The following is a 55,614-nucleotide window of genomic DNA, read 5'->3' on the forward strand; positions in this document are numbered from 1 at the left end:
ATACTACCAATCACTAATGTACTCATAACAAGAATTGAATAATATAGTATTAATACTTCTGCACCTACTACCTATTTTATTTATTGGATATTTATACTTCAAAAAATTACACATCATTCACAATTAGGATACATACCCAAAATATGATTTGAACATGTTATTATATTTTAAGATAATATAAAATCAGTTTTTCTATAAGAGAACTTAATTTTTATGTAGTACGAAACTGTTAGTAATACAGTATATACTAATTTAGTTATAAAAACATTTAAAGACCACCTATTTCCATAAGTGATCTTTCTTTGTGATTCTGCATTTGTGCACTACTGTAGAAATATATCGTAGATACGCTTTGTTTGCTAAATTTTTAGTTCTCTCCATTTACTAAAAAATATAGCTTAATACAATTAATATCATATTCGCTACATTGCAAACTATTATTTTGTCTTCTGTACAGGCAAACTACTAAAAATTAATTCAGCAACTTTTACATATCCTTTTGAGTTTGGATGAATTAAATCCTTAGACCAAAGCGTATTGTCATTAACTAAATGATGATTCCAAAAATCAACATGATGAAGCTTATACTCTCTGCTCAGTGAATGTATAACTTCATTTGCCTCTAATAATTGTTCTTTTATTACTTGTTTTTTTTCAGAAGCAAAAGGGAGCCTAACTGTAAAATCTGGAAGGTTTGCTATAATAATATCAGCCCCTGCTTTACTTAATGTATCTATCATAAATTCCATATCGTTCTTATATGCATCATGATTCCAACGTCCTTTTAAAACATCGTTTGCCCCTGCAATGAGACTAACCAAATCTGGATTAAAAGTTAACGCCTTTTCCAATTGCTGCAAGCGAATTTCTTCAGTTACTAACCCACGCTTTGCAAAATTGGCATATTCTATATCGTTTTCACACAGTTGAACAAAATGATCTACCCAGCTTTTTAATGCAATTCCCTCAACTTCATCCCCTATCCCCTCTGTAAAACTATCGCCAATTGCTACAAATCGCTTCCACATATGTATTCCCCCTTTATTATTAACCATATCTATACTATACAATAGCTCACACCGTAATTGTTATTTCTAAGTGGTTTTCGATTTCAATTATATTCCACTTTACTATATTTACATTCAGAATCGGTCATATTCATATATTTACTAAAGAAATAAAATCTATCTAGGAATTATACTTTTTTCAAAAAATTTGTTGTTCTTTGTTTCGCCCAGTTGATACATTTCTTTTCGATTAAATGATATGAAACTATAGAAAAAAGTAGTGTCATTGCAATGCACAAAGTAAGAAGAAAAAATTACACCCTGACATTCCAAGCTATCCACATAAGAATCTATAGTACTTTGAAATCTTTTGTTTCAAACTAATATTTAGTTGTATCCTATAAAATTAGCTTTTTACTATATCAATCGCACGATCCCACATACCACTAAAAAAAGATCCTGTTTTACGTATAAAACGTGTAAGCCAATTTGCTTGTTCCACATCAGATTTTGTTACAAGGTCTATTTGTAATGAATTACCTGATAAGAACCCAGGATCTGTATTATCTTTAGACGAGATAATCATTTTACTAATTGTTACACCTTTTTTAATAGGCGCTTCTTGTTCCGTATTCGATACTTTAAATTCTTTTTTATAAATGTCTTTGTTGCCCTTCGGCATTGGAAGCGAAACAGCTTGTTTCATTTGAACTACTACATCTTTTTCTTTTGCATTTGCTACTCGAACTGTTTCATGCCCTTTTACTACTGAATCTTTTCCATAGACATTCTTCACTTCAAAATTCGCAAATCCATAATCGTATAATTTCTTTGTTTCATCAAAACGTGCCGTATGAGATTTTGCTTTTATCACTACAGAAATTAGGCGCATACCATTTCTTTCTACTGTACCAGTGAAACAATCTCCCGCTTCTGGAGTCGTTCCTGTTTTCAAACCATCTACACCTTCATATTGCTTAATTAAACCTTTTAACATCCAGTTAAAGTTCGCCATATCAATTGGATATTTACCACCCTCTTGGAATGTTTTTTTAGGAATTTTTGCTGTATTTAATATTTGGGGAAAATCTTGAATAAGACGTTGTGCTAAAATTGCACAATCCCTTGCAGACATTTTATTTTTCTCGTCTAGAGTTGTCCCTTCTAGGTGATATCCTTTTAAATCTTGATTTGTTAAGCCGGTAGAGTTTACAAACTTATAGTCTTTCATACCAAACTCTTTTGACTTATCGTTCATCATTTTTACAAAATTGACCTCTTTACCAGCAATCTGTTCAACTAAAGCAATTGTTGCACCATTTGCAGAGTAAATTGCCATTGCCTCATATAACTCTTTTACCGTATAAGAGCCACCATTTTCTAATGGAACATTTGATAGTGAACGATCTTGCGAAATCTTATGTGCATATTCAGAGATTTTAACTTTTTGATCCCATTTAAGTTTTCCTTTATCCACCGCTTCATGAACTAAGTATTCGCTCATCATTTTTGTCATACTAGCAATTGCCAATGATTCATCTGCATTTTTTTCATATAAAATTTTTCCAGAATTTGCTTCTATTAAAATTGCTGATCCTGCTTCAACGTCTATAGCAGGATCTGTTTCCGCTGCTGCTTTTCCAATTGTAACGACCATGCTACAAAATATTGTAAGCACTGTTACTATTGCAATAACTCTATTGCAAAACATACCTTTCACTTCTGTTACCTCCAATTTCTTTGTACTCAAAAAAAGCGTTATTCTAACATAATCCCGCAAAAAATAGACAGTGTTCTCAAATTGTATATACATATAAAACGTTAGAATCGCTTTCATATAGACCACCTCATCCGACACTTTTATGTGCGCTAATACTTTGTATTCCTACACATATCCTTATTTTTAATCCCCTTATATTTTTCAAAATGATTCACACTTTCATATTTTTAGGATTACAGTTAATAGACAATCTAAATAATACATTTGTTCCACATTTACAAAAAATAAAAAACTACACCCTATACTGGATGTAGTTTTCCTAACTGATTTATTTATTTTTCACTTCATTTTTATAAAAAGCAAATAATGGTTCGATGGATGGACTAGACAACAGCGGAATTGCCTTCTCAATCAATTTCCTATCCCAATCAAACCAACGCATTTCCATTAACATGTTTATTTCTGTATCAGTGAATCGTTTCTTTATTTCCTTAGCAGGATTTCCACCAACTATTGTATACGGTGGAACATCTTTACTTACGACAGATCCTGCAGCAACAATTGCACCTTCACCAATAGTAACGCTAGGCATTATTATAGCATTCATTCCAATCCAAGCATCACTTTTAATGACTGTATCTCCCTTAGGTTCATATGATTGTTTAATTTGCTCAGCGAATGGATATACTGTAATCCATTCTGAGTGATGATTATGATTACCACCCATTAAAATGACTACCCCACTTGCAATGCAAACATAATTCCCAATAATGAGTTTGTCAAGGTGCCACCCCATCTGTTCAATTGGATTGAACAGTGCTTGGGACTTAGCATCTCCCCACAAATACCTTATACATCCATCTTCAAAATTTTGATGACTATAATAGCCTGAATAATAGGAGTACTCTCCTACTTCAATGAGTGGATTTGTTACTATATCTTTTATATACTTTGTTTCTGACCAATGATTAAATAATGGATACTTCATAACTTTATTCCTCGCTTCTAAGTATTATATATATTGCTATTTACTTAGAAGCTTACTACGACTGCTACATTTTTTAGCTTTCTCAAACGACGAATCATTATCTTCAAGCCTTTCTTTTATACTAGAAAAAGCATAACGCAATACATTACACTAGTCAAATTGTGTAATTTTGAACACATCTTAAACAGCGTAATACTGCAATAGGAACATGAAAACACTCTAACTTTGATACAAATAATATATTGATTACATTTAGTTCATATTTTGTAAAAAAATCTTAATTGCCATGACAAAGCAAACAATAACCACTATTGGTCGTATTAATGCCGTCCCTTTTGTAAGCACCATCTTCGCCCCAATATATGATCCTATTATTTGACCAAGCATCATAATCAATCCAATTGTCCAATCGATTTGGCCAAAAATAATAAAATACAACAAAGCAGCGAAATTACTTGTAAAGTTCAAAATCTTAGCATTTGCAGTCGCCCGTGTAGCACTATATCCACATAAAAGAATGAATGCTAAAGCAATTAAACTACCTGTTCCTGGGCCGAAGAAACCATCATAAAATCCTAGTAACGGAGCCACTGTTAACGCAAACAACAACATACTTATTTTTCTCGGTCGATCTTCGTTTGCTATATTTGGAGATAATAGAAAATAAATGCCAATAAAAACAAGTAAAAAAGGTAATATCATAATTAGATATTCTGCTCGTATCTGTAAAACAAGCCATCCACCGAAAACTGATCCAAAAAAGGTCATTAAGATGGACAAACGCATTTCTTTAAGATTAATTTCTTTCTTCTTAATAAAAAACACTGTTGCCATGAGAGTTCCGCTACTCCCTTGCAGTTTATTAGTTGCTATCGCTACAGAAGGAGACATACCTACTAATAACATTATCGGGATAGTTATCATACCACCGCCTCCAGCAATCGTATCTATCCATCCTGCTAATACAGCTACTAAAAATAGTAGTATAAGTAATTCAATAGTAAAATCCATACAAAGAATATGGGAAGGCTTGAGCTATTATACCCCAAACCTCCCCATCTTCCCTCCTCTCTTTAAACTAGTTAATTAAATCTTTAAAGTAACTTTCTTTCTGATCACGTAATCGGCTGGAAACGTATTGCCTGCAAACAATTCTTCTTCCGTATTTATTATTTCCAATCGGGATTTTATATTCTTCCTCAGATAACCTTTCTCTACCATGAGTTACATTTGTTTGTTTACCATAGTATGAATTTGGTATAAGTAATAAATCTTCAGATGTAAGTGGAACCTTATAAGTAGGCGTTGTTCGTAAGAGTTCTAAAAACATGTCAAATTTCAATTTTTCTTCTTCACTTTCTCCCACATAAATCAATCTATTTTCTGCTCCATTTAAACAAGTTGCAATAATATCGCCATTATCATCCAAAAATATAATTTGGTTTATTTCCCCTACAAATCCAGATATTTCACCATCAGCCATTCCTGCGATATGAGCAATAGGCATTTTACTTATCGCCAATATGTCATCTTTACTGAAGTGATTTTCTTCAAGATGCTTTTGAAGTAATTTTGGCGTTCCAATATGAGTTTGAGTTTTTAAATTTAACACTCCTTTTAATAAAAGAGCATCAACTCTAGTAAATTTGCCACAAGTAATTTCAGACACTATTCGTTCCACGGATTTATTAAGTCTATTTGATACAATTTCTAAATTTGTATTGAATGTATTCAATCTCGCTTCAATATCTGACTGGTCTTTCATATCTGTATACACTGTGGCATCGTTATGTTGATAAAAGTTCCCGCCACCGGTGCTTGCACCGACATTTCGCAAAACTTCATCGTTGTTTAAAGGTGAAATGAGATGAAATCTATTTTTCCCTGCATGTTCGGATGGGTGAATTAAAGCATCATAATTAAAAAGTGTGGCAAAAAGCCATGTGACCCATTCTGCATAAAAATATTTTTTCATTCTATCGTGTTCGTCTTCACCATAATTAAAACCTCTGCGATTTTCCCCAGGTAATAATGTTTCCATAGGATCACATGGAGTATTTTTAATAAGAGTAGGTGGTACGTTCCCGCCACAATTCGCTATTTTTATCACATGTAGTAGGTTTTTCATATCTGAATTCGGATTTTTCTTTGAATAGTCAATCAAACAATTAAGCCACTCTTTTGAAAAATATGCTGCTATTTCTTGATCACAAGTATAAGGATTATGAGTTTTTAATTCATTTTCTATCAGATTCTTCATTTTATCCTTCAATAGATTCGGAATAGTAATTTCTTCAATTTCTGTAATCTGCAGTATTCCTTTATTCATTATAAAACCTCCGTTGTTTTATTTTTCACACCCTATCTTCTATTAAACAAACTATCCACTTCTTTTTTACTCCTTTACTTTTCGTCAGAGCTATTAGAATTACCGATTTACAAATAAAAAACATGGAGTATAAGAGAGTTCTTCTTAGTTACATTTCCCCCACAAACCTCTATTGAATTGACAAATTTAATTTAAAAATCTGATTCATTTTCATACTTTACTTTCAAATTATGTTTATATGATTTTCAATTCAAGTAAGAGTATTTCATTTTCTAAAGTTTTCCTAATTTTAAAATCAGAATTTTCAATACAAATATGTTAACACTAAAAATATAACACGAAACCAAAAAATGTAAATGAATAGTTTTTTTATAAAAAATAGTCAGACTATTTACAAGGTAATCCGTATTCCATTGAACCAACTACGGCCCCTCAATTTTATTGATAACAATAAAAAAGCCCTCTAAATGATAGAGGACTTTTTCCAAGTATATTCTATTTTAAAGTTCTTACTTACCTTTTACTTTAAAAGATATTGCTGTAACTTCTTTATTAACAGTTCCCTCCCGTTTGGACTTACAATAATCTTCCCATTCGCTAACGAAATATTACTGTCTGAAATATCTCCTGTAAGTGCACAAGATCTTGGAGATTGATATTTTCGTAAAATAATTTGGTCCTCTTCTATAAACATTTCAAGAGAATCTTTTTCTACAATTCCTAAACTCCGTCTTATTTCCATTGGAATAACAATACGCCCCATACTATCTGCTTTACGAGTAATTCCTCTTGATTTCATAAAATGCCACCCTTTATATTTATCTAATATTACGGTATTTATTTTAGCAATAAACAACAATTAGGAATAGTTCGTATTACAGTACTTTTTTAGAAATAAATAACAATTAGGAATAGTTTATGTTAGAATTCTTTCTTGTTTATTCTTGATTTTTAATATATTTTTCCTTGATTATTTTTATATATTGTTTTCTTTCAGTTAGTTCAAATATAAATAATGCTTTTTTTATGTCTCTTAAACCAACTTCATTAGAGTGCTGAACTTTCAATAAAATTGCACCTTTTTCAAAAAACAATTCACCTAATAAGTATAAAGTATTCATATTTATGGCTAATTTTATACCTATTTCACTATACTTTATTGCTTCTTCATATTGATTTGCAAGGTGTAAACATTTTGTTAACGTATGAATGAGTCTTAATTTGATTTCTTTTTCTCTAGGAAATTCTATCTTATTAAAATTAATTAAACTTTGTTTTAATATATTTATACTTTTCTCATACTCTTTATTTTCTGCATGTATTATAGCAATTGAATTCATTATGCTTATTTCTTTTTCTGATAAAAAGTTAGTACTACTTAAGGTTTGTTTTAATGCTCTATTTAAAATGTCAAAAGCATTACTTGTTGCTCCATTTACATAATATATAGCAATCGCTTCATGCCATAATAAAAATTGTTTATCCTCTTTCGATTGGAAATTATTATCATTTTTCTCTTTTTTCACTATTTCATAAAGCTCATTATATTGTTTTTGTTTTACACAATCTCTCATTACACATTTTACATTTTCAATATATTTTATTTTTTTATTTTTGGTTAGTGCGAATATATAATTTGGATCAAGACCAAGTCTTTCAGATAATTGATACAACAATATGCTAGATGGATAAATAATACCTTTTTCTATCTTACTAATTTGACTTTGTGAACATATTCCATGACATAATTCAGATTGTGACATGTTTTTTTTCTTTCTAAGTTCTTTAATAATAATACCAAGATTGTAGAATTCCATCTTTCCTCCCTCAAATGTAACACTTTATGAGTATAAGAATATTTTCCAACTTTTAATGTAATGTAAAATTGATATAGTTACAATTACTAATTATATGGATTTATAGTTTTTTTTACAAACTTGTATCACAATACGAGAAATTATTAAAATATGGTTCACTAATAATCAATGTGCGTTTTATTCACCCCCACTGATTATTAGTCCACCCCAGGCAGGCTTTTACAGGGAGTCCGACTTCTTTGCCACATCTAAATTTTGAGGTCGGAGTCTTACTACCCGCAAATAGCCGGATTAAAATAAATATGATTTTTCACCTTTATTTCTTTTAATAGTTTCTTTTGATTTTTATATAAATAATTTCGAAGGAGCGTATTTTATGAAAAGAATGTTGACCGAAAGAGAGTTAGAAGTGGCTATTTATGTAGCAAAAGGATACACAGATGCAGAAATTTCAAAAAAAATATATGTTACCCCTCGAAGAATTTCAACGATAATTAATCATATTAAAGAAAAATGGCATATTAATTCTAGAGTGGAATTAGGTATTTTAGTTTATCATTATGGTTTTATAGATGCACCCTTATTTTCAAATAAAAAAATTCAGCTATGTAAAAAGGTTGTACAATAGATAGCTGAATATAACGAGTTTAAATTGCAAATAAAAATAGAAGAGCAGACAAACTTTTATTATTTGGTTTACTCCATCACTTTTTAAATTTCAGACATTAATATAAAAAGGTTAGAGAATTAACTTCTCTAACCTTTTTATATACACTATTAGGTTTCAAACAGTAAAGATGCCCTAATGCTACCATTGATCCTGTTCCCTATTCAACCTTGTATAAACAAAAAAATCAGATATTACCACTATTCAAAACCAGTTACAATTCTCTCTTTCATTTTCTGTATTACTTCACTGCTCAATACTTTTTGACCAGCAGGAAGTTTTAATATGGCAGCGGCACCTTTACTAAGGTATATTTCTTGATCATTATTTTGATTTACTACCAATATTCCTTGCCCTTCAAATTCGAAATAACTAATATCTTTTGTTTCATTTGTATTATTTTTTATTGCTTTATATAATCCATATAAATCTTTACTTCTATTTTCTCCGCCCGTTCGAATCGGTTCAGTATCATTCGCAACAATTAGTCCTTCTGGCTGCTCACCCTTCATAATAAACCACAGCTTTTCATTTGTTGGTAATAGTAAATTCTTAAATTCAGAGCTATTTAAAATTTGCTGTGCTGGAATTGTTGCATAGATTGGTAACGAAAATGGAGATGTTGTTATTTTTTCAAAACTTAAATTTTCAGAAAAACTCCCCTTACTATATTGATAATCTTTTAATGCGATCGATTGTACTGATTCACTTTTATTTTTTGATGCATAACTAATTTTACTAGCGAAAATAATAACGGTCATTAAGCACATGCACAATATCACAAGCTTAAGTAGTTTTCCCATTTATGAACCCCCGCTTTTAATATTATTAGTTTGCATGGATATTATAAACAGTTTCACTCCACCAAAAATTATTATTGTTATGGAACGTACTGAAATTATGATTATAATGATCACCATACCAAGGGTCCATGTACGTTATATAATCTGTTCCATTTGTCCCTTTATAAAACCCATCAAGTACTAGAAAGTGTCCGATGTTAGCTCCATTTTGCCACATAATGAGTGCAATCATCGGCTGATTACTATTAATTTGACTTTTGAACCAATCATAAGATTTTGCTCCAGAACTTATAGCTGAGCTAACACCATATCCTGATAATCCATATTGTATTTCACGTGAAGTTGCAGGATTATTATATGATCCACCCTTAACATACCTAACGTACTGATCTTGTGAAGGAGTTTTTCCAAAATAATTTAAAACTGAAACCGAAGTGCCTGCCCAACACCAATTTGACCTTTCTTGTAATATGTTAGGTACAGATAATTTACGATCTATTGATGTATTTGGAGGATTTCCATTAATATACGCTGACGTTACATATACTTTTTTTCCATCTTTAAAATAATAAAACCAACGATTATCTAAATTTCCTGTCCAATAATCTTTAACCGTTTCACCATACTCCCATCCTTTAAAAGATACTTTTGTATTTCCGGGAATCACATCTACAATATTTGCATTTAAACTTTTTGCCTCTCTAACATTTACATTCAATGGAGCTGTTGTTCCTGAAAATTCAACTTCTTCTGCTATTATTTTCTGAACACCAATAAAACTAAATGTGAAAAACAATAAAAACATACAAACAATAAAATGCTTTCTTTCCTTCATTTCTCCACCCCTTCATCAGTACTAAAAAACATCAACAATTCATCCTTATTAATTGTTCAAGCTTAATATTACATACTAACGAAAAATGACTTCTCATAAAGTGAAACTTTAATCAGTAGTGGTTTTATTCATCCCCCACTGATTATTAGTTAAACCAATCGGACTGCCCGGCAAATTGCGGGATAAATTCCAATACAAAAAAGGAGCCTATAAATTTTTATAGACTCCTTTTTATTTCGTCGTTATTACTTAGCTAATTCTTTTGTACCCTTCATTACATCAATGAAGAATCCCCAGTTATTCACTACAGAAGAGATACTGATATGTTCATCTGGAGTGTGGACGTTAAAAATGTCTGGTCCGAATGAAATTGCATCTAATTCAGGCATTTTTTGAACGAATGCGCTACACTCAATCCCCGCATGCACAGCGAAGATTTCAATTTCTTTATTGTATTTTTCTTGATGTACTTTTTCAAATAAATTACGAATTTGTGAGTTTGGATTGTATGGCCATTCTGGATACTCTGACTCTATTTCAAATGTAGCACCAACTAATTCAGCAATATATTTGATTTCTTCTGCAACATGTTGTTTTAAACTACTTACAGAACTTCGCACTTCGTTACGTAATTTAATTTCATCTTGCAACGTTTCAATAACGCCTAAATTTGTTGAGCTTTCTACAAGACCTTTAATATCCATGCTCATGCTTTGAATGCCATTTGGAATTAAGAATAATGATGAAATAAGCTGCTTTTGTGTCTCTTTAGCAAATACTTTTTCAACTGTTTCATCCAATTTTGTCAGTGTAACATGAACATCTGGATCAACAGCACGCATTTCTTCTTGTAATACACGTGTCCATGATTCTAATTTTTCTTCTACTTTTCCTACATCTTCTGTACGAATTAAAATTGTAGCTACACTTTCACGCGGAATTGCATTCGTTTTTAAACCGCCGTGAACTTCACTTATGTTAAACTCCATATGTGCTGATAAATCACGTAATACTCGTCCTAATACTTTGTTCGCATTACCGCGTTGTTTATCAATTTCCATACCAGAATGTCCGCCTTTTAGACCACCAACATATAGACGGTATGCATCCATATTCGCTGGTGTTTCATCCCAAATTACGGGAATTGTTTCAACAGCTTTCGCACCACCTGCACTACTTACAAGTAATTTATGATCTTCTTCAGAATCAATATTTATAAATATCTTTCCTTCAAAATGATTTGGATCAATAGCAAAAGCCCCACCCATTGTCGTTTCTTCTTCAGTAGTGATAACGACTTCAAGTGCTGGATGCGGAATTTCTTTTGAATCTAATAAAGCTAATGCATACGCAACTGCAATACCATTATCAGCACCTAGAGTTGTTTGATTTGCATATAACATGTCCCCAATGATTCGTAATTCAATTGGATCTTTTTCAAAATCATGTACTGTTGCTTGATTTTTTTCGCAAACCATATCCATATGACCTTGAATAATAATAGCTGGTACATTTTCATAACCAGCTGTTGCTTCTTTTTTAATAATGACATTTAATGCTTCATCTTGAATGACTTCTAAGTTACGCTCTTTTGCAAAGCCCACTAAATAATCACTAATTTCCTTTTCATTACCTGATCCTCTAGGAATCTTTGAAATTTCTGCAAAATGATAAAATACAGGGTGCTCTGTTAATTGTTCTAAAGTAGAATACATGTTCAAGCTCCTCTCAAAATGAAAAAATAGTATGTAAGTCTTTTATCATTATACCATGATTCATTATTTTACCTTTCTTTTAACTTTTATTGTTTATTTTACATACAACAATATTACAATATTGTAAGAGCGTTGTAATCTATATCGATTTTTCTCATTTAATAATAGCCGTATACTTTTTAAAGAAGCACATTAAAGGAGATAAAGAAAATGAAAAAGTTTTTAGCAATTATTACACTATGTTTATTACTTTCTAGTTTTACTATTGGCTGTGAGAGAGCGTCACTAAATAGAATTAGTAAAGATGTATATTACGTGCAGATAAAAGGCGAAGGAACTATTGAAAAGGTAGATGATAGAAACTTACGAAACTATACGCTGCCCGCATTTAATGAAGATGGCGTCAAAAAACAAATTACATTTAGAAGTACAAAAAAAGAAAACAATCATAAATTAAATGAAGACGCGTTTTTACGCCTTTATGTAGATCAAGATGATAATAGCAAAAAATGAAATACCATCAATTGAAGTAAAGTCCTATGAAGAGATTCAGAAAACAGATTTACCTAAAAAAGTAAAAGATAAGTTTACTATTAAATAAAAAAACAAAAGAAAATGCTCTATGCATTTTCTTTTGTTCTTTTCACCTGTATATATTTTGAACTACTATTATTCATCAGTTTCTCTAACCGATTTATATTCTCCGTTAATGCACCTTTCACAAGAGAGAAATCTGTATTTGATTCTTCTTTTTTTTCTTTAAAAAACGAAGACTTTTGTACATTGACTTCAGCCATCTCCTCTCCCCCTTTTCAAAAAGATACAACCTTTTATTTATATTATATAGCAAATGTAGAAAGAGTGTACACTTATGATTTTCTTTTTAATTCTTCTTCTAATTCTTCTACTTGCTGCAACGTATCCCCTTTTATTAAAGAGAAATCTGTTGTATCTTCATTATCTTCTTTAAAAAAATCATTGTCATAATCTTTTACCACTACAATCACCTCTACATGCTAGTGTAGGAATGATTGTCCAATTTTATTCAACTTTGTCGGATTTTGTTTTTAATTTATGTATAGAAGAAAAGGACAGAAAAAGATTCTGTCCTTATTTACTAAAATAACTATGATGTATTGTTAAATTATATACATTTTCAAAATCCCGATCTTGCAGGTTATTTTTCTTTCCATCAATAACAATGAAAACATCACTTACTATTTTTGCTGGTATAATCCCGACATTTTCTACTTGCACCGCTTTCTGCTCATTCAATTGCTCGATATGTTCTAACGGAACGATAATACTAAATTGCGAGCGAATACCACGAAAGTTTGTATTTAATTCCTTCGCGGCTTCAAAAACAACAATTTTCGCGCCAATCTTTTCCCCATATGAATCTAAAAATGCATTTAAGCTCTTTGTATATTCCTCTTCCGTATGCCATTCCATCGTACCGAATACTGCTGGATTAACATTTTGAATAATTGTCGTGTATATTTCCCCTCTCGCTTTAGATGCAATTAATGATCGTTTTATTGATTGAACTGTCTTGCCAATATCGCTAAATTTCGCACCCCATATTTCTGAAATATTAGGCGTTAAAATGAACGCAATATCAACAAAAATAACCATTGCAGTAAACATTAAAAGATTTTTCCAGAGGGTTAAATCAATTCCTTTTATCATGAAATACACGGTGACAGATATGATAAACAAACCATACCAAGTCTTTCTAATACGTTGCTTTTTCTCCTCGTACAACTCCTCATTTTTCCAATAAAAGAAAACAAGGACTACAAAGACAATCGCTAAAACAAATAAGCCAATTCGAATGTTAGAGATCATTAATCACATCACCCTCCATTCAAAAACTACTCACGATATCATTACATGCGCAAGCTGCTCTCTTTATGACAAAAGACGTGGACAAGCTTCTAAAATTAGCTACATCGCATATATATTAGAAAGTACCACGTCTTTTATCCTGTTATTTGTGGGAAATAAGACCCCCACTGATTAAAATTTCACTTTACCATGAGTCTATATTGTATATGTAGACAAGCATTCATTTCAAATTTTCGTATTAAAAAGAAATATGTTTCGGAATTTCCCCTTCAGGTACTTCTCCATCCATACTTAAATAATAATGACGAATCGGACGTAAGTTTTCGTCTAATTCATAAACAAGCGGAATGCTAGTGGGAATATTTAATGAAACTACACCATCACTTGAAAGGTTGTCTAAATATTTTACTAGCGAGCGAATTGTGTTACCGTGTGATGAAATAATTACTTTATTACCACTTTTTAATGTCGGCGCAATTTCTGAATGCCAATAAGCAAGTACTCTCTTCTCCGTATCCTCTAAACATTCAGTTAATGGAAATTCACCTTTTTTGAGTGTTTTATATCTTGGATCGGTCGCTTCATATCGAGGATCGTCTTCAGTAAGAGCCGGTGGTCTTACATCAACACTTCTTCTCCAAATATGAACTTGCTCCTCACCATATTTTTGTGCAGTTTCATCTTTATTCAGCCCTTGCAATGCACCATAATGTCTTTCATTTAGCTTCCAAGATTTATGTATTGGAACCCAAGTAAGATCCATCTCATGAAGTACAATCCATAACGTCCGAATTGCGCGTTTTAATACTGATGTATAAGCCACATCAAAAGTATATCCGTTTTTCTTTAATATTGCTCCTGCTTCTCTCGCTTCACTTAATCCATTCTCTGATAGATCAACATCTGTCCATCCAGTAAAGCGATTTTCAAGATTCCATAAGCTTTGTCCGTGACGAATAAGTACAAGTTTTATCATTATAATTCCCCTTTCGGAAATGTGAATTTTATTGTTCCATTGCGTACACGTATAAAGTATCTAGTAATGTATCTTTTTATCCATTCACTCTATGACCAAATCATAGTTGCCAAATGTATGGATAAAATTTGTTCTTTTTCAAACGATAAAAACAGAAGTTTTTTCATTATTTTTGATCGACTGGTATTTCACGTTTCGATATCCAAGCATCAAAACCTGATCGGCTATTTGCCATTTCATTCATAACTTGGTGCCAATTGTCCTCACATGATTCACCAAATTTTGAAAAAATAGCACCCATTTGTTGTCTTTGTACATCACTCAGTTTTTTCTCTAAATCTGCACCTTTTTCTGTTAAAGACAACTGTTTTACACGTCGATCATGCATAGCTTCATTACTCTCAATTAAGCCCTTTTCCACAAGTTGACGTAGCGGTCCGTGGAGAGCTTGTTTACTTATTTCTAATAGTGATAGTAACTCATTTACACTTATCCCTGGAAAACGTGCAATAAAAAATAAAATTCGATGATGTACTCGTTGAATGCCATATTCTTTTATAATTTCATCTGGCTTTTCAGTAAATGTTTTATATGCAAAATAAAATAATGCTAATGCCTCATTCATCTGTTCTTCTTTATGTTGTGTCATCTACTTTCCCCCTGTATGTAAATTATACCACAATCTAGTAATGAATATTTTAATCAACGCATTAGAACTTATTTAGTCTATTGAAACATTCATTGCATAATTAGGAGATGATTCATTTGAAAAAACAATATACTATAAGTGCATATTTATTGGATAGACTACACGAATTAGGAATTGAACATATATTTGGCGTTCCTGGTGATTATAATCTTGCCTTTTTAGATGATGTAGTAGCACATGAAAATTTAAAGTGGATTGGAAATTGTAATGAATTAAATGCTGCATATGCAGCAGATGGGTACGCTCGCATAAAAGGAATCGCTGCTCTTATTACTACTTTCGGTGTTGGAGAATTAAGTGCTATTAACGGTATTGCTGGCTCATATGCGGAAAACGTGCCAGTTATAAAAATTACGGGTACGCCACCAACAAAAGTAATGGAAAATGGAGCAATCGTCCATCATACGTTAGGAGATGGAAAGTTCGATCATTTTTCCAATATGTATCGAGAAATCACTATAGCACAAACAAATGTAACACCTGAGCATGCTGCTGAGGAAATTGACCGTGTTTTACGTGCATGTTGGAATGAAAAACGCCCTGTTCATATTAATTTGCCGATTGATGTGTATAATAAACCAATTAATAAACCGACAGAACCTATTATAAATAAACCTATTTTAAGTAATAAAGAAGCATTAAATAAAATGCTTCTACATGCCATTTCAAAAATAAATAGTGCCAAAAAACCTGTTATTTTAGCTGATTTTGAAGTAGATCGATTTCACGCTAAAGAAAATTTACATCAATTCGTAGAAAAAACTGGGTTTCCCATCGCGACGTTCAGTATGGGAAAAGGAATATTCCCAGAAAAACACCCTCAATTTATAGGGGTTTATACTGGTGATGTAAGTTCTCCGTACTTGCGAAAAAGAATTGATGAATCTGATTGTATTATTAGTATTGGTGTGAAGTTAACTGATACTATTACAGGCGGCTTCACACAAGGTTTTACAAAAGAACAAGTTATAGAAATCCATCCCTACACTGTGAAAATTATAGATAAAAAATACGGTCCAGTTGTAATGCAGGATGTTTTACAACATTTAAGTGATTCAATTGAGCATCGTAATAAAGATACCCTTGACGTTAAGCCATTTATTTTAGAATCATCACCTTTTACTGAAGAGTTCATTCCAAAAGCACAAATGGTCACACAAAAACGTTTTTGGCAGCAAATGTACCATTTCTTACAAGAAAACGACGTCTTAATTGTAGAGCAAGGAACACCTTTCTTTGGTAGTGCTGCTATCCCTCTACCTAATAACACTGCATATGTAGGACAACCGTTATGGGGATCTATCGGCTACACACTGCCTGCTCTACTTGGTACACAGCTCGCCAATTTATCACGGCGCAACATTTTAATTATTGGTGACGGTTCTTTCCAAGTAACTGCCCAAGAGTTATCAACTGTACTACGTCATAATTTAAAACCGATTATATTTTTAATCAATAACAACGGATACACTGTTGAACGTGCCATTCACGGCCAAAGCCAACCTTATAATGATATACAAATGTGGGATTACAATAAACTATCAATGGTATTTGGGTCAGAAGAAAAAAGTCTAACATTTAAAGTAGAAAATGAAGCAGAATTAGCAGAAGTCTTAACAAATATAACTTTTAATAAGAATCAACTTATCTTTATTGAAGTTATAATGAGCCAAAGCGATCAACCTGAATTGTTAGCTAAACTCGGGAAAAGATTTGGTCAGCAAAATTCTTAATATAAAAGCATAACCTAATTATACAATTGGTAGTGTAAAACTTGTTTTGAGAATAGTTTCGACACTCAAAATACATAAGGAAAAGGATGGAAAGCACCATCCTTTTCTATTTTAAGAGCATTCTTCGACTAACGCCCCGTATGACAAGCAAAAATTCTTAATCCATCTTTAACTTTATAGCTTTTGTCGCAATAAATGTTTTAATATGCTTATCTAATATCCTTGTTCCACCAAAATCATCCTCATAAAAACCTGTTATAGCAAAACCAGCTTCAATTTGGCCTTGGATTTGGTCTTCTAAAGTATGCGCATATTCTATTGTTTGATTTGAATCGATGTAATCTTGAACTTCATCCTCTGGTAAATAATCCAATGTTGATGAAGGAATTGAATGTTTAACATCCAGAATACCTTTTTGTTCTTGGTTATCATCAAAGATCCATAGTAACGGATTTGTAAATCCAGCAATAAGAATACCTTTATTCTTTAAAACCCTAGAAACTTCATTCCATACAAGATGAACATCTTTTACAAACAAATAAGCTACGCTTTTTCTTTTTTATTCAGCAAGAGTTAACTGCCAAGATACACCATACTTATCATTTAACCAGCCAAACTTTTTACTAAACGGATAAGAACCTAAAGGCATAAGAATCGCTCCATCCTGCGCTAGTTTATGAAAGACCGTTTCAATTTCTTCTTCTGTCTCACAAGTTACATAAAGAGACATAGCTGGAGTGAATGTAAAATTATGATTTACATAACTATCAATACACATAAACTCTTGGCCATTTAACGTAAAAGTTGCATGAATTACAGTTCCCTCTTTACCAGGTCCATTTTCATCGTAGCGAGAAATACTTACAATTTCCGATTGATCAAATAGCGACGTATAAAAATTCATTGCTTCCTCAGCTTTGCCTTCAAACATTAAAAACGTAGTAATTTTTTGATTTGTGTTACTCATATGGAGACAGCCCCTTGTTATATATTTATGTAAAACATAAGTCGGCCAAAAACCGAACGTATATTCCTATAAGTGTATTGTCTATAAAAACGATGAGTTTGTCAATTATCTACTTTATTATTTCTTCTTAAATAATGCTGTCCAAAGAAATGATTCTCCAAACATTTCTTTCGGTCGTTTCATTTGTTTCATCCTTCTAATCTCAATTACCTCAAATTCTTTAAATATCTCTCTTAACTTTTCTTCCGAGTATGCAAGACCACCTTGTAGACTCCATCCTCTATATACATCCCAATCTGTTATTTCCGATCCATTTCGCTCATCTAAATCGCCTGCCGCAAAACATGTTAATCCGAAATAACCACCCGATTTTAATGAGTTTTTAATTAAATCCACATAATTTATTCTTCTATGCGGTGGAATGTGATGCAAACAGCCCGAATCGTATACAAAACCAAATTCGTTTTGAACCTCTAAATTAAAAATTGAATCACAAATAAAATGAATTGCTACCCCTTTTGCCAATGCCCTTTCTTTAGCCCAATTAATGCCTTCTACAGATAAATCCACTGCTGTTACATCAAATCCTTGAGTCGCTAAATAAATGGCATTTCTACCTGGACCACATCCAAGTTCTAATACCTTCCCTTTTGAAACTCTCTCTTTTTGTATATACGAAACTAGATTCTCATCTGGAACATTTTCAAAAAACGGAACATCCTTTTCTCTATTCTCATAAAACTCATTCCAAAATGGTTCTGCAGGTCTTAATAATGAATCAAGCATTTTTAAAATGTCTTCTTGTGTGTGTAACGTTTCAGTTTTCATTAATACCCCTCCATGAATTAATAGTCAGAAAATTATTATATATCTTTTTGAACTTTCAAACAAAGAAAAAACTCCTACATTCAATAGGAGTTTTTTCTTTAAAATCCAAGTACATCTTGCCATTTTAGCAATTTCTCTTCCCGTACTTTCAAATAATCATGTTCCTATTTTCCCATCCGTATTTCACTAACAATTTCTCAGTCTGCCAAAAAAAGAACTCTTTCTGTTTTCACTGCTACCTTTACATCATGAGTCACTTAAGAAGATTACTTTGCTGAAAAATAAAGCCGATTTCGTTAAGGCGTATTTTTGCTAACACCTCTTCTTTCATACATGATATTTCATACAACCATACTTTTCTAATAAAATAACGCTTTTGTTAAAATTCCACTTCAAACTTATTCATTTATGGTATACTCTGTATTATTTATTTTTTCAAGAAAGGCTAAAGTAATGAGAAAATACTTTGGTTTCATTTCAATTTTGTTAACTATTATCGTATTTTTCAATCTTTATAGTGATAGTAATTTAATTTATTTAATATTTGTATCACTAGTTTTAATTATTTTTGCTCCAAAAGGTATAGGAAGGAATTTTGCTATTATAGTTTTTATACTTGTAAGTATTTTCTACCCCTTCTTTTCCATTATTATTGCTACTATCATCGGGGCTATGTTTGGGGCTAGCTGAAATACATTTATAACAATTCCATTTACCCCAAATAAAAATTTTATTACATAATCATTTTGATTCATTTTCTCGATGGGATAATCTGCATAATTCACTTTTTAAGAAGGGATAACACAATGAGAGAATACTTTGGTTTCATTTCAATGTTTTTAACTGGATTCTTATTTTTCAATCTATATTTTGCCGGTCCTTTTTTAATTTTGATACCTATCTCAATCGTTTTAGCTATTTTTGCTCCGAAAGGTATAGCTAAAACGTTCGCTTTTGTTGGTTTAATAATTTTTAGCATTTTCTTCGCCTGCATATATATCTTCATTTATTTTATTTAATACTTATTTTAGACAATCCCTTTCTCTAAAATAAGTATTTTGTTAAAAACTTATATGGATATATTTTTCGTTATATAATTAAATGATTAATATATTAGGAGTATTAGTAATGTTAAAAACAATAATGATTTTGTTATACATCTGTTTCGGAATAAATGCAGTTTTTAGATTAATAAAGGAATTTCGAAAGCCACAGAAAAAACAGTTCTTGATTTTAGTTGATTCTCTAATTTTGATAGGGGCTATATTTTTAATGGATAGTTTCTTTATCTAAATTACATAAAAAGAACCCCCAGCAAGCGAAAGTTAACTGCTTTTTAATTACAATAACTATTTTGTTTAAATTTACCTTAATTCATATCAAGGTTTCTTAACATTCGCATTAATAACTGTATAATATAATTAAACTGTTTGTATGAGGGAGAATTATTATGAACTGGCAACAAAAATATAATCCAAATTCAGAATTAGTTTTATATATACTCTGTTTTAATGCATTCTGAGCATTCTGAGCATTCTGAGCAATTTGTTGCATTAATTCAAAATTAGTTTTATATGTACTCTGTTTTAATGCATTCTGATTACGCTGAGCAATTTGTTGCATTAATTCAGAATTAGTTTTATATGTACTCTGAATGGTTTTGTTCAGTTTATCTACAGATTGATTAAATGCAAGTATATCTTGCAAAGGATTCGTTATATTTTGTTGTAGTTCCTTAAACCCAAACTTATTATTTTTCAACTCTTCTAGCACCCTTTTCTTTTTAATTTCAAGTTCTCTTTTTCTATATTCCTCTTCCATTTATGACACTCCCTTCCATATTTAATATTCTATCATTAAAATAAAACAAGGTAGACACCCTCTCTGTGCAAGTTACCCATATCTTATATTGTGTGTAACTGAACCCTTTGTTTAATCCCTTGGTATCATTGATTTCATTTCACTTTCTCTTTTGAGTTACACAGTACGAAAATTATGAGTAACCGTATTGAGATACCACTAATATTTTGAAAAACAAGCTAAGACAAAAATAAAATAAGCTGCCCATGTGGACAGCTTATTTACATAATTCTCGTTATTGGAAGTTGATTAATATCAGTTCATTTGTTTTTCGAAAGGAGTTATTTTGTTCGTTCAAAGATAATATCAAAGTAATTTGCGTACCCCATAGTTGGTGGCGCAAATAGTTGATTTTATAGGGGGAAAACCTGTAACTAAAGCCTAATATAAGTGTTTTTGTTTAAATTTTGCTTAATTCTCACCGATAATTAACTTAAAATTTAGAAATCGTTATATAATGAATTTAATTTAAAATTAGGAGTGATTAAATTGCCAGATATGATAAACCTCGTTCTTTTCATCATTATAGCGAGGTGTTAAAACTTCTAATAGAAAGCATATTCGATTAAGAAAGAAGGGGTAGTTATGAAAACTAGTGAAGAAACGCATTTGCAAAGGTTTAAACGTAAGAGTAAATCCCCGAAAGAGTGGTTAAAGAAAGTATACGAATTTTTTATTAATGAACACGTATGGGATGCTATCTTTAAAGTGTTCCTTAAACTAGTATGGGCAGTAAAAGGTATGGGGAAAAGCTTGAAACGGGTAATAGAAAACATATTCAATTAAATTCTATTCTTTCATACTTTCCTCTTATAGGAAGGAAATATCAATCACTGAGCATTAATATTTTTTAACTGAGTAACAGTTCCAAAAATGATTTTTAATAGAAAAAAGGGTTACAGATTCGATTGTAACCCTTTTTCCAAATCTTTTTTGTTTTATACGGCTCCTATAATGATTATAGGACTGAAGTATGATTCGAAATAGCGTTGATTATATGATTCCAATCGTCACAGTGAATCTCGTGACCCGACCCTTCTAGGGTTAGTAACAAAGCATGGGGAATTTCATCAACAAGAGCAAGACCGTGCTCGTATGGAAGCACTATATCCTCTGTACCATGGATAACCAAAGTAGGTATATTGATTCCTTTTAACTTCCCTTCATAAGAATCATCACCTTTAAGAAGGGAGTGATTAAACATACTGAGTAGGTTATTTGCTCGTTTTATTTCTTTTTCTACCTGCTTATAAACCCTCTTCTCATCGAATTTATGATTTGAACCACAGAGTAAAGCTGATCCTGCAACCAAGTAATTTGCAACAGATTCTTCATCTGACCAATTTAGTTTGGCCGCATTAGCATGGTAAGCGAGTATCTTCTCATCGATCGGAGGTAAATTCCTGTTGTTGTCTTCAGAACCAAAAATACCTGATGCAATCAAAGTTATACTTAGAACTCTCTGAGGGTTCCTTAAGGCTACAATTTGAGCAATCATTCCACCCAATGACATTCCAACAATATGTGCTTCGTCAATATGATATGCATCGAGTACTCCAATCGCATCATCAGCCATATCTACCACAGTATAGTGGGAACTCCCCGGTTTATAAGTAGTTGACCGTCCGACATCTCTATTATCATAACGAATAACATATCGGCCGGTATCAGCTAATTGTTGACAAAATTCCTCATCCCAATAAACCATTGAACACATGGCTCCCATAATCAGTAAGACTGCTGGATCTGCTGAATCGCCAAAGCTCTCTGTACATATATCAATTTCATTAATTTTAATAATCTTTTCAGTCATGATTAACTCCTCATTTCATTCGTATTTAGTTAATAAAAAAGACACAATCAAATAAACCCACATATTTTTTTAAAAAAATAGTTAGGCATAACGAATTGTGTTTAAAATTAACGTAAACGAATGAACTTGATAATCATGTTAAACACTCTCCTATAAAAAGGGAATAAGGGTAAAACCCTTATTTTGATTATAACATAGCTCTATCAGTATTAATATAGGTTCACTTTTTCTTATTTTATAATTTTAAAAATAATTCCTATTGTATGAATCTGCACTCTTAGTTGAAGAAAAGACGATGTATACAATATCCAAACCTAATTAACATAACGTCTCATTATCGACAGAAAGGAACCTTCTATTTTGTTCTATGGATCTATGCATTTTTTATACATTCCTATCCTAGCGCGATTTTAGGGTTATTGTTTGTTACTGGATTAGCCAAAAAACTGTATAAAACCTTGCATACTTTTAACGTGTTTTTTCAAAAATACTACGATACCCCTAGATTTAAAAGAAATAAGCAATGCTTAGATTTTAAACCTAGTCATTGCTTTATCCATTGTATCTTGATTTACACCTATATAACGTAACGTGACCTTCTCTGACGAGTGATTAAATATCTCCATGAGTAATGCTATGTTTTTTGTTTGCATGTACATGTGATACCCGTATGTTTTTCTTAACGTATGTGTTCCTATTTCATCCAACCCGAACTCTGACGCTGCTCCGCTTAGCCATGCTACGACCAATAGGACGATTCTTACCTTGTCTGCTTTGCAATAAATACTCATTGTCTTCCCTTTCTTCAATAAACCATTTCAGTTCTCTTTTCAGTGCTGCAGTAATTTGTATTCGTTTCTGTTTCCCTGTTTTCTTTTCTCTCATAGATATATGACTGCCCTTGACATCTCCTACCTTCAGTTTCAAAATATCCGAGATTCTAAGACCTGTATTAATGCCCATAATGAAGAGAATGTAATTACGTAAGCTCTTTTCCTTAAAATACTCTTTAAGCTGCTGTATTTGCTCTGGATCACGTATTGGTTGAACGAAATTCATTATTCATTACCTCCCGTTTCTTCTGTCTCGTAAACTTCTAATCCGAGCGCAAAAGCAAGTTTATAAAAAGCTTTAGATTTCCAACGTCGATAAGTACGCTCTGACATCCCTATTTCGTTATAAACCATATAATCACACACGTCCTCATCTTCTAAATAACGTTTATAAATAATATCTCTCTGAATACTTCCTGCACGTTCGTTTCCTAATCGATTTAAAAACTGATCAATACGTACCGACATTATTTCAAGCCACTCTTCTCGTTTGCTTTGTTGAATATTTACTATAGCAACATCTTCTAACGGTTTACCAACAGCATGTGTAGGACCGTGCTCACGTATTTCATAAGAAGGAGTGCCTTTCATTTCTTTACGCATCATCCCAAATTGTCTATGTATACGTACACTTTCCAAAACACCTTCTAATTCTTCGTGCGTCGCTTTTCTGTCAATTTTTGGTAAAAAAGATAATTGTTTAGTCATGTAAGACCACTCCTTTTATTTTTAGATTACTTTTGTCTTATTGCTCCACGTCTTCGTTCATAACAAGGTCTATGCATCCCCATTAAATCCTCAATTTCACGAGTACTTAATTTCTCTTTTGGTTTTGTCTTATTTTTCTTCTTTCCTTGCTTGGATTGACTTTTCCATTCATGTAACTAATCCTTTAACACCCTCATTTCCCCATCTCCCTTTTCAAAATAAAAAGGACACCAATTCCTAAAACAGCTTTCATTGCTGCTTTAATGAATTGGCGTCCTCTAGTTTTCTAGCCGGACTATATTCGAATGTTATTTTATATATCCCAATAGTCATTATTAACATCATTAGTATATTTGCTGATTTCCTTCTCTTTCCCACACTTTTCACATTTATAATAACTAATAACTAATAACTAATAACTAATAACTAATAACTAATAACTAATAACTAATAACTAATAACTAATAACTATCCCCATCTTACCAGCTTTAAAATTTTCATTGTCATGACTTTTAATAAGTTTATATCTATGTATACATTTAGGTTCTTTTAATTTATCAAACCAATTTCCTAACATAAATTAATCCCTTTCCTCTCGAAGATATTCTTTTTATTCCCATCCTCTTAAGAATACCTTAGAAAAGATTCCCAATCAATGAAACGTGGTAGCTTGTTTTTCTATAAACAAAAGGATTATTTTGTTAAGAATTGATGATTTCTTTAATTCTATTAGGCTTGTCTAAGTTGTTATCGTTTGGTATATCCAATTTGACCACATTATCACTTAATGCATCAGCTAATTCATGAGCACTATTCATATCATGTGTATGAAATCTAAATTCTTTACCATTAGAAAGTTACATAAACACTCCTTGCGATGAGTTAGTTCCAAATGTCCCAATCCGAACTCTGCACCAAAAGCATTTATCTTTATCTATATGGCATGTACATGCATTACCCATTTCGCTCTATCCCCTGAATAAAATTCAATATTCCGTCCATACTATAAATGCACTTGAGTTCTGAACTTCCTTCTTAACGTTTTTCTGGAGAGCAGTTAGCTTTTGCTAGCTGCTCTTATTTTCTGTAATTGGTTTCATTTACCTGATGTTTTCAACGTAATATTACGTTACGATATAAAAGGATAAAATATATTTGGCTGTTATATCATTACCCTAGGGAACTAGGGTTTTTTTACACAAAATGAAATTTTTATTTAACTTTCTTGCATAGCATTTTCGCTTCTGCGAATACTATGGTTGTAATTTGCAATTACACAATTAACATTTAATAAGCACCGTTTTCTTTTTTTACCAGAACAGCTAGCTAATCACGCTAGCTGTTTTATTGTATAAAATGAAGTTTTTATACGATTTTAAACACATTTAAAAATAAATTCATATGATATTACGTATTCCTCTCTTTTACAAAATGGATTTGGGTCAGAAGAGCACTTTTACGAAGTGCTCTTTTCCCATGGAATTAAAGCTCTACTGAATAGCGTTTTTGTTTAGTTTCACTCTAAAAGTAAAATTTTCATTTTTTCATTCAACCAAGTTCATAACATATTCTTTTCCCCCGATAAAATAATGATTAAGTGTCCCATGCGCATTTTATCCACTGGAAATAATACATTTCACGTACTTACGTATTAGAAACTTCATTTCTGCTTCTTCTGCAATAGCAATTTTGTTCACTTTTTTGATACATTTATGAAACATTCACATGTTATCTTCAATATGTTCTATTCTTTTTGAAAAACCATGTGAGAATACCAAAACAAGAAGCCCTAGAGCCCTAACTCTAGGGCTTCTTGTTTTCAAATAAGGATTTTGTTAAAAAACTGCACATTTATTAAGAACATGCATAAAATATAATGTGGTATTCTTTTTCAATATTATTGTTTATCCGAGAGCGCCTTGAATGGCGCTCTTTAATTTTCAAATAATTACGAGAGCGGATTTTATTATGTTGTACAAGCACTACTTCGCTTTATTAAATAGACTATATAGACATCTAAAAGAAGGGAGCTTTAAATTCATATGGCTGATTACTTTTATAAAGATGGTAAAAAGTATTATAAAAACCAAGCGCATTCGGACCCTCAAAAAAATAACTGTTTTGTTGAGACTCATACAATTGGTGGTTCAGGAGTAAATTTAAATGGAAATATACCTATATCTATCGACCTCCTAGATACCACTCCACAAACAGTATTTGAAGATTTCACCAACAATCACAATAAAACATTAATTCAGTTATTTGTTGTCGGCATGAGTGCCCCCGTTCAAGTAACTATTCTAACAAGAAGATCTAGCCTACCAATTACTACTACATTACAACCCGTTCAAACAAAAATATTTCAAGTTGAAGATTTTCAAAGTCTTACTTTTACAAAGCAGGAAGGTCCTGCTAGTGTAGTTAGTTTATTTATTCAAAAAACATTTTGTATCTGCTGTAACGATAATAACGATTCATGTAATGAATATTACCACGAGTGCAATTAATAGATTAAATTGCCAGAAGAACTCTTTATATAAAGGGTTCTTTTCTTTTCACTCCCCTCATTTCCCCGTTTTTTATTAAAATAACTATTTTGTTATATTCCTTGCACTTTTAAATGAGACAAGCATATGTTGTAGTATAATGTTTCATCACTTATTTACACTTCCTTTTTTCAAGAGTACATATTCGATATGTACTCTTTTTATATCACTATAAAATAACGCTTTTATTTATTTTTTAATACGCTTTTCCCAAAAAACATGCACTACCCCATCACCATCAAATTAAAATCTAATAGATTCCCAGAACGAAAATTTTAACTTTCTTGTAACAACGAAGCTCTGTTATCGTTTTTGGAATACTTCATAACCTTAGCTTGATAGGCATAGGGCAAGACCCCTAATTTAGTAATTTACGTAGTACATGCCGTAACCAAATCTATTAATCTAACATATTGTATAAAAGTGACTTTAAACCTATAAAAAAGTTGCTAAGGAGGTTAATATAAAATGGCATCATTTGAAATTGGAGCAAGATCTCTTTTCAATTTTCGAAACGAACGCTTTTTCTTATTAGTTGAAGATGAAATTACAATTCCAGATAAAGGTGTAGAAATTGATCCAGTTAATATCTACGAAATTGATCAGCAAACTTTCAATTTTATCAGAGATGAAGGAGATACACCTGTAATTGAACCAGTTGATACACTTCCAACTGTACCACCTGGATTTAAATTAGAACGAAAATGTATTTTCACAGTCGACAATTCATACTTTGTAATATACGATTTAGAAGATGGAACTGATAACAACGTCCTATTAAGAATCAGTGCAGCATTATTTAATTCATTAAGAAATTCTGGTGTTCGTGAATGTTTTCCTCAAAATTTCATTTAAGAACTTAAATTAATTAGACCTCAAATGGAATACTCTTTGAACAATTTAACCCCTCGTAGTTTTCTACAAAGGATTAAATTGTTATGTAAAAAGTTTTTTTAATTAAATGGAGCAGTTAATGCAAATGACTGCTCTATTTTAATTTTCATTACATAAACTTGATATTTTTGTCCATACTATACAAAACTCACGAAATATTTATACTCCTTAAATTCTTGAATGTAATGTTCTTATAGCAGTTAGCCTATGCTAGCTATGCTAGCTGCTCTCTTTTGCATTTAGTTAAAAATAAGTTTTAGGTCTTATTCCTTTTCTATAACATATACTTTTAACCTAACCGTTCAGCTCAAAGTGTTACCTCCTATCTTAAAGAGCACTTATGCATGGTGCTCTTTTTTATTTTATTTTTTTCATCTCTGCATAACATTTTCAACCCTGTTCATACTATTTTTGTAACTTAAAGTTACAAACTATTTCTGTAAGCGGAGCGTTTCTTTTGTACAACAAGCAGTTAGTTTTATTAACTAGCTGCTTTGTTGTGCAAAAGAAAGATCTGCACATGTATTAAGAACATACATAAAATATCATGTGGTATTCTTTTTCAATTTTAGTTTTGGTCATGGAGCGCCTTAAAAAGCGCTCTTTATATTTGCAAATAACCATTTCGTTCAAACATACACACGATTTATATAAACTAAGCATATATTTACATAGACAAGACATAGCTTTTACTATACATGCACAATTTTTGTGCATGTTTTTTTGTTCAACACAATAACTATTTTGTACATTCCTTGCACCTTTAAATGAGGCAATCATATGTTGTAGTATTATGTTTCATCGCTTATAGGAGCCTCCTTTTTTCAAGAGTACATATTTGATATGTGCTCTTTTTTCATTCTCCTATACGAATAATCTTTTTTACATTACACAAACTATCCTCAAGTCAACTTCCCATGACTACACTCTTTAAAAATGGAGCTTTACCCCTCCGGACTTTTTAGGCACACGGCAGGTAACTTAGTCAATTACCTGCCATTTTCTATTCAAATAACGCATTTGTTTAATGAAAATCAATTAACTATAATTTGAAAAATCGGAAACATTTACTCAATGATTTTTCTGAATACTCATACTATTATTTATGTGCTGATGTTCACCATCCCAAGAACTCAGTAATATCATCCACAGGCTCCACTCTCACCCTTTTGAGAGTGGAGCCTTTATTTATAAGGATTATCCTCAATATTTATTTTTATAAAATTCAAATTTGGTCTTAATATCCGTTATCTTGGCGCTGGTGGTTCACTTCATTCTTTTTGTAATAACCTTGCTCAATCTCTTCAAATGTGATTCCTAATTTCTTACCTAAACCTAAGAACGAGTACAATAATTCCTCATAAAGCTCAATGTCTTGAGTTGCACGAAATTCCGATACAAGCTTCATATACATTGTTAAATTGATTTACTAGCGTACTTGCGGTATAGACGTTTGCATTATGTTCTAATAACTTCAGGCTATATTCATTAGGATTAAATCCGATGCCATTCCCTAATGAAGATATAAAATGAAATCCATCTACATACTCCATTAAAATAACTTCTTTTTCACTAGATCCTTTATTGTTCCAATGCTTAAAGCATCTTGTTTCATTTGCAAGTTCTCCAATTTCAACCTGTAATGCAAGAATCATATTGTAAAATAAATTTTGCCCTTCTAATCCATGCTCCTCAATGATTCTTGTATCTAACACCTTTTGCATTCTGAATATTTTAGTTAAATTCATTTTGCTTTCCCCTTCCTATTTAGCAAATCCCTAATCCTATCGGACGATTTTTAATTAAATACTTATCAGCCTGATCTATTACAAGGATAGCAACCTCAGCTTGATGTCTCCTTAACGCTTTTGCCATCTTTGGTAAACTCATGCCTTGACTCCACATTTCACGAAAACGAATTACATCTCTTTCATCCCAAATGAAGTTAGCTTCTTCTAAAGCGATGTATACCTTCAACCGTGATTCCTTCATCGCTTCATGATTTCTCGCTACACTCATAAGCGAACCTACTTTCTTAAAATGATTATTTTATCTTTTCAGTAAACTTAGTATCTACACGATCAACTTTACCGTTTATCCAAACAGCAACTTGCTCACCAAAACCACTCTCCGGTGGATTGAATGCTGTAACATTTCCATCCTTTACTATTAAAAGCTTGTTATTACTAACATCAATTTCTACTTTTTTCATATGTCCATCTCCCTTTTACTACCTCATGTACTCAACAACATCAGGTTTAAAGCCACTTCCTAAATAAACCCTTATCGGAATTATTTCTTTTTTATCCCTTGCTTCCTTACACAATTCTTCAGCTGTATCCCAATTAAAAAACTTATCTACAGCCCGTTGAAATCTCCAAATTGCCATTACATATTGTTCAAAGATGTCATAACGATCATCTTGCTTAGTTGTGCGTGGTAACTCATCCGTACTCTTTGCATTCTTTGGGACTTGGACTCGTACATCAGCGTATGTATTGCGCCCAGTTCCTTTCTTAATATTGGCTTTCATTACATCGAATTCACAAATTGCTGGCTCTACATCGAAAATATTTAGTTGCTTAGGCATGTGCCATCCCACTCTTCTGAATAAGATCCAGTAATTCAATTGCCCCTTCCTTGCTTAAAAACATTCGGCCACCTAGCAACTCTATGTTGGTTTCAGAAACTTCACCCGTCACAAAGCATGAGTTTTCATATTTTCTTAGAACAATGTTTTCACCCTCGACATGAAAATCTATTGTCGTTCCTTCGACAATCCCTAAAGTTCTGCGTAACTCTACTGGAATTACTACACACCTAGCTCGTCCACTTTTCTTGCAACGCCTGTGTTTTTCATACCTTACTCTCCTTTAGTATTTTTATATTTATTTAGAATCTCATCCAAACGTTTCTTATTATCTTCAAGATCATCGCTTTGAGTTTGCTGTGGCTGCTGTATTGGCTCTTGTTCTTCTTGTTTGCGTAACCAATCCGGTACAACTTCCGTTCGTTTGGAATAACCTTTACCAGTACGTTTGTTATTTTTCTTACTCATTTCAAATCGAGTATCTAAAGCAGCGACATCATTTAATGTTTTTACTTTTTCCTTTTCCCAACTACTTAAAATACTGCGAATATATCTCCACTTTGGTACATTTTCATCAATTGCTTTATTAACAGCGTGAATAACTAATTCATTACCGAATCTATCGCAAAACTCACCTAATTCTTGAATTGCAATTTCACTTAAAAGAACGATGCCCTCCGCTTGATCCTATTTTTCTCGATTCTTCATCCAGACGCACAATACTTTGTAGTTTTTCAGCTCCTTCACCACAAGTCAGCGCATCTCCTTTACATCGATGACTTCAAAAAATGATATTTGATTCATACGATACGGTTCCCCCTCCGTTCAATCTATGTATTTATCAATGGAGTATTTTGTTGAGTTCCAATATGTAATATTGCATATTTCGCACTTTTAATTTTCGCACATGCGATAATTTATTTATAAAAATATAAATTATTAATAAGGGTGATTTATATGAGCAAGTTCCGAAAGAAGATGATTAAATATTTGCAAACATTTTGGGGATGCTTAGCATTTGGTGTATTAATGTTTGCTATCTTCTTAATTACGGATTTAACAGATGCATCTTTAAATACATTAGGCTGGAGAGACTGGCTAGGTTCTGTAGCAGGCGCAACCATTTTATCTGTTGGGATGTTTACTTTAAATAAATTGAATTTAAAATAAATATTCGGTCAATACTGTATGTAGGCTGTATGCCAACATTCATTTAAAGTAGTCTTCTCTGTATCTCCTTGTATTGAGCAGTTAGCTTTTGCTAGCCGCTCTTTTATTTTGTTCCGGTTCTTGCCCTATCTACTTTCCCCCAATAAGTACACATATCTATTCCCCATTGCTACAAAATGAAATCTTTATTTTGTTTTACGGATCGCTTCTTCAATTAGCCAAGATACAATATTAAAATCATTAGCTTCACCCTTTAAAGATGTTCCCTTCCAAAAGTATTCTTTCATCACTTCAAATAATTCTTCAACAGCTTCAATTCATCTCATATTCATTTTCCCTTTCTCCCAAATAACTATTTTGTTTTACTAATTAGCTGATTAATTTCACAAACACCTTTTAAACATTCCATGTTTCTTCACCTCTTGAATATTTTTCAAACAAAAATACATACTATTTTCAAGCCGCCGTTTCCACGGCTAATACCTCTTTCTTTTGTTACAGCAAAAGCAGGTAGGTTCTTCACTTATCTGCTTTCTCTGTATATTTTTTAAGAAATCGAAAATAATACCAACAAGCTGTTTGAACTAGCAGCTTCACTCTTCTCGCAATGGGGATGCAAATTATCACAATTAGCTAACTCATTGAACTCACTGGCAGACAACCAAAATCGTTGTCTGCTTTTTGTATGAGATTTTTCGTTTTACATATACTACTTTTGAACCTGCAGACCAATACGAGCCATTTTGGTGCTTGGGATTTCCCTTCCGGGGATAAGTATTTTTTACTTATCCCTTTTTTGTATAGACACGTATATTTAGGGTAAAACTAATTACAAGCAGATTTTCTGTTTATGCGTAGTTCTAAACAAGATTACTTTTTCTCCTATTAAAGGACGGCAGGTACGACTGCTAGTCCTTTTTTCTTATTTCGCATGCTGTCCCTTCTGGTAACTTCATTCTTCATTACCTTCATCATCATAGTAAGCAATTTACTAATAAGGATGGCAGTTGTGCCTCTTGAGTTCCCCATCGAACAAAAAGAACAAATTATTTTTCCAGTTTCCAACGATCGTACCCCAATACGAGTTAAATTCTTCATAAACTTCTCTTGTCCCCTTTCGATAATTGCGGAACGTGTAATGAAAATACTCGCTCACTTTAATACCTTTTCTTTCAACCAAAGTGTTCTGCCGAAATAATAGACATAATAAGTTCCGTTCTCTTTTGCTACTGCATAACATTCCCGTACCGTTTGAATATGTTACAAATTGCTTTCTCTCGATTTTTCCGCTTAAATATTTTTCATGCATAAGTTGCACTTGTTCTTGAATTGCGACATGGTAGTAATACCCTTGCTCTACTGGTTTTGGACTATAAAATTTCCTTTATAAATTTCAAATACGGTGAATGAAATTTTTGTTTTTTCTTGCCATCATCCTTGTTGTATACAAACAAAAAAAGAGCCACAATATTTTGCGACTCTTTTACAATTATAACTATTTAACGGCCACGTCTTTGCTGACCTTGCTTTGTACTACCTTTTTTATTACTTGGCTTATTAAATGATCGGTTATTTTCATTTCTAGAACTATTTCTCGAACTATTTCTTGAATCACTTCTCGAGCTATTTCTCGAATCACGTCTTGATTCACTTCTTGAACCTTCGCGGCTATCTCTTTGACGATTTTGACCTGATTTCTTTGGAACCGGCTTTGGTACCGGTTTTCCATTTTCATCTACACGTTTTATCTTCGGTTGTTCGATTATTTCTCTTTGTATTGGTGCACCAAGCGTTTTTTCAATTTCTTCTAAATGTTTTTCATCTTTCGCTGCAACGAACGTAATTGCAAGGCCTGATCCACCTGCACGTCCTGTTCGGCCAATGCGGTGAATGTAACTTTCTACATCTTCAGGGATATCAAAATTAAATACGTGCGTTACACCATCTACATCAAGTCCACGAGCTGCTACATCCGTTGCAATTAAGTACTGAATTTTAGCTTCGCGGAAACTCTTCATAACTCTTTCACGTTTCGCTTGAGGTATATCACCATGAAGTTCAGCACAATTATAACCTAGTCCTTTTAAATTATCATAAAGCTTACTTGCTCTAACCTTTGTACGACAGAAAATAACTGCTAAAAACGGCTGATCACGATCCATAACAAAACGAAGTGCATCTGGCTTTGCACGATCTGTCGTCTCAATGACACGCTGTTCAATTGTATCTACCGTTACTTCTTCACTTTGTACTTGAATCATTTGCGGCTCATCCATATAACGCTTCGCTAATTTTTTAATATCTTTTGGCATCGTTGCTGAGAATAACATCGTTTGTTTACTACCAGGTGTCTCATCTAAAATATCTTCAATATCATATAAAAAACCAAAATAAAGCATTTGATCCGCTTCATCTAATACAATCGTTGAAAGATTACTTAAATCAATTGTTTCACGGCGTATATGATCTAATAATCGTCCCGGTGTCGCTACAACAATATGTGTATTACCTTTTAATTTTCTCAACTGTTGTGCGACATCTTGCCCGCCATATATCGCTAGTACATTAATATCTTCTCTTTGAACAAGCATTTTTTTAATTTCAGTTGTAATTTGCAGGGCTAGTTCCCTTGTTGGCGCAACGATTAAAGCCTGAACATCACTACACTCTGGATCGATTTTTTCTAAAATCGGTAACACGAATGCTAACGTTTTACCCGTTCCTGTTTTCGCCTGCCCAATAATATCTTTACCTGACATAATAACTGGAATTGCCTTCTCTTGAATTGGTGTTGCTTCTGTAATTCCATTTTCACGTAATGTATGATTAAAAGTTTCACTAATTCCTAATTCTAAAAAGTTTTTCAAATAGACCACTTCTTTTCCTTATTTTTCACATTAGCTTTCATTGTACCATTTGTTTCGCTAAATATGAAAAATAAAAAAATTCTTATCTTCTTTTTTTATATTCATCCTGTACTAGATGGACAAATTCTTTTTGTTTTTTCTCAGATTTTATTAATGCTTGCATATTAGTAGAAGATAGAATGAACTTTTTAATTTTTCTATTACTCCAAATTAATCTTGTATACTTTGTATCTTCGTGTAGCCTTCGAAACCACTCAAATTCACTTAATTTTGCGATATGGTGTTTCAATTTCATGTCATTTCGAGGATAAAATAAAATAACATTTGCTATTACATCAAATCACGAACCCATCTTTTCCCCCTATACCCTTGCTCAAATTATATATATTCTTCTTTGCATATATATTTCAATTTTACCGAAATATAATGTTACTGATTTGGTTGAAATCGCAAAATATATGAACTAAAAACCCGATCTTTTCGATTTAGGAAAGACCGGGTTTCATTAGTTTATACAGTAAGCTTTCCTCCATGATAGCAATAATACTGCGCTGCTTTAAGACTTTTAATCTTATTTAATGACTCTTTTGCTTTTTCTATATCCAAACAAAAATTCGGATTAGCTATAACTAACTCTCGATTCTCTTGAACCGCTGCGTCTCCTGTAATTACACAGTCTAAATTCGGAAAATATAATGAAATATGCCCCGAAGTATGTCCTGGCGTCGCTACTATTTGACATTCATTATTCAAAATCATTTGACCATCATGTACTTTTTCATCGACGGAAATATGTTTTATATTTTTTAACTGTTGTATAAACCATTTACCAAATTCTTTTTCTTCATTTGGCATACGTTCTAGCATTTTTTCAGCTTGAGCCAACCTCTCTGATTTTATATCACCACTAATATAGTTAGATTCAATTTCACTAGCAATAATATTAATTTGAGGATATTTCAATTTGAAATCATATAAAGCCCCTAGATGATCATCATCATAATGGGTAATAATTATATTCTTTAAGTTTTTCATCTCATATCCATGTTTTAACATTGCATTTTCAATTAAAGGTAAAAAGCTTGGATATCCTGTATCGACTAACGTTAATTCATTATGTACTATAATTAAACTTGGATAAATACATTGTTTTTGCCCATTAAATTCGAATTCAATTGGTAGTTCTATTATTTTCATTTTCCTTCCCCCATACCGCTTATAAAATGCATAATAATAACTAAATCACCCACATACATCTTACAATATATATACTATGTAACGGAACACTGTGAATCGTTGCATAATCCACATTATATTATTTTGAACAGGTATTCCCCTATTTTTATGGAAATATATAATTAAGAAAAACAATAAAATTGATTAATCTCTCACTTCTTTGTCCATCCTTTTAAAAAATCTATGTTTTTGTAAAAGGAGTGTTTATATGGAGAAACAGACACTTTGGAAAAAGTTCAAAAAAAGCTCTGTAAACCTCGGTAAATCCAGCGTATATGAAAGTATTATTTTATTCTACACAATGAAAAAGAAAGAATTACCTACTAAAGCGAAATTCATAATATTAGCCGCTTTATCTTATTACGTATTAGCAATTGATTTCATTCCAGATATAGCTGCTATTATTGGGATTGGCTTATTAGATGATGTTTTAGCAATCGCTGTAGCGCATAAATACGTTATGAGACACGCAGATGCTGAAATTCGAGAGAAGAGCAAATTGAAAATGGAGTCATTATTTACTTCAGCACAAGCATAATTAAACTATCTAGTCATTTACCATGAGAGCATTGCAGAATAAATTCCTAAACAGTAAAAGAATTTCTCTTAGTCCTCAAACTGTAAACAAATAGGGTGTCAGCACTTATTCCTAAGTTCTGTCACCCTATTATTTGTTCTTATATCTATCTGTTATACAGTTGCACGTGTCCCCCTATACAAAACTGCTATTGCCGCGACTATAAGGATCACACCCATAAAAGCAGGTGCAGCATGACCAAGCGATACATAGATTTGCCCTCCAATAATAGGACCAATCATTCTTGCTAAAGCTTGAATAGATTGGCTTCCACCTTGAATCCTTCCTTGTTCACTAGAACTAACAGACTTTGAAAGCATCCCGTTGAATGAAGGCCCGAAAATTGAATCACCAAAGCCGAACATTAACATTCCGACGATAAGTAGTGGATACACCGAAAACAAAGCTGATGCTGCAATAAAACTGTAGCCTATAATCTCCGAAACCATCCCAAGAATTGCTATTTGTTTATCACTAAGCTTGATTAAAAGCTTTGGCATGATAAAACTTTGTGAAACAATGTCTTGAAAGCCCAAAATTGAAAACATAAGTCCGATTGATGCAGGTTTCCAACTGAAAGTATCCATTGTAAATTGCGTGAAAATTGCTTGTAAAGATCCGTTAGGTATCCAAAGTAAAAACGCCGAGACAAGTAACCATTTTAAATTTTTCATGGAAAGTATGTTTGCTAGCTGTGCAAAAGGATTCAACCTTACAAAAGTAATCTCTTTCAATCTATTATTTTTGTCAAGGCTCTCTGGCATATATTTGATCCCATATACAACATTTATTAACGTTATGATTGCACCAAAATACATAGGTACAGTATCACCAAACTTGGCAAGTACCCCCCCAATGGTTGGGCCAATGATAGTTCCCGCACCTACAACTGCACTCACCCATCCAAAGTATTTCGTTCTCTGCTCTTTTGGAATAATGTCTGCAAAATATGCGAAGATAGTACTTATGCTCCCACCTGTTATACCTTCTATTATGCGTCCAGCAAATAGTACCCATAAAGCTCCTCCTATTCCCAAAACTAAGTACCCAATTGCAGAACCAAATAAGCATATTAAAAGTAATGGACGACGGCCATACTTATCGCTTAAAGCTCCGAGTACTGGTGCAGTTAAAAACACGCAGGCCGCATATACGGAAGTTAGTAGTGTAACAACCAATGCTTGTTCTTCCGGATTACTTGTATATGGCTGTACTAAGAATGGGACTACAGGCATGATGATACTGAAACCTATACCACAAAGAAATACAGAAATAAGTCCGAATAGTAAAGCATGTTTATCTATGCTTTTTTCAGTTCCCCTTTCATTTTTCAATCTAAATATAGACATTTAACTTCTCTCCTAAAAAAATTGTTGCTTTGTCAACAAAATAATAACTCTATTTTGTTGATTAGTCAACAAAAATAAAATAATAAAAAAGCAGCCTATTCTCATTAGAGTAAGGCTGCCCGTAAAAGCCCGATTGGTGAGGGCTGATAATCAGTGGAGATGAAGCCCCCCCACTGATTAAAGTTTCACTTTATTATTAAAATATATTACGATTTAATATGTATACCTTGTTTCTTTATTTCCGCATCCAAATGTCTACTATACTTTTCCACAAAGCTAATTATACTGTTGAATTCTTCTTCAGTTACTTGTTCAAATACAGCTTTATCTCGCTCTTGAAACTCTTTGTGCAGATTTTCATGGATTTTATAAATTTCTTTCCCTTGTTCGGTAAGCCTAAAATAAATTTCTTTCTTATTTTCTGACTTTTGGTAGCTTTCAACAAGGCCTTTTTGTATGAGCTTCTTAGTCATTCTACTTATAGCACCGCGAGTCACATAAAAAGCCTCTGCGAGTTGTGTCACGTTAGAATCTGCATTGTTTTCAATATATTCAATGCAGTGGACTTCAGAAGACTTAAAACCTTTAAGACCCTCTTCCATCTTATCTTTATTAAGCCAAACCAGCTTATTATATAATTCCCTGAAACCGTTCATGACCTGTTCTTCTTTATTCATGCCCTACCCTCCTCACCGCTCATTAGCACATTAAAACTATTATATTAAATTTCTGCTTACGTTTCGACAATATTGAAATAATTATTATAACATTAAAGATATGTGTAAAAATAGGCGCTTAAATAAAATAATTTTTAAACAGCAAATTTTGCAAGTTTATTTCTACTTACAGTAAACGGTAGACAAAAAGTAAGAGCTAAGATCATTTCTCTTAGCTCTTCTTTCATAAAACTATTTCACTTCATTAGCGACAAAAAAGTGCTCACATACACTTGATATGCGCTGTAAGTCCACGTTCCCACCAGATATAACAGCCACTACTTTTTTCCCTTTTATATAACTATCAACTTTTCCTGCAAGAAGTGCAGCAGTTGCTAATGCACCTGCACCTTCTACAACAGCTTTCCCACGTTGTAATAAATCTTTCATCGCTACTTCCAGCTCTTTTTCTGATACAGTTACAATATCATCTACTAATTCTTTTACAATTTCAAATGTTAATTCACCTGGTATTTTAACTGCGCAACCATCTGCAATAGTAGGCGCCTCATAGTGTTCTACGATTGCTCCTTTATCGTAAGATGCCTTCATTCCATGAACATTATCTGCTTGGACACCAATTATATTAATGGATGGATTAAAAGATTTCAATGCTACAGAAATGCCAGAAATAATTCCGCCTCCACCGATTGGTACAATGACAGTATCAACATCCCACATATCATCCAGAATGTCTAATCCAATTGTACCTTGCCCAGCCATTACCTCTACATCATCATATGGATGTAAGTATGTCTCACCTGTTTCCCTTATAATTTCTTCACATTTTGCCTTTGCATCATCAAAGGTTTCACCATGTAAAATCACTTCAGATCCATATCCTTTAGTTGCTTCCACTTTCGCCTGAGGTGCAGAAATTGGCATAACAATTTTACTCTTAATACCAAGTAAATGCGCTGATAATGCAACTCCTTGCGCATGATTACCTGCTGAACATGCAATTACACCTTTTTCTTTTTCTTGATCCGTGAGCCGCGACATTTTATTAAATGCGCCACGGAATTTAAAAGAACCCGTTAACTGCATATTTTCTAATTTCAAATGAATTTCTCCGCCCGTTTTACTAGTCAAGTAAAAAGATTTTACTAATGGCGTTTTACGAGCATTTCTATCTAGAATCTTGTGAGCTTTTTTAATATCGTCTATATGTAATGGGAGTTTTCTAGTTATCATACTTACACCTCTTCCAATGTTCTATTCCTAAGTTTTCGTAAGTCGTAGCTCCTTTATACGAAAAGAAAAAGTCTTTATATATGTACCCCACTCTGAAATAAACACATTTGCAAACAATTTAACATCCTCTTCATATCACGTTCTTTATAATGATTCAGGCATGCAATTTGGATCCAGTTATTCTTTTGTAAATACGCTGATTCATAATGGACAATATATCCTTGTAAAGCTAACGCATCACCTACCGTTTTAGAAGACTGACCTTCGCTTATTTGAATTGTAAATATAATTTTCGCGGCATGTTCTTTAGGTGAAACAAGCTTTAACCCCATATCAGTAATAACTTCTTCAATATACTCGTATGTCTCTTTAATTTTTACAAATACCTTTTCATCTTCAAATCTCTTCAACGCTTCTTGCAATGCATAAATTAAATTCCATGATTGTGAGTATGGAATACTTTCATTTTCTTCATACATGCCAATGTCCATATAGGCCGGCACAGCCTCGTTTATTTTTACAATGTGGTTATGAAAAACGAAAGAAATTCCTGTATATGATTTAATCGCTTTACCGCTAACACCACTTGCAAAATACACATCCTTCAAGTCTAATGGTATTGCTCCAATTGAGCTTATGCAATCTACACACAGTTTCATTTGATTCTCGTTACAAAGAGTATTTAGCTCGTTTAAATCGTTTAACATTCCAGTAGATGTTTCATGATGAACAAACCAAATCCATTCATAATTTCCAGTTGTCATAATTTCTTCTAATTCGGTATAAATAAATGGATCTCCCATTTCCTTTTTATAAGTATCAAAATGTAACCGTGCTCGTTTTGCATGTCCAACTAATCTATTACCAAATTCCCCATTTGTTAATACTAGTCCTTTCCCTTTTAAAGAACGTAACTGTAAAGCAATCGCATCATTTGCTAACGTCCCTGTTCCTAACATAAGCTGTACATGTTTTGCTTTTGTCATGTGAAGTAACCGTTTTTTCACATTGTCCATCATCACTTGAAATGACTTAGAGCGATGGGAAATAGGTCGCGTAGAAAATGCCTTTCGAACGTTCTCTTCAATATCTACTGGACCAGGTAAAAACGTATATTCTTTCGTCATAATCCCCCCAACACTCGACTCTTCAAACATAGCAGGGGTAACATACATTGGCTGGAAGGCTGCTTCTTCTGTACCAACTAACGTATGGAAAAATTTGAATCCCATTTGCTCATATAAAGCTAGTTCACGTGTTGTTGCAGAAATGAGTGCTAATTCATATCCATTTAGAAGCAAATAACGATGTAGAAAACGAATTAATCCTAACAACGCTCTTCCATTTCTATATTCACGTTCTACTGAAAGTAAACGAATTTCATACACTTTTTCTCCATGCTCTTGCAAATAAATATCTAAATTTGAAATTTTATAATCTAACGAGAATGGTCGTTTTCCCCGCACTGCGACCATACCTACTAATCTATCCTCATCTAAACAAATTAAATATGTATTTTCTTTATGAAACCGATCTATACGAAACCGTTCTTTCGTTTCTTCATGTTGTGGTATCTCTTCTACAAAAGTTTTATAATTCAATTTATGTATACTTTCAAATTCCCAATCTTGATCAGCAACTTTATAAATTAACCCCATGCCTTATCTCCTTTATCTATTTAATAAAAAATGATAAGTGGAGATTATCCCCACTTATTAAACACTCATTTTATTCTCGATTTACATATAGAATAAGTACAATAATTATTCCACTTAATATAGTGGTAACAATAGAATAAGAATAAAGAATCATACAAATTGGTAAACAAGCAATCGTAATTAGTCCTGGCTTCGTAAACCCTTTAAATATTAAATAAAATACAATAAAAATGCCTAAGAGGGTAAGCGCTATCAAATAATCAAATGCGATTAGTCCTCCTATAAATGTTGAAATACCTTTACCGCCCTTGCCTTTAAATAAAACTGGATAAATATGTCCAATAATAACGGCCAATAATGTTAACATTACGAATGTAGGATCTTCAAAAAGATATTTTGCTACAGCAACAACGATTGCCCCTTTAATTGCATCACCTAAAAATGTAGCGATGAAATACCCTTTTCCATATACGCGCCCCATATTTCTTGCGCCAGGATTTCCGCTTCCTTCATCCCTAATATCAACGTTATGTCTCAATTTTGTTACTATATAAGCGGTCAATATGTTTCCAATTAAATAAGAAGCCACCAAATATAAAAACTGCATACTATTAATCATGTAATCATTCACTTTCTACATGGGAATACATATACAATATTCAATTACTACGTATATTGTACGTTTTTAACATACATCCCTTTATACATTTTAACATCATATTTTTACAAATCATACAAAAATTCTCATACCTATTTTTAAAAATATATATCCCTCATTAAATAATATGTTCCTTTCACTGCCATTTCTGCTTGTAATACGAATGTAATTTCTTTCATACTTTCTTCACAGCATTTCTTAAATACAGCAAATATTTCAGGAACTAAACGCAATATACTGCCACTTGCTGCAATTGGCGTTGAGTGCTTAAAGTTCAACTTGTTATAAACATTTACTGTAATCCTTGCTAATTCCTTTCCAGCTTGCATCATAATTTCATGCGCATCATCATTGCCATCTCTCGCTTCCTGAATAACTAATGGGGCGATTGCTGCAATTTTATCTTTAGAAGAAGTATATACTAAGCTTTTTATATGAGACGGTGTCAAAAGTTGAAACTGCCTTTGAATATTCAAACTCAATGGACAAAGACTGATTCCTTGATCGAACTGAATTGCCATTTTCTTTAAAGCTTGTAATGCAATCCAATATCCGCTCCCCTCATCTCCTAAAATATGTCCCCATCCACCGCTATACTGATATACTTCTCCTTTCATTCCTATACAAATTGCACCTGTACCACCTATAGTTAATATTCCATCCTTACCTTTTAAAGCAGCTGCATGTGCGATCATTGCATCATTAAAAATTTCAATTTTTGTTCCGTATTTCTTTTTTAAATGTAATGTTAATTCATTTGTATTCGCTCCGCTTATACCAGCTAATCCTAAACAAACACAAACGCAATGCCCATTTATTAAACTCTTCTGGCATTGATTAATTGCTTCCATAATATGCACAAGAGCTTCTTCAAAATCTATTAATATGTTTCCAAAACCACTGGTAGCTCTTACAAGTTCATTTCCGTCTTTATCAAATGCAATTGCCTCGGTCTTCGTTCCCCCGCCATCTACTCCAATCATATACTTCATATGTTCGCCTCATTTTCATCTGCGTATGGAGGGAATGTTATATTCCCTAAAATTACGGAATTCTTAGCACCTGTTGCGCTCGGCACATTACTCGGATTACGATGATACGTTTCGTTTGCTAAAATAGCAAATGCAATTGCTTCTTTCGCTGCTGAAGAATGACCAATATCTTCTTGTATACATATGCTACATTTCTCTTCTCTTAATCCATTCCGTAACATTTCAACAAGTGTATTATTATAACTTCCACCACCACCTAAAATCACCTCATCAATTTCATAATACGGCAAAATAAACGCCTTATAATGATGAACAATTGAACATGCTGTAAACATCGTGACAGTTGCCAATATATTTTCTTTACTATGCTTTTTAAATCGATTCAATAATTCAGTCACAAACGCTTCTCCAAACTGTTCTCTACCTGTTGTTTTTGGTGGTTTCATGTTCAAAAATGGATGGTTCATACAGTATGTTAAAATTTCATCTACAACTTCCCCCTGCTTTGCAATCCAACCATTTTGATCATATGGTACATGAAATAATCTTTGACATACTTCATCGATTACCATGTTGCCTGGTCCAGTATCGAAAGCAATAACACTCTCTTTACTTCGTTTACTTGGAACCACTGTAACATTACCAATCCCACCAATATTTTGTAGTAGTCTATTTTTAGTTTGATGCCGATATAAAATAATCTCTGAATATGGTACAAGTGGTGCACCTTGTCCCCCTGCCGCCATGTCCATCGTTCGGAAATTCGAGATAACCGTCGTGTTCGTTTCATATGCTATTACTGCTGGTTCCCCAATTTGCAATGTTGAAGAAATAATATTCCCTTCTTGCTTTGGCTGATGATAAATCGTTTGTCCGTGAGAGCCTATTAAATCTAATTGTCTCAAAGGAAAATTGGCCTCTTTACAAACTTCCTTTACAGCATTGGCGAAGCATAAACCAAGTTTAAAATTCAAACTACATATAAGTTGGACATTCGAAGTTTCAATTGATAACGCTTGTTGGATCTCATTTTTCATATCATTACAAAATGGAACAGTAGTAAAATGGATGAGTTCGATTTTAGAATCTACACCACTTCCTTCTATATGAACGAGCGCTACATCTATTCCATCTAATGAAGTACCAGACATTATCCCTGCAATATACATAACGTGCATGACCTCCTATTTACTAAAAAACAATCATGTAAGTAACGAACGTACAACCAATCGAAAACAATATAAATCTAAAAAACAACTGAGCTTTCGATGCAAACGATCCATCAATGAAAGAAACAACTACCGTAAGCAAAACGCTTGCCGCAATACTTGTAACAAGCCAGATACTATGCATTTGTGATAGATTTAGCATGCCTAATAAAGGGACAAAAAGTAAATTTGCACAAATCACTCCAAATAATAATAAAAATACGCCTTTATAACTAAATTTTATATTCATTCTATTTCCCCCTTTCTAGTTTTAATGTGAAAGAAGTGATAGACAAAAAGTCTATCACTCAAAATAACAGCGTGCAGATTAAGGATTAACAGATTCCCCGTCACCATTTTTTTCAATTTCAAGCATATTTTTGTCGTACATTTTAAAGAATGGTAAATAAATAAGGAACGATATTGCTATATTTATAAAAACTAATACAATCGCACGCCAATCTCCACCTGTTGCTAAATATGCACCAATTGGAGCAGGTAGTGTCCATGGCGGCATAATATGCGTTGGTGTAACAAATCCCATCGCAGTTGCTGAATATGCAACAGTTGCTGTTACAAGTGGTGTAATGATAAATGGGATAATTAAAATTGGATTTAGTACAATCGGTAATCCGAATATGACTGGTTCATTAATATTAAAAATACCCGGAACAATACAAGTTCTTGATAATGCTTTCGAATATTTCGATCGACCAAATACAATCATAGCTAATACAAGCCCTAACGTCGCACCAGAACCGCCAATCCATATAAACCATTGATATAACGGCTCTGGTGAAATAAATGGCAACTGATCTGCTCCACTAGCAACTGCTTCACCATTTTTCCCTAGGTATACTTCCCATAATGGCCGAGCAACAGTTCCAACAACCGACACACCATGGATTCCGAATGACCAAAAAAACGTAATTAAAAACACTGGAATCATTACACCGAAGTAACTATCCCCAGCTTTTACTAATGGTGCTGCTAATTTATCAACAACATGGTGTAAATCAATGCTAAAAACGACAGTTACTAGACTCATTATAATAATAACGAATGCTGCAGGTATAAGTGCTTCAAATGAACGCGATACAGATGGCGGTACTTGTTCTGGCATTTTAATCATTACATTTTTCTTCTTACAAAACCTTAAAATCTCTACGGATAAAATAGAAACAATCATCGTCACAAATAATCCATGACCTCCGAGATTTGTCATCGGAAGCATGAATCCTTTTTTATCAATTAACTCAGGCGTTAATGTTAAAAGTAGTGAACATACCGCGAGCTGTGCTCCTGATAAAGCATCTAATTTATAACTTTTCGCTAAATTATATCCTATTCCAAATGCGATATATAAGGACATAATAAACATGGTTAAACGATATGGTATCAATATACTTGTTTGATTCTTTAATGCCCAAACTGATATAAAACTATCTTTCGGCAGTGGTGGAAATGCTACTATTAAAAAGAAGCTTCCTACTATAATAAATGGTAACGCCGAAATAACTCCATCACGGATTGCTTGTAAATGTCTCTGCTCAGAAAGCCTTGCCATCGGTCCAGATAAGTTTTTATCAAGAAACGTGACAAACTTATTCATAACGTTTCCCCCTAACTGATTAATTCATTTACAGTTTTTAATAAAGTCGGGCCGCCAAGCGGTGTGTATGCTTGCGGCGGTATGATGCCACACGGAATAGATCCCTCCTCTGCAAATTTTTTTACAGAGTCAAATCGGTGTCTTATTTGAGGTGCCACCATTACGACATCCCAGCCATTCTTTACTTCTTCCTCTACCTCATTCGTTCCAATTGCATGCACTTCCATGTTCACACCATTTTTCTCCGCTTCTTTTTTTAAAGCGTTTACAACAATTGCACTGGACATTCCTCCAGAACAGACGAACAAGACTTTCATTTATTAATCCTCCTATACTTATAATTTATTACCCTTCAAATGAAAGGAAGTTTCACTTTACTAACAAGCATATGAAGTAGTAAATGAATTTAGTTATAATGAAAGTAAATTTCATTAAAAATATTTTTCCTATTAAATTAATGTTTCAATATGCAATTTTCTCTATTGCAAGGTCAACCTCGCCTCATATATTATTTTAAATAATCATATGATAGGGAGGCGTATAAATGATCGTTAAACGTTTATTAATGATATGTTGTATCGTCATCTTGTTCATCCCTTTCTCTTTCATTCCCCCTCACTTTACTTATGCTGAAGTAAATACTGCATACAAAAAACATGAATTACGTGCTGTATGGATTGCATCTGTTCTGAATATTGATTGGCCCTCAAAAACTGGCTTACCCATTGAAAAACAGAAACAAGAATTTATAAGATTATTAGACGATGTAAAAAGCACTGGTATGAATGCAGTTGTTGTACAAATTAAACCAACCGCTGATGCTTTCTATCCTTCAAATTACGGTCCTTGGTCTGAATACATTACAGGAACACAAGGAAAAGATCCTGGTTATGACCCGCTCGCATTTATGATTGAAGAAACTCATAAAAGAAATATAGAATTCCACGCTTGGATTAACCCATACCGAATAACAATGAATCACACCGATATAAATCGATTATCAAATAATCACCCTGCAAGGCAACATCCCGATTGGGTTGTCCCTTATGGCGGAAAGTTATATTACAATCCCGGTATTCCGGAAGTAAAAAAATTTATAACAGAAGGCGCTTTAGAAATCGTACAAAATTACGATATTGATGCGCTGCATATGGATGATTATTTTTACCCATATAAAGTAGCCGGTGAAGAATTTCCAGATCAGAAAACGTACGAAACATATAATAATGGTAGATTTACAAATATAGAAGATTGGCGACGTAATAATGTAAATGAACTTGTAAAAGATTTAAATACTGGTATAAAACAAGAAAAATCATATGTAAAGTTTGGCATTAGTCCGTTCGGCGTATGGCGAAATATAGCTGACGATCCCACTGGCTCTAACACAACCGCAGGCCAAAGAAACTATGATGACCTTTATGCTGACACACGTGAGTGGATACAAAAAGGATATATTGACTACATTACACCGCAAATATATTGGAATATAGGTTTCACCCCAGCTGCATATGACATATTAGTAGATTGGTGGGTTAAAGAAACAAATAACAAACCGATTCACCTATACATCGGTCAAGCGGCCTATAAAATTAATAATAACTCCGTCCCTGCTTGGTCTGATCCAGAAGAATATCCAAAACAAATTGCATTAAACCGGCTATATCCTGATATAAAAGGTAGTATGCATTTTAGCTTAAAAGATATTAATAACAATCCACTCGGAGTTAAAGATAGACTTTCAAAAAACATATATAAACATCCTGCATTAATCCCGCCTATGCCTTGGCTTGATCATGATCCACCAAAACAACCGACTTTAAAAGGCGCCATTCCAAGAGATGAAGGTATTGCAATCGGTATCATTGACAATAGAGATAATGATTCTACTTATTACGCTATTTACCGCGCGAATGGGAAAAATGAAGTGGATATACAAAATCCCAAAAATTTACTTACTACTGTAAGAAAAACAAAACTTGGAGAAATTTATGTAGATAAAACCGCTATTTCCGGAGAAACGTATACCTATGTCGTAACTGCAGTTGATCGATTGCATAATGAAAGTGTGGCTTCTAGTAAATCTACTATTCAAGCAAAATAAAAGTAAGAGCCCCCATTTTTTTTGAATGCGGGCTCTTACTTTTATTTTCGTAGTTCACTATATTGAATATGAATTCTATTCTCAGGGTTTTTATCTACTGTGTAAAGTACAAATAAGAAGAACCATTCTAGTGGCTTCATTAAAATATAAACAAAATCAGCCGACCATTTCGTATTAATATGTTTACTAATCGGATAACCGTATTTATCATAAAAATTACGAATAACTTTATGACATTTTGGTACCCGCTCCTCAATTACATTTTCAAAAGCGTTCGCAATTAATAACTGTCGATTGACTGTAATTCTTTCCCCATGCCTAATTCCTGCTCGTAATGGCTTAACGATGTTTTTATGGCCTTTCACAGAAACTGTACATAAATAATGCCCATCCCCGGAGACAATTTGAGGGCTTGGGACAGGAATCTTAGAATAATTATAGCTACTTGTTTCCATAAACACTCTTATAAAACTATCTGGTTTTTGGCCAAACAGTATTAAAATGAATTGAATAATTAACAGTACAGGAAATAAACTTATCATCCAAACTGTAGCCATTTTTTGATATCCAAAAGAAATACGATACAGAAATAATATAATTCTGTTGCTCTGCTTATAATCTTTCTCATGCTGAGATTGTATGAAGTAACTTAATGAATTTCTTAACTTAGCTATGAATAATAGACTAAATGCAAGCATCCCAACTTGAATACAAAAGACTGGAATGTATCTCAATCCTCCGAGTTCCGTATAAAAGGCAAAGCCTGTATGGGTAATATAGATGAATGTATATACAATGTTTACTATCATTAAAGTACTATAAAAAATATAAAATATTGGTGAAAGTTTTGTTAAGCCTTTCGTTAATCTCCAATACGAAACCGCACCTAAAATAACTAAGAGAACTACTATAGCAATGTGGTCATGTGCTAAAGAAGCATATTGATCAGACATCATTCCGTTCTTTTCAAATTTATGTAATGGTATTCCTCCTCTTACATCATTTGCATTCCACATAATGCCTAAACCAAATATAAAATAACTCAAACATATTGATAATATTTCCTGTGGCTCGAACTTTAGTATACTTGAGGAATTTTCCTTCTTCGATTGGAAACTATCCCAAGCTTTACTAATGGGATAGCCCAGAAATAAAAATAAAATTACAAATAGGATGACTAACTCAAATAACACAATACCATACCCCTTTTATAATAATTATTTACACAAAGTACAAAAAACCACTCTATATTTTACCATTTATTTACGTTTGCATATACAATTTTACAAAAGATTAAACGCTCTCAATTTACAAAAAAAAACGCCTAAAAGCTGAAACATTCAACTTTTTAGGCGATCTCTTCTATTTATTCTTAAACTTCTCAGTCGCTGCCCTCATCTTCACATTTAAATCGTGATCAATCGAGTCGCGAATATCTCGCTCTACTACTTCCATTTCTTTTTTGAAATTTTCCAAGTAGATCTTCAGTTCTTCTTCCTTCTCTGGTCTTTGTGAAGGTGGTAATTGTACTACCAACGATAACATGGCCGTTAAATCTTTCATTAAGAATGTTTCAAGTTTATGTTGTTGTTCAAACATGCGTTGCTCTTGATAGTACGGAAGTGCATTTAATACCGAAATTGTAATATCATCAACCGTTCTTTGTAATGAAGGATTTATTGAGCGTTTATACGCTTGAATTGTATTTAATGCGTCTGGATAACGGTCATAAAAATACAATTTGTAAAATGATAAGTCTGTCGGTTTTACAGTTTGCTGCGTTTCTTGTCTTAAGAAATCTTTCACTTTCATCGCAGCCACATCAATATCTTCATTCGTAAGCTTTTTCGTAGTTTTTGCCATTACATGCACTTTTTTCTGCTTTTCTTTCGGTAACATCGAGAAGACTTGCTCTCTCGTACGTTGACCTGATGCACAAAATAGAGTATTTAATGTATTTTGTTCTTTCTTTCCTTCGGTGCGAATCCAGCGATAAAACAGTGGATGTTGTGTAAATTCTTGTAGAAACGGTATTGATTTGTTTGATATCTTATCTAGAGAATCTTGCGCTCTTTTATATGGCTTCGTCCATGAAAAATACAGTTTCCGCCCGAAGTATACGACTAAAACAACGACAGTAAATGCTATTAAAAGCAATGTACCGAGTAGTAATAGTACTGTTTGAATGAAACTCATTTGTTCACCTCCTCTAATAATCCGTTATTTCCTTGGACGCTGAATGAGTTTCTGCTTCATCTCATCATTAAATGTGTCTAGTTCAATAACGAACTTCTTGCTTGACTCAATAATACGTTCTGACGATTTTTCAGATGCTTCAATTGCAGCGAACACATTTTGGAATGATTCACGTAATTTATCCATGCTAATAGCAGGGTTTTCAAGCAATTTCGTCGTTTCTTCTGTATTTTGTTTTAACGCTTGAGAATTACTTAATACCATCGATTCAATTGCTTCATTCGTCGCATTTACGGCATCAATTGTTTTCCGTTGATTCGTTAATGCAAGCTGAATAGCAGCTGAAACTGTTACAACGTTTTGTGTCATCGTAATCGCATTACGTATCGCCTCTGTTAATTTTTCATTATTTTTCTTAATGATGTCTACAGAAGCTATAGATTGTAATAATACACTTTTCGCTTGCTGCATATTACGTGTACGTACAAGTATCTTTTCTAATGCATCGTTAATTAACGGAATATCCCTTTGACGCTCTGGGTTTTGTTTCTCAGCTTCAAGCATGCCAGCAAGCTTTTTCCCTAAGTATACTTGTTTATCAAGAGCATGAATTTTATCGTGCGATTGTTCTTTTAACATTTCAAGACCAACTGTATCCTCTTGTAAGTTATCACGACCAATTAGAAGGGATCTAATAATTTCCTCAATTTGCTTATCTATAGATTGATATTTATGCACGTATGTTTCAAGTGGATTTTTCTTAAATACTTTAAACATAATTTTCTTCATACCACTTGCTTTTAATGAATTCGGATCAAGCTCTGATACTACTTTGCGTAATTCTAACAATGTATTTGGAATTTCTTCATTCTTTCCATTCATCATCGCTGTGACAGGACGTTTTAATGCTGATAACGTTTGTCCTGCTGCTTGTTGTTCTTTATCCCCCAAATCTCCTAGCTGCGACAATACTTTCGATAAATCTGTATTTTGCTCGCTATTTAACTTTTGTACATAAAGATCGGCTTCTTTATTTAATTCATCAAGTTCTTCATCTTTTATAACTGTATCAACTACTACTTCTACATTATTATCTTTCACAATTGATACGGGTTCTTTTTTCTCGAGTTCAGTCAACAAAATCGCTCCTTTATTTATATGTGCGAATTTATGTGCACTATATTTCATCTAATATATTGTATTTCATTTGCAAACAGCCTATATGAAATCAATTTTCAAGAAATACCTGCTTATGCAGTCATTCCCTGTTTCTTACTATAAGTATACCTGTAATCAACATAATTTTCCTCAGACTTAAGACCTAGAGAACAACATGCTGAAGGCGGATTCTTCATATATTTCCTAAATAATTTACGTTCTTTCAATCGTGCTACACTCAATCTTTTGACATTCACCCGTTTTCAATGTGATAATTCTATTACACTCACTTCTATTTATTTTTGCGAGCTACAAATGCTCCCTTTTGAAACGCTAATAACACCGTTTCAAACGTATCATCTTCTTCAATCATTTTTATAAACTCATCTAATTCACTCGCATGAGAAGTTGCATTATCAACAACAAGAAAACCTTTTGGTTGTAACATACGTTTTATATGCTCAAACCACCACATGTATTGCGTGCGCTCTGAATCTAGGAAAATAAAATCAAATGAATGATCTAATTGGGAATCTAAAAATGCCCCTGCTTCTTGATTATGAATATCGATTCTTTGTAACAGGTTTGCCTTTTCAAAATTGATAAGTGCCTCTCCAACTCGTTCTGAAGAAAGCTCTACAGTTGTTACATTTCCATTTGTTTCTTCTACCGCATTAGCTAACCACAATGTAGAATAACCATTAGAAGTTCCAATTTCCAAGATATTTTTTGCATTACACCCTTTTACTAAAATTGATAAAAATTGCCCCATCTCACGAGAAATATTCCGTAATTTTTCTTCCCGTATTTTTTTATTCCGATCATGCTCTTCTCCATATTGTTCAAGTTGAAGTAATAATGAATCTAACGTATCCATTCTTTTCATCGCCTTTCCAAGCAATATGATGAAAAAGCTCTTGCTGCCCGTCTACTTTTATTATATGCGAAACGAAATCCTTTTTCCCGTTATATGACAAAGATTTATAATTTTTTATAGCATATTGTTTCGTTTTTTGGTAAAGTTAATTTCTACGTGCAATTATTCCATTCATATTATTTCATATTAAAATTGCAGTTATTAAATTATATAAACCCCATTTAAATGAATCGGTATTTCAAATTCAATTAAGCGCCCTTTTCGGACGCATTTTCTTTGTTTATATATTTCCAGAAGAAAGGATGCTTACAAATGAACGTGATTAGCTTAGATGCTGCTCGAAAACGAAAGCAGCATAAAAAATTAATGATTACTATACCGATTATTACACGTATTTATGAAGAAGACGGGGAAATTAAATTTGAGGTAGCTGGCGAAAAAGATGTACCTCTTGAAATGTTAGAAAAATAATAAAAAACGCATTTCTGAAGAAATGCGCTTTTTTATATTTTTACATTTAAATGCATAAGTTTTTCAGGATTAACCATCATATAAATATTTGAAATCTTCTCATCCTCAAATGCAAACGAAAGAACATATGTTACTTTATTATTTATTGTAACTATAACTCCTGGTATACCATTTACCATTTTGAAATCAACAGTGTACTCTTCTGTCAATCGTTGTGCAATCCCAAAGAACAAACGTATAATTCGATTTGCAGAATAAATTGGATTGATCGCAGTCGTAACTTTACCGCCACCATCAGCTTTGAGTATAGCATCTGTTTTTAATACTTCCAACATACCTTCCGTATCCCCACACTGTAATGATGCTACAAACTTTTCAACATAAGAAGCCATTTTCTCCGTGCTTAATTTTGATTGCTTCGGTTTCTCCAACATACTTTTTCGTGCACGTTGAAAGATCTTCCTGCAGTTCACACTACTCTTATCAACAATTGAAGCTATTTCTTCGTATTCATAACTGAAAACCTCTCTTAATATGAAAACAATCCTTTCTACCTCAGATAGTTGTTGTAAAAGTAATAAATATGCGGTGGAAAGGGATTCTTTCATTATAAATGACTTTGATGGCTCATCACTCTCGTCTACAAGTGGCTCTGGTAACCACATCCCTACATACACGTTACGTTTATGCGCTGCCGATCGTAATTTATCAATTGAACGATTTGTCGCCATCTTACATAAATATGCTTTCATATTTTCTATAGATTGAGGATCTTCTATATTATTTAGCGAGATAAATACATCCTGAACGATATCCTCAGCATCCATAACACTCCCAAGGATTCTGTATGCTAACGAAAATAATAATGGTTGATACGCTTCATATAACTGCTCCGTTTCCATGATGAACTGCCTCACTTTCATATTGCTTTAAAATGTGTAACGCTGCTCGTTTCCCGCTTGCTACCGCAGCATCAGCTAATATTTCATCATGCCCTGCCCAATCTCCTGCAACATAAACACCTGGCATTTCAGGTATATTAGGACCCGGCTTTTCAACACGGTCAATATGAGGAAAATCATGTACTACTGTTATTTTCGGTAAATATTGCTGTGCAACAACTTCTCTTTTCCAATTTGGATGTAACAACTCCATCGTACTTTCCAACTGTTCTTTATCTTCATGAATATGATTCATCTCTAGCACAGGATTATGGTACTTAATTAGACTCACTGCAATTGATCCATCTTCACTTAATTTAGCTGCTCTCGATTGATTTGCGAAAAATATAGGTTGATCTAATCCTAATACAAATTGATGTGTAGGATTGGGTAATTGTCTCAAGCCAATATCTAATGCAGCAACAGTAACCGGTACCGATTGTTCATTCCATCTATGCAAACTTGTTCCTTCTGCACCTTTTATTATTTTACAAGCCTCTTTTGGCGGAGTCGTCACGATGACTGTATCTACTGCAAAAACCTCATCATCAACACAATGTATTCTTTGTTTATCTTCATAATGCTCTATTTCCAAAACATGCTTTTTAGCCAAAAATTTTACCCCGACATCATTCGCTAAATCTCTTAATTTTGTTATTATCGTCTCCCAACCACCATCTACATAAAGCACTCCTTCTTTTATAGAAAGCTGTATTTGCTTTAGTACAGATGATGCTAATTGTATTGTAGGAGCAAACGTATATGTTGTTGTCCGGCATAGCGCATAAAATATATTACGAACCATTGGATCTTTTATTTCATTTTCTGCCCATGTAGTTAGACTCATTTTCGGAACTTCTCCTACATCTAAATTTCCTAAACGAATCATAAGACGTGAGAATTGTACTTTTGCAGACCACGAAAGTAGTGGTGTTGATAAAATTGAGCGAAAATCTGTTGGGATGGTGAATATATCCCCTTTCCATATTCCATGTGCTTTTGTAGATGGTATTCCACCTGGAAGATTCAAACCGAGCTCATTAAAAGTTATAAACGCTGCCCCGCCTCTATATAAAGCATGTGCACCAAGATTCATGCAGATTCCATTTTTATTTATAGTCATCCCTCGGCCGCCGAATTGACTGGATTTTTCTAATACAATCACTTTCTTTCCAGCTTTCGCTAAATATATAGATGCTGTTAATCCAGCAAGCCCACCGCCAACAATTGCTACATCAAATGTATTCATAATAAAATCCCTCCTTATCGTTCTACATACAAGACGAACGATTAAGGAGGGATGTGACATGAAAATAAATTTTTATTACCCTACTTTATTTCATTACTTTTTAATTCGGTCATATTGCATACGAAATAACTCAATTGCAAATGGAATATCCTCTTCACTCTTTATATAATAACTGATCCATCCTGATTCAGGTAATACGTGATGTGGTTTTACCAATCCTTGCTTCACTAATTCATCTCGCTTTAACTTCGGAAATGGTAAATCAGCTAATTTATCACCATGAAGATGGCCAAGTTCTTTCTTACCATAATTTATTTCAATACCACCAAATCGATGCGGTTTTTCAGAAACACCCGCCCAGCTGAGTACTTCATTTCTAATCATTTCACTAAATGACATGAACATTCACTCCTTATAAATAATTGATGTACTTTTAAATTAACATTTTCATTACTTTTTTCCATCAATCCAAAGTATGAATGGGAATACGAATATAGTTTAATCTTTATACTTTATTCTTTATGGAATAAGTGAATTTATTAAGCTACCGACAACAGCACAAAACAAAGACTAGACACATATCCTAATTTTGTAACCTAACTTACCTATAGAAAGGCGGGTAATACAATTGACTGCCAACATCGACTATACCTCCCCCTCAACCAATTTTACTTATGATGTAAATAAAAGTAATTTTTTTCGGAAAGATGCCCAAAATTATATAAATGTACTTGGTATTAAACAATTAAACACTTTAGAAAATACTTCTTTATTAGATATTTATTTAAGTACAGGAAATGTTGTAGAACCACATATTCATCAAAATGCAGCTGAACTTGTTTATTGTATTTCAGGGTCTGCTGTTGTTTCTTTACTTAATCCATATACGAATCAAATATTAAACTTATCGATAAAACCGGGGCAAGTTGCCAACATTCCACAAGCGTGGTGGCATTATGAAATTGCTACAGCTGATAATACTCATTTATTAGCTATTTTCAATGCCCCGGCGCCAGAAGTTATTTTCGGTTCTGATATTTTAAGATTAACTCCGGCTCATATGATGGCCCATACTTACTGCCTCAATGAACAACAATGGAAACAAGCGGTTTCTCCTATTCAATCAACTACTGTTATTGGCCCTCCGGCAAACTGCAATCAAAACCGTGGAATGAAAAATTACCCAACCCAGCCC

General features: G+C 32.9%; 55 protein-coding genes and 8 pseudogenes. 11 read left to right on the forward strand and 52 right to left on the reverse strand.

All coding sequences use genetic code 11. The annotated features are described in order from the left end of the window. Positions 1-437: 437 nt before the first annotated feature. The 8 genes and pseudogenes from GBN91_RS26885 to GBN91_RS26920 all read right to left on the reverse strand — a co-directional run bounded on the left by GBN91_RS26885 (position 438) and on the right by GBN91_RS26920 (position 7,861). Positions 438-1,028, reverse strand: a complete 591-nt coding sequence (locus tag GBN91_RS26885; RefSeq protein WP_000265875.1) for an SGNH/GDSL hydrolase family protein — start codon at positions 1,026-1,028, stop codon at positions 438-440. A 167-nt stretch (positions 1,029-1,195) separates the two neighbouring features. Continuing rightward, positions 1,196-1,321: pseudogene (locus GBN91_RS26890) on the reverse strand (acyltransferase family protein); the annotation flags it as partial. A gap of 92 nt (positions 1,322-1,413) precedes the next feature. Beyond that, the gene (locus tag GBN91_RS26895) at positions 1,414-2,727 is read right to left on the reverse strand and encodes a D-alanyl-D-alanine carboxypeptidase family protein (protein ID WP_277997986.1); all 1,314 of its coding nucleotides are present in this window, start codon (positions 2,725-2,727) and stop codon (positions 1,414-1,416) included. 328 nt (positions 2,728-3,055) lie between these two features. Then, complete coding sequence (locus GBN91_RS26900; RefSeq protein WP_033692636.1) at positions 3,056-3,715, reverse strand: CatB-related O-acetyltransferase; 660 nt, start codon at positions 3,713-3,715, stop codon at positions 3,056-3,058. 252 nt (positions 3,716-3,967) lie between these two features. Then, entirely contained in the window at positions 3,968-4,726 is a 759-nt protein-coding gene (locus GBN91_RS26905; protein ID WP_000347986.1) for a TSUP family transporter, read from the reverse strand. 67 nt (positions 4,727-4,793) lie between these two features. Beyond that, the gene (locus GBN91_RS26910) at positions 4,794-6,044 is read right to left on the reverse strand and encodes a hypothetical protein (protein WP_006924032.1); all 1,251 of its coding nucleotides are present in this window, start codon (positions 6,042-6,044) and stop codon (positions 4,794-4,796) included. Positions 6,045-6,564: 520 nt separating this feature from the next. Continuing rightward, a complete protein-coding gene (locus GBN91_RS26915) occupies positions 6,565-6,843 on the reverse strand; it encodes an AbrB/MazE/SpoVT family DNA-binding domain-containing protein (protein WP_152122710.1) in 279 nt (92 codons plus the stop codon). 139 nt (positions 6,844-6,982) lie between these two features. Then, positions 6,983-7,861 carry a helix-turn-helix domain-containing protein gene (locus GBN91_RS26920; protein WP_006924030.1) on the reverse strand — a complete coding sequence of 293 codons (879 nt, stop codon included), beginning with the start codon at positions 7,859-7,861 and terminating at the stop codon, positions 6,983-6,985. A gap of 376 nt (positions 7,862-8,237) precedes the next feature. Between GBN91_RS26920 and GBN91_RS26925 the strand changes: the two genes are divergently transcribed. Next, positions 8,238-8,489 (forward strand): response regulator transcription factor, encoded by a 252-nt coding sequence (locus GBN91_RS26925; protein ID WP_000827560.1) that lies wholly within the window; start codon positions 8,238-8,240, stop codon positions 8,487-8,489. Between the two features lie 239 nt (positions 8,490-8,728). Here GBN91_RS26925 and GBN91_RS26930 read toward each other — a convergent pair whose 3' ends face one another. The 3 genes from GBN91_RS26930 to pepD all read right to left on the reverse strand — a co-directional run bounded on the left by GBN91_RS26930 (position 8,729) and on the right by pepD (position 11,881). After that, positions 8,729-9,331 (reverse strand): hypothetical protein, encoded by a 603-nt coding sequence (locus tag GBN91_RS26930; RefSeq protein ID WP_033692635.1) that lies wholly within the window; start codon positions 9,329-9,331, stop codon positions 8,729-8,731. A gap of 25 nt (positions 9,332-9,356) precedes the next feature. Then, on the reverse strand, positions 9,357-10,166 hold the full coding sequence (locus GBN91_RS26935) for a papain-like cysteine protease family protein (RefSeq protein ID WP_000664545.1): 810 nt from the start codon (positions 10,164-10,166) through the stop codon (positions 9,357-9,359). Positions 10,167-10,411: 245 nt separating this feature from the next. Continuing rightward, positions 10,412-11,881, reverse strand: a complete 1,470-nt coding sequence (gene pepD / locus GBN91_RS26940) for a beta-Ala-His dipeptidase (RefSeq protein WP_006924028.1) — start codon at positions 11,879-11,881, stop codon at positions 10,412-10,414. A 210-nt stretch (positions 11,882-12,091) separates the two neighbouring features. On the opposite strand from pepD, the pseudogene GBN91_RS26945 reads away from it, so the two are divergent. After that, positions 12,092-12,482 (forward strand): annotated as a pseudogene (locus GBN91_RS26945) (YxeA family protein). A gap of 19 nt (positions 12,483-12,501) precedes the next feature. Here GBN91_RS26945 and spoIISB read toward each other — a convergent pair. The 5 genes from spoIISB to GBN91_RS26970 form a co-directional block, all read right to left on the reverse strand. Next, complete coding sequence (gene spoIISB, locus GBN91_RS26950; protein WP_000852629.1) at positions 12,502-12,678, reverse strand: stage II sporulation protein SB; 177 nt, start codon at positions 12,676-12,678, stop codon at positions 12,502-12,504. 72 nt (positions 12,679-12,750) lie between these two features. Next, positions 12,751-12,879, reverse strand: a complete 129-nt coding sequence (locus GBN91_RS26955; RefSeq protein ID WP_000237818.1) for a hypothetical protein — start codon at positions 12,877-12,879, stop codon at positions 12,751-12,753. 112 nt (positions 12,880-12,991) lie between these two features. After that, positions 12,992-13,729: a type II toxin-antitoxin system SpoIISA family toxin gene (locus GBN91_RS26960; RefSeq protein WP_000624977.1), complete on the reverse strand. Its 738-nt coding sequence runs from the start codon at positions 13,727-13,729 to the stop codon at positions 12,992-12,994. 238 nt (positions 13,730-13,967) lie between these two features. After that, positions 13,968-14,705, reverse strand: a complete 738-nt coding sequence (gene gpmA / locus GBN91_RS26965) for a 2,3-diphosphoglycerate-dependent phosphoglycerate mutase (protein ID WP_000594152.1) — start codon at positions 14,703-14,705, stop codon at positions 13,968-13,970. A 166-nt stretch (positions 14,706-14,871) separates the two neighbouring features. After that, positions 14,872-15,354, reverse strand: a complete 483-nt coding sequence (locus GBN91_RS26970) for a MarR family winged helix-turn-helix transcriptional regulator (protein ID WP_000191886.1) — start codon at positions 15,352-15,354, stop codon at positions 14,872-14,874. Between the two features lie 107 nt (positions 15,355-15,461). Between GBN91_RS26970 and GBN91_RS26975 the strand changes: the two genes are divergently transcribed. Beyond that, positions 15,462-17,147 (forward strand): alpha-keto acid decarboxylase family protein, encoded by a 1,686-nt coding sequence (locus tag GBN91_RS26975; protein WP_061684617.1) that lies wholly within the window; start codon positions 15,462-15,464, stop codon positions 17,145-17,147. A gap of 157 nt (positions 17,148-17,304) precedes the next feature. On the opposite strand, the pseudogene GBN91_RS26980 reads toward GBN91_RS26975, so the two are convergent. The 6 genes and pseudogenes from GBN91_RS26980 to GBN91_RS27005 form a co-directional block, all read right to left on the reverse strand. Then, positions 17,305-17,694 (reverse strand): annotated as a pseudogene (locus tag GBN91_RS26980) (SAM-dependent methyltransferase); the annotation flags it as partial. A 12-nt stretch (positions 17,695-17,706) separates the two neighbouring features. Further along, a complete protein-coding gene (locus GBN91_RS26985; RefSeq protein WP_000072495.1) occupies positions 17,707-18,114 on the reverse strand; it encodes a VOC family protein in 408 nt (135 codons plus the stop codon). 117 nt (positions 18,115-18,231) lie between these two features. Then, positions 18,232-18,942 (reverse strand): class I SAM-dependent methyltransferase, encoded by a 711-nt coding sequence (locus GBN91_RS26990; RefSeq protein WP_006924016.1) that lies wholly within the window; start codon positions 18,940-18,942, stop codon positions 18,232-18,234. A gap of 98 nt (positions 18,943-19,040) precedes the next feature. Next, positions 19,041-19,199: pseudogene (locus tag GBN91_RS29795) on the reverse strand (ABC transporter ATP-binding protein); the annotation flags it as partial. Positions 19,200-19,723: 524 nt separating this feature from the next. Continuing rightward, positions 19,724-19,936: a hypothetical protein gene (locus tag GBN91_RS27000; RefSeq protein ID WP_006924012.1), complete on the reverse strand. Its 213-nt coding sequence runs from the start codon at positions 19,934-19,936 to the stop codon at positions 19,724-19,726. A 407-nt stretch (positions 19,937-20,343) separates the two neighbouring features. After that, positions 20,344-20,763, reverse strand: a complete 420-nt coding sequence (locus tag GBN91_RS27005) for a hypothetical protein (protein WP_152122714.1) — start codon at positions 20,761-20,763, stop codon at positions 20,344-20,346. A gap of 624 nt (positions 20,764-21,387) precedes the next feature. Between GBN91_RS27005 and GBN91_RS27010 the strand changes: the two genes are divergently transcribed. Further along, positions 21,388-21,588 (forward strand): hypothetical protein, encoded by a 201-nt coding sequence (locus GBN91_RS27010; RefSeq protein WP_152122716.1) that lies wholly within the window; start codon positions 21,388-21,390, stop codon positions 21,586-21,588. Between the two features lie 172 nt (positions 21,589-21,760). On the opposite strand, the gene mle is transcribed toward GBN91_RS27010, so the two are convergent. From mle to GBN91_RS27025, 3 genes and pseudogenes are all read right to left on the reverse strand, one after another. Next, positions 21,761-22,615 (reverse strand): alpha/beta fold macrolide esterase, encoded by an 855-nt coding sequence (mle, locus tag GBN91_RS27015; RefSeq protein WP_049107805.1) that lies wholly within the window; start codon positions 22,613-22,615, stop codon positions 21,761-21,763. A 527-nt stretch (positions 22,616-23,142) separates the two neighbouring features. Further along, positions 23,143-23,674: pseudogene (locus GBN91_RS27020) on the reverse strand (site-specific integrase). Next, positions 23,674-24,156, reverse strand: coding sequence for an ArpU family phage packaging/lysis transcriptional regulator (locus GBN91_RS27025; RefSeq protein ID WP_049107806.1), 483 nt, complete (start codon positions 24,154-24,156; stop codon positions 23,674-23,676). Before GBN91_RS27025 ends, GBN91_RS27020 begins: the two are co-directional and overlap by 1 nt. 2,042 nt (positions 24,157-26,198) lie before the next feature. Here GBN91_RS27025 and GBN91_RS27040 point away from each other — a divergent pair. Together GBN91_RS27040 and GBN91_RS27045 are read left to right on the forward strand one after the other, a co-directional pair. Then, positions 26,199-26,663 carry a hypothetical protein gene (locus GBN91_RS27040; RefSeq protein WP_016122509.1) on the forward strand — a complete coding sequence of 155 codons (465 nt, stop codon included), beginning with the start codon at positions 26,199-26,201 and terminating at the stop codon, positions 26,661-26,663. A 507-nt stretch (positions 26,664-27,170) separates the two neighbouring features. Continuing rightward, positions 27,171-27,557 (forward strand): hypothetical protein, encoded by a 387-nt coding sequence (locus tag GBN91_RS27045; RefSeq protein WP_006923995.1) that lies wholly within the window; start codon positions 27,171-27,173, stop codon positions 27,555-27,557. A gap of 1,276 nt (positions 27,558-28,833) precedes the next feature. Here the strand turns inward: GBN91_RS27045 and GBN91_RS27050 are convergent. The 6 genes and pseudogenes from GBN91_RS27050 to GBN91_RS27075 all read right to left on the reverse strand — a co-directional run. Beyond that, positions 28,834-29,344, reverse strand: a pseudogene (locus GBN91_RS27050) (dUTP diphosphatase). 19 nt (positions 29,345-29,363) lie between these two features. Then, entirely contained in the window at positions 29,364-29,615 is a 252-nt protein-coding gene (locus tag GBN91_RS27055; RefSeq protein WP_006923989.1) for a hypothetical protein, read from the reverse strand. Positions 29,616-29,640: 25 nt separating this feature from the next. After that, positions 29,641-29,808, reverse strand: coding sequence for a DUF3954 domain-containing protein (locus GBN91_RS27060; protein ID WP_006923988.1), 168 nt, complete (start codon positions 29,806-29,808; stop codon positions 29,641-29,643). A gap of 18 nt (positions 29,809-29,826) precedes the next feature. Continuing rightward, positions 29,827-30,186, reverse strand: coding sequence for a hypothetical protein (locus tag GBN91_RS27065; RefSeq protein WP_016122507.1), 360 nt, complete (start codon positions 30,184-30,186; stop codon positions 29,827-29,829). Continuing rightward, a pseudogene (locus GBN91_RS27070) lies at positions 30,179-30,456 on the reverse strand (AbrB/MazE/SpoVT family DNA-binding domain-containing protein). Before GBN91_RS27070 ends, GBN91_RS27065 begins: the two are co-directional and overlap by 8 nt. A gap of 3 nt (positions 30,457-30,459) precedes the next feature. Beyond that, positions 30,460-30,849: pseudogene (locus GBN91_RS27075) on the reverse strand (DnaD domain-containing protein); the annotation flags it as partial. Positions 30,850-31,143: 294 nt separating this feature from the next. Here GBN91_RS27075 and GBN91_RS27080 point away from each other — a divergent pair. Then, complete coding sequence (locus GBN91_RS27080) at positions 31,144-31,356, forward strand: hypothetical protein (RefSeq protein WP_000033159.1); 213 nt, start codon at positions 31,144-31,146, stop codon at positions 31,354-31,356. 885 nt (positions 31,357-32,241) lie between these two features. On the opposite strand, the gene GBN91_RS29015 is transcribed toward GBN91_RS27080, so the two are convergent. From GBN91_RS29015 to GBN91_RS27095, 4 genes are all read right to left on the reverse strand, one after another. After that, the gene (locus tag GBN91_RS29015) at positions 32,242-32,385 is read right to left on the reverse strand and encodes a hypothetical protein (RefSeq protein ID WP_003270556.1); all 144 of its coding nucleotides are present in this window, start codon (positions 32,383-32,385) and stop codon (positions 32,242-32,244) included. Positions 32,386-32,855: 470 nt separating this feature from the next. Further along, positions 32,856-34,232 carry a DEAD/DEAH box helicase gene (locus GBN91_RS27085; RefSeq protein WP_152122719.1) on the reverse strand — a complete coding sequence of 459 codons (1,377 nt, stop codon included), beginning with the start codon at positions 34,230-34,232 and terminating at the stop codon, positions 32,856-32,858. A gap of 73 nt (positions 34,233-34,305) precedes the next feature. Continuing rightward, positions 34,306-34,518 carry a hypothetical protein gene (locus GBN91_RS27090; protein ID WP_003270560.1) on the reverse strand — a complete coding sequence of 71 codons (213 nt, stop codon included), beginning with the start codon at positions 34,516-34,518 and terminating at the stop codon, positions 34,306-34,308. Between the two features lie 215 nt (positions 34,519-34,733). After that, a complete protein-coding gene (locus tag GBN91_RS27095) occupies positions 34,734-35,420 on the reverse strand; it encodes an MBL fold metallo-hydrolase (RefSeq protein ID WP_000691166.1) in 687 nt (228 codons plus the stop codon). A 247-nt stretch (positions 35,421-35,667) separates the two neighbouring features. Here GBN91_RS27095 and GBN91_RS27100 point away from each other — a divergent pair, with 247 nt between their 5' ends. After that, positions 35,668-35,997 (forward strand): YkvA family protein, encoded by a 330-nt coding sequence (locus GBN91_RS27100; RefSeq protein ID WP_000415083.1) that lies wholly within the window; start codon positions 35,668-35,670, stop codon positions 35,995-35,997. A gap of 152 nt (positions 35,998-36,149) precedes the next feature. On the opposite strand, the gene GBN91_RS27105 is transcribed toward GBN91_RS27100, so the two are convergent. From GBN91_RS27105 to GBN91_RS27150, 10 genes are all read right to left on the reverse strand, one after another. Then, a complete protein-coding gene (locus GBN91_RS27105) occupies positions 36,150-37,385 on the reverse strand; it encodes an MFS transporter (protein ID WP_149149574.1) in 1,236 nt (411 codons plus the stop codon). Between the two features lie 206 nt (positions 37,386-37,591). Beyond that, positions 37,592-38,062: a MarR family transcriptional regulator gene (locus tag GBN91_RS27110; protein WP_001030904.1), complete on the reverse strand. Its 471-nt coding sequence runs from the start codon at positions 38,060-38,062 to the stop codon at positions 37,592-37,594. A gap of 231 nt (positions 38,063-38,293) precedes the next feature. Then, positions 38,294-39,295: a bifunctional threonine ammonia-lyase/L-serine ammonia-lyase TdcB gene (gene tdcB, locus GBN91_RS27115; protein ID WP_000632953.1), complete on the reverse strand. Its 1,002-nt coding sequence runs from the start codon at positions 39,293-39,295 to the stop codon at positions 38,294-38,296. Positions 39,296-39,369: 74 nt separating this feature from the next. Further along, a complete protein-coding gene (locus GBN91_RS27120) occupies positions 39,370-40,953 on the reverse strand; it encodes an aminotransferase class V-fold PLP-dependent enzyme (RefSeq protein ID WP_000523059.1) in 1,584 nt (527 codons plus the stop codon). A gap of 70 nt (positions 40,954-41,023) precedes the next feature. Beyond that, entirely contained in the window at positions 41,024-41,572 is a 549-nt protein-coding gene (plsY, locus tag GBN91_RS27125; RefSeq protein WP_000610870.1) for a glycerol-3-phosphate 1-O-acyltransferase PlsY, read from the reverse strand. 137 nt (positions 41,573-41,709) lie between these two features. Further along, positions 41,710-42,603 (reverse strand): BadF/BadG/BcrA/BcrD ATPase family protein, encoded by an 894-nt coding sequence (locus tag GBN91_RS27130; protein WP_152122721.1) that lies wholly within the window; start codon positions 42,601-42,603, stop codon positions 41,710-41,712. Further along, the gene (anmK, locus tag GBN91_RS27135; protein WP_152122723.1) at positions 42,600-43,772 is read right to left on the reverse strand and encodes an anhydro-N-acetylmuramic acid kinase AnmK; all 1,173 of its coding nucleotides are present in this window, start codon (positions 43,770-43,772) and stop codon (positions 42,600-42,602) included. Before anmK ends, GBN91_RS27130 begins: the two co-directional genes overlap by 4 nt. A gap of 22 nt (positions 43,773-43,794) precedes the next feature. After that, positions 43,795-44,061 (reverse strand): hypothetical protein, encoded by a 267-nt coding sequence (locus GBN91_RS27140; RefSeq protein ID WP_001021963.1) that lies wholly within the window; start codon positions 44,059-44,061, stop codon positions 43,795-43,797. Positions 44,062-44,139: 78 nt separating this feature from the next. After that, positions 44,140-45,423 (reverse strand): PTS sugar transporter subunit IIC, encoded by a 1,284-nt coding sequence (locus GBN91_RS27145; RefSeq protein ID WP_001032280.1) that lies wholly within the window; start codon positions 45,421-45,423, stop codon positions 44,140-44,142. Positions 45,424-45,434: 11 nt separating this feature from the next. After that, a complete protein-coding gene (locus GBN91_RS27150) occupies positions 45,435-45,740 on the reverse strand; it encodes a PTS sugar transporter subunit IIB (protein ID WP_006921708.1) in 306 nt (101 codons plus the stop codon). A 227-nt stretch (positions 45,741-45,967) separates the two neighbouring features. On the opposite strand from GBN91_RS27150, the gene GBN91_RS27155 reads away from it, so the two are divergent. After that, positions 45,968-47,527, forward strand: a complete 1,560-nt coding sequence (locus tag GBN91_RS27155) for a glycoside hydrolase family 10-like protein (protein ID WP_152122725.1) — start codon at positions 45,968-45,970, stop codon at positions 47,525-47,527. A 41-nt stretch (positions 47,528-47,568) separates the two neighbouring features. On the opposite strand, the gene GBN91_RS27160 is transcribed toward GBN91_RS27155, so the two are convergent. The 4 genes from GBN91_RS27160 to GBN91_RS27175 all read right to left on the reverse strand — a co-directional run bounded on the left by GBN91_RS27160 (position 47,569) and on the right by GBN91_RS27175 (position 51,767). Further along, positions 47,569-48,720 carry a DUF6688 domain-containing protein gene (locus GBN91_RS27160; protein WP_016124556.1) on the reverse strand — a complete coding sequence of 384 codons (1,152 nt, stop codon included), beginning with the start codon at positions 48,718-48,720 and terminating at the stop codon, positions 47,569-47,571. A gap of 169 nt (positions 48,721-48,889) precedes the next feature. After that, the gene (locus tag GBN91_RS27165; RefSeq protein ID WP_000008372.1) at positions 48,890-49,723 is read right to left on the reverse strand and encodes a DUF3974 domain-containing protein; all 834 of its coding nucleotides are present in this window, start codon (positions 49,721-49,723) and stop codon (positions 48,890-48,892) included. Between the two features lie 24 nt (positions 49,724-49,747). Then, positions 49,748-50,860 (reverse strand): toxic anion resistance protein, encoded by a 1,113-nt coding sequence (locus GBN91_RS27170; protein WP_000137402.1) that lies wholly within the window; start codon positions 50,858-50,860, stop codon positions 49,748-49,750. A 313-nt stretch (positions 50,861-51,173) separates the two neighbouring features. Beyond that, positions 51,174-51,767: an O-methyltransferase gene (locus tag GBN91_RS27175; protein WP_152122727.1), complete on the reverse strand. Its 594-nt coding sequence runs from the start codon at positions 51,765-51,767 to the stop codon at positions 51,174-51,176. A 303-nt stretch (positions 51,768-52,070) separates the two neighbouring features. Here GBN91_RS27175 and GBN91_RS29020 point away from each other — a divergent pair, with 303 nt between their 5' ends. Further along, complete coding sequence (locus GBN91_RS29020) at positions 52,071-52,229, forward strand: hypothetical protein (RefSeq protein ID WP_001100984.1); 159 nt, start codon at positions 52,071-52,073, stop codon at positions 52,227-52,229. Positions 52,230-52,261: 32 nt separating this feature from the next. Here the strand turns inward: GBN91_RS29020 and GBN91_RS27180 are convergent, their stop codons facing one another. The 3 genes from GBN91_RS27180 to GBN91_RS27190 form a co-directional block, all read right to left on the reverse strand. Further along, on the reverse strand, positions 52,262-53,131 hold the full coding sequence (locus GBN91_RS27180; RefSeq protein WP_152122729.1) for a sigma-70 family RNA polymerase sigma factor: 870 nt from the start codon (positions 53,129-53,131) through the stop codon (positions 52,262-52,264). After that, the gene (locus tag GBN91_RS27185) at positions 53,109-54,419 is read right to left on the reverse strand and encodes a phytoene desaturase family protein (protein ID WP_152122731.1); all 1,311 of its coding nucleotides are present in this window, start codon (positions 54,417-54,419) and stop codon (positions 53,109-53,111) included. The genes GBN91_RS27180 and GBN91_RS27185 overlap by 23 nt, the downstream gene beginning before the upstream one ends. A gap of 93 nt (positions 54,420-54,512) precedes the next feature. Beyond that, positions 54,513-54,818 (reverse strand): luciferase domain-containing protein, encoded by a 306-nt coding sequence (locus GBN91_RS27190; protein ID WP_000010317.1) that lies wholly within the window; start codon positions 54,816-54,818, stop codon positions 54,513-54,515. A gap of 229 nt (positions 54,819-55,047) precedes the next feature. Between GBN91_RS27190 and GBN91_RS27195 the strand changes: the two genes are divergently transcribed. Then, positions 55,048-55,614, forward strand: a 567-nt coding sequence (locus GBN91_RS27195; RefSeq protein ID WP_152122733.1) for a cupin domain-containing protein, incomplete at its 3' end; no start/stop codon positions are given.

The sequence above is a fragment of the Bacillus sp. B1-WWTP-T-0.5-Post-4 genome (genome assembly GCF_009183795.1).
In the GTDB taxonomy this organism is placed as follows: Bacteria; Bacillota; Bacilli; order Bacillales; family Bacillaceae_G; genus Bacillus_A; species Bacillus_A cereus.

Bases quoted from the DNA above. Each gene is read 5' to 3' on its own strand.
- GBN91_RS26885 (WP_000265875.1), bottom strand. From the start codon at position 1,028: ATGTGGAAGCGATTTGTAGCAATTGGCGATAGTTTTACAGAGGGGATA.
- GBN91_RS26900 (WP_033692636.1), bottom strand. From the start codon at position 3,715: ATGAAGTATCCATTATTTAATCATTGGTCAGAAACAAAGTATATAAAA.
- GBN91_RS26905 (WP_000347986.1), bottom strand. From the start codon at position 4,726: ATGGATTTTACTATTGAATTACTTATACTACTATTTTTAGTAGCTGTA.
- GBN91_RS26910 (WP_006924032.1), bottom strand. From the start codon at position 6,044: ATGAATAAAGGAATACTGCAGATTACAGAAATTGAAGAAATTACTATT.
- GBN91_RS26915 (WP_152122710.1), bottom strand. From the start codon at position 6,843: ATGAAATCAAGAGGAATTACTCGTAAAGCAGATAGTATGGGGCGTATT.
- GBN91_RS26920 (WP_006924030.1), bottom strand. From the start codon at position 7,861: ATGGAATTCTACAATCTTGGTATTATTATTAAAGAACTTAGAAAGAAA.
- GBN91_RS26925 (WP_000827560.1), top strand. From the start codon at position 8,238: ATGAAAAGAATGTTGACCGAAAGAGAGTTAGAAGTGGCTATTTATGTA.
- GBN91_RS26930 (WP_033692635.1), bottom strand. From the start codon at position 9,331: ATGGGAAAACTACTTAAGCTTGTGATATTGTGCATGTGCTTAATGACC.
- GBN91_RS26935 (WP_000664545.1), bottom strand. From the start codon at position 10,166: ATGAAGGAAAGAAAGCATTTTATTGTTTGTATGTTTTTATTGTTTTTC.
- pepD (WP_006924028.1), bottom strand. From the start codon at position 11,881: ATGTATTCTACTTTAGAACAATTAACAGAGCACCCTGTATTTTATCAT.
- spoIISB (WP_000852629.1), bottom strand. From the start codon at position 12,678: ATGGCTGAAGTCAATGTACAAAAGTCTTCGTTTTTTAAAGAAAAAAAA.
- GBN91_RS26960 (WP_000624977.1), bottom strand. From the start codon at position 13,729: ATGATCTCTAACATTCGAATTGGCTTATTTGTTTTAGCGATTGTCTTT.
- gpmA (WP_000594152.1), bottom strand. From the start codon at position 14,705: ATGATAAAACTTGTACTTATTCGTCACGGACAAAGCTTATGGAATCTT.
- GBN91_RS26970 (WP_000191886.1), bottom strand. From the start codon at position 15,354: ATGACACAACATAAAGAAGAACAGATGAATGAGGCATTAGCATTATTT.
- GBN91_RS26975 (WP_061684617.1), top strand. From the start codon at position 15,462: ATGATTCATTTGAAAAAACAATATACTATAAGTGCATATTTATTGGAT.
- GBN91_RS26985 (WP_000072495.1), bottom strand. From the start codon at position 18,114: ATGAGTAACACAAATCAAAAAATTACTACGTTTTTAATGTTTGAAGGC.
- GBN91_RS26990 (WP_006924016.1), bottom strand. From the start codon at position 18,942: ATGAAAACTGAAACGTTACACACACAAGAAGACATTTTAAAAATGCTT.
- GBN91_RS27000 (WP_006924012.1), bottom strand. From the start codon at position 19,936: ATGCAGGCGAAGAAAATGCTAAAAATTATTAAACCAACAAAAGCGAAC.
- GBN91_RS27005 (WP_152122714.1), bottom strand. From the start codon at position 20,763: ATGGAAGAGGAATATAGAAAAAGAGAACTTGAAATTAAAAAGAAAAGG.
- GBN91_RS27010 (WP_152122716.1), top strand. From the start codon at position 21,388: ATGAAAACTAGTGAAGAAACGCATTTGCAAAGGTTTAAACGTAAGAGT.
- mle (WP_049107805.1), bottom strand. From the start codon at position 22,615: ATGACTGAAAAGATTATTAAAATTAATGAAATTGATATATGTACAGAG.
- GBN91_RS27025 (WP_049107806.1), bottom strand. From the start codon at position 24,156: ATGACTAAACAATTATCTTTTTTACCAAAAATTGACAGAAAAGCGACG.
- GBN91_RS27040 (WP_016122509.1), top strand. From the start codon at position 26,199: ATGGCTGATTACTTTTATAAAGATGGTAAAAAGTATTATAAAAACCAA.
- GBN91_RS27045 (WP_006923995.1), top strand. From the start codon at position 27,171: ATGGCATCATTTGAAATTGGAGCAAGATCTCTTTTCAATTTTCGAAAC.
- GBN91_RS27055 (WP_006923989.1), bottom strand. From the start codon at position 29,615: ATGAGTGTAGCGAGAAATCATGAAGCGATGAAGGAATCACGGTTGAAG.
- GBN91_RS27060 (WP_006923988.1), bottom strand. From the start codon at position 29,808: ATGAAAAAAGTAGAAATTGATGTTAGTAATAACAAGCTTTTAATAGTA.
- GBN91_RS27065 (WP_016122507.1), bottom strand. From the start codon at position 30,186: ATGCCTAAGCAACTAAATATTTTCGATGTAGAGCCAGCAATTTGTGAA.
- GBN91_RS27080 (WP_000033159.1), top strand. From the start codon at position 31,144: ATGAGCAAGTTCCGAAAGAAGATGATTAAATATTTGCAAACATTTTGG.
- GBN91_RS29015 (WP_003270556.1), bottom strand. From the start codon at position 32,385: ATGGGGAACTCAAGAGGCACAACTGCCATCCTTATTAGTAAATTGCTT.
- GBN91_RS27090 (WP_003270560.1), bottom strand. From the start codon at position 34,518: ATGAAATTGAAACACCATATCGCAAAATTAAGTGAATTTGAGTGGTTT.
- GBN91_RS27095 (WP_000691166.1), bottom strand. From the start codon at position 35,420: ATGAAAATAATAGAACTACCAATTGAATTCGAATTTAATGGGCAAAAA.
- GBN91_RS27100 (WP_000415083.1), top strand. From the start codon at position 35,668: ATGGAGAAACAGACACTTTGGAAAAAGTTCAAAAAAAGCTCTGTAAAC.
- GBN91_RS27105 (WP_149149574.1), bottom strand. From the start codon at position 37,385: ATGTCTATATTTAGATTGAAAAATGAAAGGGGAACTGAAAAAAGCATA.
- GBN91_RS27110 (WP_001030904.1), bottom strand. From the start codon at position 38,062: ATGAATAAAGAAGAACAGGTCATGAACGGTTTCAGGGAATTATATAAT.
- tdcB (WP_000632953.1), bottom strand. From the start codon at position 39,295: ATGATAACTAGAAAACTCCCATTACATATAGACGATATTAAAAAAGCT.
- GBN91_RS27120 (WP_000523059.1), bottom strand. From the start codon at position 40,953: ATGGGGTTAATTTATAAAGTTGCTGATCAAGATTGGGAATTTGAAAGT.
- plsY (WP_000610870.1), bottom strand. From the start codon at position 41,572: ATGATTAATAGTATGCAGTTTTTATATTTGGTGGCTTCTTATTTAATT.
- GBN91_RS27130 (WP_152122721.1), bottom strand. From the start codon at position 42,603: ATGAAGTATATGATTGGAGTAGATGGCGGGGGAACGAAGACCGAGGCA.
- anmK (WP_152122723.1), bottom strand. From the start codon at position 43,772: ATGTATATTGCAGGGATAATGTCTGGTACTTCATTAGATGGAATAGAT.
- GBN91_RS27140 (WP_001021963.1), bottom strand. From the start codon at position 44,061: ATGAATATAAAATTTAGTTATAAAGGCGTATTTTTATTATTATTTGGA.
- GBN91_RS27145 (WP_001032280.1), bottom strand. From the start codon at position 45,423: ATGAATAAGTTTGTCACGTTTCTTGATAAAAACTTATCTGGACCGATG.
- GBN91_RS27150 (WP_006921708.1), bottom strand. From the start codon at position 45,740: ATGAAAGTCTTGTTCGTCTGTTCTGGAGGAATGTCCAGTGCAATTGTT.
- GBN91_RS27155 (WP_152122725.1), top strand. From the start codon at position 45,968: ATGATCGTTAAACGTTTATTAATGATATGTTGTATCGTCATCTTGTTC.
- GBN91_RS27165 (WP_000008372.1), bottom strand. From the start codon at position 49,723: ATGAGTTTCATTCAAACAGTACTATTACTACTCGGTACATTGCTTTTA.
- GBN91_RS27175 (WP_152122727.1), bottom strand. From the start codon at position 51,767: ATGAAAAGAATGGATACGTTAGATTCATTATTACTTCAACTTGAACAA.
- GBN91_RS29020 (WP_001100984.1), top strand. From the start codon at position 52,071: ATGAACGTGATTAGCTTAGATGCTGCTCGAAAACGAAAGCAGCATAAA.
- GBN91_RS27180 (WP_152122729.1), bottom strand. From the start codon at position 53,131: ATGGAAACGGAGCAGTTATATGAAGCGTATCAACCATTATTATTTTCG.
- GBN91_RS27185 (WP_152122731.1), bottom strand. From the start codon at position 54,419: ATGAATACATTTGATGTAGCAATTGTTGGCGGTGGGCTTGCTGGATTA.
- GBN91_RS27190 (WP_000010317.1), bottom strand. From the start codon at position 54,818: ATGTCATTTAGTGAAATGATTAGAAATGAAGTACTCAGCTGGGCGGGT.